A 54,657-nucleotide genomic window follows, 5' to 3' on the forward strand; every position below is an offset into this window, starting at 1 on the left:
AATCGATGCTCAGATGTTCGCCGCTGTGGATATCTTTCAAGGCCCACAGCCACAATTCGCTCATGTCGAGAAATGCATTCGGGTCGCAGGCGTGTTCCAGCACCCCGCAAAAGCGCGGATCGTAAACGTGGATGCCGGTTTGCAACTGGCGGGTCTGTCGACAGCGATAGGGCAGCAATTGCCCTGACACCCGGCACATTCGGCTGATGCGCAGAAACTCACGGCGCGCGACCACTGCCGTGGCAACGCCTCGTTCGTTGTGGATGATCTGGAAGTCGTCGCAGGATGGAAAGCCCAGCCGCACCGGAAGTCCGGCGAACGGATAGATGCCTTCTGTGTCGCGCGGCAGGTGCCGGCCCATGGCTTGATTGTTCATAACGATCCTTGTTGTTGAGTGTTGCCTCCGGGTTGTGCCCATGCCTCGCCAGGCGAAGCATGATTGGATCCAAGCGTCGCGCAAATGAAGGTACCGGTCTACTGTCAAACCTGACAGGCGCGATCACCGTTGCCCCGCGTCAGCATTGGCTGACACGGGGGCTCCGGCAGCGATTACAGAGCGGGTGCGGGCACGGCGGCCGCAGGCAAGGGCGCTTTCAGCTGTTGCAGTTGCGTCTTGACTGGTGCCGTGGCGCACTTGGCTGCGGCTTGTTCGGCGCTGAGGTCGCGGATCGAGGTGTAGAACAACTCGCAGGTTTTGACCTTTTGCGTCACTTGCCATGTTTGCGTGCAACTGTTCAGCGTGGCCTGCGCATCGCTGCCCGGCTTGCTGCCCATCCCGGCCTGCCAGCAAGCCGCGCTCAAATCCTGGCCCATGACTTTCAGGCCCGCCGCGTCAGCCTTGGCCTGGGCATCGTCGCCGGTATAGCTCTTCGGATCGGCGGCGTACCAGATATAGCTCGGATGATTCGAGCCGAGCACCGGCACATTCAGCCCTTCGCTCGGACTGATGCTTGCCAGACCCAATACGCCAACTGTCGGCCCATACTGTTCCTTGATCCAGTTGCGCACCGGCGCCCCGAACGCAACCATCGGCAGCGGCGTGCCGCTGGCGGTCTGGCTGAACTGCTTGACCAGCGTGGTCTGGTAATCCTTGAAGTAGTCGTAGACGTCCTCCAAATCCCCGCCGGCATTGGACGGCGCGGCGATCGGCGCGATGTCGATGATGGTCTGGTAAGCCGGCGTCTGCCCGGCGGGGATGCCGTTATCGGTCAGCAAAGTCGCCCAGCGGTCGGTGGTGTTCGAGCGCAGATAATCCTGCGCCTGCGTCAGCGAGTAATCGGGCGGGAAGTGCAGCAGCTCGACGCTTTTACGATTTTCCAAGGCCATGCCCAGCGGCAGGAACAGATACCAGCTATAGGCCCATTTGCCATCGGCATTGAGCTTGCTGGCGCCGGCATAAGCCAGGTCGCCGGCGTCGAGCAACGCTGACAGCGGCTTGTCATAGCCGTCCGGCACTCCGGTGATCTCGGCGTAAAGCTGATCGTTGTCGGTCTTCACCAGCACCTTGGCATCGGCGTAACCATCGCGCTGGACGCTCTGGCTCAGGTAATGCGCGACGGTCTGCTCCAGCGTCCAGTTGCGGAAGCAGATCACGCTGCAATTGTTGGGGAAGGCGAAGAGCCGCGTGACGCGCTCGGTGCTGCCCAGTTTCACGTCGACATCGGCGTGGACGGCGGCGCTTAGCGTCAGTGCAACGAGGGTAAGTCCTGCGAGTTTGAACATGCTCAGATCCTTTTCAGCGTGGGTTCCCCTCGATTTGGGGGCGCTTCATAGTGGATCAGCGGTGTTTGACAGAAAAGCGGTTGAGTGTGGATTCTTGCCTGAATGCGGTATTACCCAAGCAGCGCACATATTGTTACGGCTGTGCCAACAAGCACGCTGCCTGGTGTACGTCCGCACTGCTAGACTGCAACGACATCGAATTTTCCAAGGGTGAGTCATGAAGCCTTCTACTGCTCTCGACATGCAAAGGTCCGCCGTCCGCGAAGTGATCGGGCGCTTTCGTGTGGCCAACCCGCGTGTATTTGGTTCAGCATTGCTGGGGACGGATCTGGACGGTAGCGATCTCGATCTGCTGGTTGACCCGCTGCCCGGCACGACGCTTTTTGATCTGGGCGGACTTCAGGTTGAGCTTGAAGACCTGCTGGGTGTTGCGGTCGAGGTGCTGACCCCCGGCGACCTGCCCGTGAAATTTCGTCAGCAGGTGCTTGATCAGGCGCGACCCGTCTAAAGCAGCGATCAAACCAAGTTTTAAGAGCACCTGCCCTTGAGCAGGTGCGTTTTTATCGACTTACGGCATCACTGGCGGCGTATACGCCAATGTCGTCCCCAGCGCCCACAACAGCAGCAGCACCAGTGGCGTGTGCACCAGCAGTTGCACGAACGAGAAGCCGATCAGATCCCGCGCCTTCAACCCGAGCACGCCCAGCAGCGGCAGCATATAGAACGGGTTGATCAGGTTCGGCAGGGCTTCGGCGGCGTTGTAGATCTGCACTGCCCAGCCGAGGTGGTATTGCAGGTCATTGGCGACTTGCATCACGTAGGGCGCTTCGATGATCCATTTGCCGCCGCCGGACGGGATGAAGAAACCGAGAATCGCCGAATAGACGCCCATCAGCAGCGCGTAGGTGTCGTGGGAGGCGATGCTGACGAAGAAGGTCGAGATGTGATGCGCGAGGGTTTGCGCATCGGCTCCTTTGACCGTGGTCATCAGCGCGGCGATCGAGCCGTACAACGGAAACTGGATCAATACGCCGGTGGTGGTCGGCACCGCACGGGCCACCGCATCCAGAAAGCTGCGCGGGCGCCAGTGCAGCAGCGCGCCAAGCATGATGAACAGGAAGTTGTAGGTGTTCAGGCCGGAAATCGCAGTAATTGCCGGTTTAGTCGAAAACTCGTGAAACAGCCATCCCGCCGCCAGCAGCACCAGCACAATGATCAGCAACGGGCTGTGTTCCAGCCATTCGCCGGGGCGAGTGCGCGGTTGCAGTGGCGGCAGGTTGAACGCCGGGTCGATGCCGCAGGCCTTGGCGTCGCGTGCCGAGTTCGGCCCGGGGGCGGTGGCGTAGGCGATGATGATCGAGATCACGATCAGTGCCAGCAGCATGACCCCGGACTGCCAGAGAAAAATGGTTTCGGTGAACGGGATTACGCCAGTGATCGACAGGATCGACGGCGGCAGGCTGCCCGGGTTGGCCTGCAACTGCGCGGCGGACGATGACAAGCCCAGCGCCCACACCGCGCCGAGGCCCAGATATGCCGCAGCACCGGCCGCGCGGTAATCCATTTTCAGGTCGGTGCGGCGGGCGAGGGCGCGTACCAGCAGTCCGCCGAATACCAGCGACAGGCCCCAATTGAGCAGCGATGCGACCATCGAGATCAACGCCACCCAGGCCACGGCGGAGCGGCCGTTCTTCGGGATGCGTGCCAGTTTGTCGATCAGTTTGACTGCGGGCGGAGAGCTGGCGACGACGTAGCCGCCGATCACCACGAAGGCCATCTGCATGGTGAACGGGATCAGGCTCCAGAAGCCGTCGCCGAAGGCCATCGCTGCAGCGGTGGGTTTGGCGCCCATGGCCAACGTGGCCAGCGCAACGATGATCACGGCCAACGCGGCGAATACCCAGGAGTCGGGAAACCAGCGTTCGGCAAAACTGGAACAGCGCAGGGCAAAGCGCGCGGAGCGGCTATCTTCGATATCAACGGCCACGGGAAGTACCTCGGATTTTTTATGGTTATTTTGATCCGTGGGAGCAGTCGCCCGGCTCGACAGCCACAGAGATCCCCTGTGGGAGCGAGCCTGCTCGCGAAGACGTCGGCACATTCAGCATCGGGTTGTCTGAACTGACGCTTTCGCGAGCAGGCTCGCTCCCACATGGGCGGCTGGTCGGTGTTGGCGTGGTCCCTTGGACAGGCGCTAACAGTAAATCAAGCGCCGCCCTTTTGTTGAGCAGGTTTTCGCAAACCGAGACTATGGTCTGACGGGTTGTCGATCCGCGCATTTGCGTAGACCATGAGCGCCTTGGTTTTTGCCGATGCCTGAGTTCTTTGTCATGACTGCCAATTCTCCAGCCCGACCGGCGCCGTTCAGCCGCTCCGACTACAAGACCCTCGGCCTTGCCGCGCTCGGCGGGGCGCTGGAAATCTACGATTTCATCATCTTCGTATTCTTCGCACTGACCCTGAGTCAGCTGTTCTTCCCCCCGGAAATGCCCGAGTGGCTGCGTTTGCTGCAAAGCTTCGGCATCTTCGTCACCGGTTATCTGGCGCGGCCGCTGGGCGGGATTCTGATGGCGCATTTCGCCGACCGTCTTGGCCGCAAAAAGGTCTTCAGCCTGAGCATCCTGATGATGGCGCTGCCGTGCCTGCTGATCGGGATCATGCCGACCTACGCACAGATCGGCTATTTCGCACCCTTACTATTGCTGGCGCTGCGCATCCTGCAAGGCGCGGCGGTGGGCGGAGAAGTGCCGAGTGCCTGGGTGTTCGTCGCCGAGCATGCCCCGACCGGTCATCGCGGTTACGCCCTCGGTTTCCTGCAAGCCGGCCTGACCTTCGGTTACCTGATCGGCGCACTCACCGCGACCTTCCTCGCGCAGGTTTTCACGCCTGCGGAAATTCTCGATTACGCCTGGCGCTATCCGTTTCTGCTCGGCGGCGTGTTCGGCGTGGTGGGCGTTTATCTGCGCCGCTGGCTCAGCGAAACCCCGGTGTTCATGGCCATGGAGGCGCAACGCGAAGCGCGGGTCGAACTGCCGTTGCGCACGGTGCTGCGTGAACATCGTCTGGCCATGCTGCCGGCCATGTTGCTCACCTGTGTGCTGACCTCGGCAGTGGTGGTGTTCGTCGTCATCACCCCGACCATGATGCAGAAAACCTTCGGCATGACCGCCAGTCACACCTTCGGCCTCAGTGCCTTGGGCATCGTCTTCCTCAATATCGGTTGCGTGATCGCGGGGCTGCTGGTCGACCGCATCGGCGCCTGGCGCACGGTCATGCTCTACAGCCTGTTGCTGCCATTGGGCATTGGCGTGCTGTATGGCTGTCTGATCATGGGCGGGCATTGGATCGGCATGGCCTATGCGGTCGCCGGTCTCGCTTGTGGGGTAGTGGGTGCGGTGCCTTCGGTGATGGTCGGGTTGTTCCCGGCGCGGATTCGCGTGTCGGGCATTTCCTTCACCTACAACATTGCCTACGCGGCGTGGGCAAGTATCACGCCGCTGTTGCTGATTGGTCTGATGCCGTGGAGCCCATGGATCTGCGTGTTCTTCTGTGCAGTGATGGGCGCGGTGGGGATTGTGACGGCGGCGTATTTCGGTGCGCGCATGCCACGTACCGGACCGTGTCAGGCTGCCGGCGCTGCCTGAACCGCAAGCGCCGGATTATTTTCGACTGACGGGTCTGGAGCTGGCTTCAGAAAAGCTGCGCAAGGCCGATGGCTAGGTTGTATCCGCTAACTACCCTGCCATCGGTGCTTTCCCATGTTCAATAAACGCTTGAAACAAGAGCTGGCCGCTCTGCGCGAAGAACTTTCCAGCCTTGTACAAGTGAAGGAAAGCCTGGAAAGCGAAATGCTCGCGCTGACCCTTGAGCCCGACGGGCGGATTCGTTCGGTCAACCAGAATTTTCTCGATGAAATGCTCTACAAGAGCCAGGACCTGGTCGGCCGGGCAATTGAAGACATCGTGCCGGCCCACGTCAAAACCGACGAATTCCATCAGCGCTTCAAAAACTCGATGAGCCGTGGCGAGCATTTTGCCGGCGCCGTGCGCCTGTTGCGCGGCAATGGCGACGAGGCGTGGCTGCGTTCCATCGTGCAACCGGTGCGCTCGTCCGATGGCCGGATCAGACACATTTCCTTCTACGCCAGCGACCTGACCCGCACCATCGAAGCCTCCCGCGAGCATGAGAACCTGATCGGCGCGCTGGTGCGCTCCACCGCCGTGATCGAGTTCGATCTCAACGGCAATGTGCTCAGCGCCAATGATCGCTTCCTCAACGGCATGGGTTACAGCCTGGCGCAGATCAAAGGCAAACATCACCGCACGTTCTGCGCCCCGGATGAGTACAACAGCGCCGAGTACCAGAACTTCTGGCGGCGCTTGAACAGCGGTGAGTTTGTCGCTGGCCGCTTCAAGCGTATCGACAGCCATGGTCGTACGGTGTGGCTGGAAGCGTCCTACAACCCGGTGGTTGATGCCAACGACAAACTGTACAAAGTGGTGAAGTTCGCCACGGTGATTACCGATCAGGTCAACCGCGAGCAGGCGGTTGCCGACGCGGCCAGCATCGCTTACAGCACCTCGCAACAAACCGACAGCACCGCGCAACGGGGCACCACGGTTGTCACCGAAGCGGTGAACGTGATGCGTGATTTGTCGCGGCACATGCAAGCCGCCGGCGAAGGTATCGAGGCGCTCAACGAGCAGTCGCTGGTGATAGGCACGATCGTCAAAACCATCAGCGGCATTGCCGAACAGACCAACCTGCTGGCGCTCAACGCTGCCATTGAGGCGGCGCGCGCCGGTGAGCAGGGGCGTGGTTTTGCGGTGGTGGCCGACGAGGTTCGGCAACTGGCCTCGCGCACCAGCCAGGCGACGGACGAAATCGTCGGCGTGGTACGGCAGAACCAGGAAATGGCGCGCAATGCCGTGGCGCTGATGACCGACGGCAAGCTCCAGGCTGAACAGGGCCTGGCGTTGGCGGCGGAGGCAGGCACGGTGATCGTCGAGATTCAGGACGGTGCGCAGAAAGTGGTGGATGCGGTGGGGCAGTTTGCCAATCAGCTCTCTCGCTGATCGACACTGATCAACTGTGGGAGCGAGCCTGCTCGCGAAGGCGGTGTGTCATTCAACATTGATCTGACTGACCTTTCGCCTTCGCGAGCAAGCTCGCTCCCACAGGTTTTTCACCCGCCTTCTTTCTGTGGTCTGGCGCTACAATCGGCTCCTTTTCCCCGGAGCAGATCCCATGAGCGTCTCCCACCGCCGTCCGGTGCCTCTGAACAAAGCCTATCGCCTGCTCAACCACGGGCCGACCGTGCTGGTCAGCGCCGCTCACGACGGCCAGCGCAATATCATGGCCGCCGCCTGGGCCATGCCGCTGGATTTCGAACCGCCGAAAGTCGCCGTCGTCCTCGACAAATCCACCTGGACCCGGCAGTTGCTCGAAGCCTCCGGCACCTTTGTGCTGAACGTGCCTTGCGTCAATCAGGCCGATATCGTGCAAACCGTCGGCAACACCTCCGGCCTGGAAATCACCCGCAACCAAGGTCAGGACAAGTTTCAGGCGTACGGCCTACACACCTTCGCTGGCGAACAGATTGAAGCGCCGCTGCTCGAGGGCTGTGTCGCTTGGCTCGAATGCCGCCTGCTGCCGGAGCCGCGCAATCACGAGCAATACGACCTGTTCCTCGCCGAAGTCATCGCCGCCCAGGCCGACGAGCGTGTGTTCAGCGATGGGCGCTGGCATTTCGAGGGGCAGGATGGATTGCGCACGCTGCATCACGTTGCGGGCGGGCATTTCCTGACGATTGGGGATGGGGTGGATGGCAAGACGTTGGCGGTCTGATTTACTCCCGGGAGAAGGCCTGCTGCTCGGCAGGCCTTTTTCAATGCAGTGTTTCAGTCCCCCAACGCTTCTCCCTCACGCCGAGGATCGGCCCCCCCCGTCAAGGTCGCTTTGCCCTGCGCATCCTTCACCCGCACGATCGCTTGGGTGCCGCTGGTCATGTCGATTTCACTGACCGTGTGCCCTTTGTCTTTCAACGCCTGAATCAGCACCGGGCTGAACTGTCCCTGTTCCAGTTCGGTGGGACCGTTGCGGCTGCCGAAGTTGGGCAGGTTAATTGCACTTTGTGCATCGAGGTTCCAGTCGAGCAGGCCGATGGTGGTTTTCGCCACGTATTCGATGATTTGCGAGCCGCCGGGGGAGCCGACTGTGGCGACGAATTCACCAGTGTTGCGATCAAAGATCAGCGTCGGCGCCATCGACGAACGTGGGCGTTTGCCCGGTTCGACGCGGTTGGCGACTTTCTGCCCGTTCTCTTCGGGGATGAACGAGAAGTCGGTCATCTGGTTGTTCAGCAGAAAACCCTGAACCATCAGGTGCGAGCCGAACGCGGCTTCGATGGTGGTGGTCATCGAAACGGCGCCGCCGAGATCATCCACCGCGACCACTTGCGAGGTCGAGATGCGCAACGGCGAGCGGTCCGGTGCGTAGGCAACCTGTACGCCCGGCGGTGTGCCCGGTTTGGCGCTGCCCATGCTGCGCTCGCCGATCAGGCTGGCGCGGCTGGCCAGATAGGCAGGATCGAGCAACCCTTTGACCGGCACCGGGACGAAGTCGGTGTCGGCCACGTATTGCGCACGATCGGCATAGGCCAGGCGTTCGGCCTCGGCGATCAGGTGCACTGCTTGCGGCACCGGTTCGATGCCGGCCGGCTTATCGGTTTTCATTGGTTTGAGCGGGGGCAGCGACAGGCGTGGATCGCGAGTCTCCAGCGCCTGCAACGTGCCGAGAATCTGCGCCACGGCGATCCCGCCCGACGACGGTGGCGGCATGCCGCAGACCTGCCAACGCTTGTAGTCGGTACACAGCGGCGCGCGTTCCTTGGCCTGATAACGCTGCAAATCGTTCAGCGACAGGCTGCCGGGGTTGGCGTGCTGTTGAACCTTGGCGACGATTTCTTCGGCGATCGGACCTTTGTACAGCGCATCGGCACCTTCGCTGGCGATGCGTTTGAACACGGCGGCCAACTTCGGGTTATGCAGGCGCGTGCCGACAGCTTTGACGCTACCATCATCGTTCAGAAAGTACGCAGCCATGTCTGGCGACTGGCGTATCAGTGGATCGGCAGTCAGCAGCGAATGCAGACGCGGGGAAATCGCAAAGCCTTGCTCGGCCAGTTTGATCGCTGGCTCAAACAGCTTCGCCCATGGCAAGCGACCGTGCTGCCGATGCGCCAGCTCCAGCGCGCGCAATACCCCGGGCGTACCGACCGAGCGCCCGCCGATCTGCGCTTGCGTGAAAGCCATCGGTTTACCGTCAGCCTTCAGGAACAGCTTCTCGGTGGCCCCGGCCGGCGCCGTTTCGCGGCCGTCATAGGTGCGCACCTGCTTGCCATCCCACAACACAATCATCGCCCCGCCACCGATCCCGGAAGACTGCGGCTCAACCAGCGTCAACACCGCCTGCATCGCAATCGCCGCATCAATCGCCGAACCACCCTGACGCAACATCTCCCGCCCGGCTTCGGCCGCGAGCGGATTGGCAGCGGCAGCCATGTGTTTATTGGCGTGTCGGGTTTGCAGATCAGTGCGGTAACCGGATGCAGCTTCCGGTGCCAGCGGCAACGAAGAAGAGGGCGGGGTGTTGCATGCGGTGAGGGTCAGAGCGCTGACAAGCAGTGTCAGGGCTGGCAGGCGAAAGCGCTTCAAAGGCTGGGCTGGAAACACGCGGGATCTCCGTCCGTGGGGTGAAAGTCTTGGGGGACTTTATCGAGCGGGCCGGCGGGGTGCAAACCGCGTGGGGATTACAGCCCTCCCGCTCAGCGGCCGCGCCAATCGATTGGCCGAAAACGATGCCCTTGTGGGAGCGAGCCTGCTCGCGAAAGCGGTAGCTCAGGCGGTGCTATTTTCTTAGTTCTTAGTCGTGTGAAGCGTGCCGTCGGCCATTTTGCTCGGCAGCATTCCCAGCACAAACACGCTGGCCGGCCCGCCGGCGCCACGGATGGCCCAGTTCAGGCGCTGTTGCAAAATCCCGCCGCCGGCCAGCCGCCCCAAAGCCAGGTCGGCGCCAATTGCCGTCGCGACAGCGGTACTGGCGGAGGGCATGAGCATGGCGCCGGCGACCATGATCTTGCCGAAGTTGCTGGCTGGCTCCTCGGCAGTGCCAGCGTCCGTGCGACACCAGTTGTCCGGCGTGCAGGACTTGGCAAATACCCTGTCTTCGCGTGGCTTGGGCGCAGGCCACTCATCCTTCTCGATGTACACCGGCTCCGGCGCTTTCGGTGGAAGCAAAGTAAACCAGGCCCTGCCACCGCTATACGGATTTAAAAACCAGTCATCATCGAGAAGGTATTTGTATTGAGGCATGCCAACTCCCTGCATGGCGCTGAATCGAGCCAGGGGAGCTTGTCGGTCGAAGGGCAATTCGGGGAGAGAGGGGCGAGTGCTTGAAGTTATGAAAAATACAGTTCTTACGTGAGCAAAGCCTGCTTCCTACAGGGCTATCTCAGTCCAGCGGTTTTGCGCCTGATTCAGGCAAAACCATTGTCGGTCGCGCCTGTAGTCTTTTCCTTTGAATCGCTGACTACGCCGGATTTCTCTTACAGATTATTCAGGTCGACAGCCTACGCGGCGTTGCCTGAGGATGGTTTCTGTACGGTTGCCAGGAGGGGCTTCACTTTTGCTGGGCGGTGGAACAAAACAAAGGCAGCAACACGACATCGATCACTCAAAAGAAATCTGGAAGGCGCTGAAGAGGTAGCTCAATGAAAAGCGTAAGCAATCACGAGGACAGTGTTCTCGAAATGCTGCGCACGGACGAGAATTTCGCTCTCGAATATCTCGTTGCAGCATTGGAAGAAATTGATGAAGAGGGCGGTGAGTCTGTGTTTCTCACCGCGGTGCGACGTGTGGTGGAAGCGAGAGGCGGTTTTGCCGCTGTCTCCAACGCAACCGGACTCAATAGAGGCAATCTTTACCGCCAATTTTCAGCAGATGGAAACCCAGGCCTTTCTACGCTACTGAAGGTGCTGTCTGCTGTGGGGCTCGGTTTGTCGAAGTGGTCGCTCACAGTCAGGATGATCAGGAACACACAGCAGCGTGATCCACCGTGGTAATAAGAAGCCCGGCTTGATGGCGGGCTTTCTGATTTTTTCCCTGCGGCATTTCTCTGATGGGGCACGTGGAATTGATCCGCTGACATTAAGCGGTAGGTTGCGAGTGAAGCAGAGCGCAACTTTTCTCAAGGCATAAAAAAACGGCCTACCTTTCGGTAAGCCGTTTTTAGTACTTGGTGGCTACACAGGGACTTGAACCCCGGACCCCAGCATTATGAATGCTATGCTCTAACCAACTGAGCTATGTAGCCAAGTGGCGCGCATTATTCCCCTGAAATGGCAAAGCGTCAAGCGTAAATCGAAAATATTTCTTCCTGTTTTCAACCGCTTATCCTCCAGCCCCGAAAATCGGGGCCGGGGAGGGCGTCAGCGTAGCTGGAATCTGGCGGTATTGGCGCTCAGGGCTTCGCTGCCTTGGCTCAAGGTGTCTGCCGCGAGGTTCACGGCGCGTGCGCCTTCGAGCAAACGCACCGCTGCCTGATCGACCTGCTGGATATTGCCGCTGACTTCGTCGGCGGTGCTGGCCTGTTCTTCAACCGCCGTGGCGATTTGCGCCAGGGTGTCAGTGACGCTCTGCACCGCACTGGCGATTTCGCCCAGGCGTTCGCCGAGTCCGGTGACCGCCTCGGCATCCGATTGCGCCTGACCACAGGCGGCTTCCATCAGGCTTACCGCTTCGTTGACCGTGGCACGCAGGCTGTCGACAGTGCCGGCGATCTGCGCGGTGGACGATTGCGTGCGTTGCGAGAGGCCGCGCACCTCGTCGGCGACCACGGCAAAGCCGCGACCCTGTTCGCCGGCGCGGGCGGCTTCGATGGCGGCGTTGAGTGCGAGCAGGTTGGTCTGCTCGGCGACGCCGCGAATGGTGTCCACGACCAGTTGAATCTGCTGGCCTTGCTCGCTGACCCGGCCAAGCGCGGCGGCGGTGTCGTTCAGGCGCTGATTGAGCTGCTGAATGCTGGCCGTGGTGCGTTGGCTGTCGCGGCTGCTGTCGGCGGCGATGCGCCGGGTCTGCTGGGCGCTGCCCGAGGCCTGTTCGCAACTCTGCGCGACGCCTTGCGAGGTCGCGGCCAATTGCGTGGCGGCAGCGGCGATCTGGCTGATCTGCAACTGCTGCGCCTCGACTTCGCTCAGGGCGCCGCTGGAGTGTTGGTTGAGGCTGCGCACCGCGTTGCTCAACTGCGAGGTCTCGTGGTCGACGCCGAGCATGCTGCTGCGCAGTTGCACCACGGCGACGTTGAGCGCGGTGCTGATCGCTGCCAGCTCATCGCGCCCCACCACTGGCACTTGCAGGCTCAGGTTACCGTCGCGCAAAGCTTCGGCGAGTAGGGTGATGCCGCTGGCACTGCGGCGGATCGAGGCTTGCAGGCAGACGAACAGGTACAACGCGGCCAGCAGCAGGCAACCGAAGATTGCGGCGACAAGAATGAACTGGCGGATCGCCGAGCTGTAATACGCATCGAGCCGCTGATCCAGCGCGACCAGGGATTGCTGGCGCAGGGAAGCGAGGTCGGTGAGCAGCGCGTCGAGGCTGCGTTCGAAGTCCTCTGGCTTGAGGTTGATGCTGCCGCCAAACACACCGTCGTCGAGGACTTTCAGGCCGCTGTCGAGGTGTTTCAGGCTGTCGTGATACTGACCGGCCCAGGCTTGCAGTTCGGCTGGCAGACGCGCCTCCAGCAGACCGGCGGTTTTCACCAGTTGCTCGCGGGCGTCCCCGATGCGACTGCGCAGGTCGCGCAACTGCAAGCGACTTTGCAGGGTGAACTGGCCGGAAACGACTGAGGCCTGACCGACCGCCGCCAGACGGCCGACTCGCTCGATCAGGTCCGGCGCATGTTGTGTGGATATTTGCGTCAGCAGGTAGGTTTCCAGCCAGGGCGCGAGGGTCAGGCGATTGTCCATGACGATCTGCTCGCGCAACGCTTGCAGCGCGGCCAAGGCATTGGTGAAACGGTCGTAACCGTCCGGCCACCAACCGACGCTGCTAAGGCTTTTCGAATCAAGGCCATTGAGTGCGGTTTGCAGCGCCTGAAAGCGCTCGAGGATTGCGCCGTCGGCGCCTTGCTGGTTCAGGGCATTGCCCAGCTCGGTGGTGGCTTGCAACACCGCCGGTTGCACGCCATCGAAGGCAGCCATGGCGGCGAGGGTGGCCGGTGTCGGCTGACGATTGGTCTCGGTGGCGCGCCAGCGGGCGGCGCGGTCGCGTTGCGCGGCGAGCAGGTTGTCCAGCGCATCCAGCGCGAGCAATTGACGTACCCCGGCACGTTCGCCGGAAATCAGATTGAGCTTCTCGCGATAGTCATGGCCGATCATCAACAGGCTGCCGGCCAGCGGCAGAATGAACAGCAGAAACAATAATTGGAATTTACCTGCGAAGCCAAACCGCCCCAGCAATTTGATCCCCGGTGAAAGGAAAGCCTGCATGCCTCATGACTCCTCTGGACACCACGCACCATTGGCGTGCATCGCAAGCTGTTGGCTCACGACCCGTGCCCTCTAAAAGGCCTCGAAAGTTCACCATGCCCGCTCTGTAGGCCGGCTCTGTAGCGAAACTTCCCATTGTCGAGCGCCTTTGTAAGGCGATCGTGTTCAAGGGCTGTAGCAAGGCAAGATTCAGACCATGGCGTTGCGCTATCACCTTACAGTCGACGACCAGTCAGTTAGTTAGCTGCCTAAGGGGATAGCGCGAGCGCACCGAAAAATGGCACATTGACGCACCTGCCTGCGGGCACCCATCTGCTGTCCGGAATTTTCCATGGCTATCAGCAACGTTCAGACCGCCGCTGCCTCGGCGACCGCTGCTCCGCAAAGCAGCCCCTTGGTGATGCGCATCATCGGCGCGGTGGCGCTGGCGCATCTGATCAATGACCTGATCCAGTCGGTGCTGCCGTCGATCTACCCGATGCTCAAGGCCAACTATGGCCTGACTTTCACCCAGGTCGGCCTGATCACCTTGACCTTCCAGTTGACCGCGTCGCTGTTGCAGCCGTGGGTCGGTTATCACACTGATCGCCATCCCAAACCGTGGCTGTTGCCGGCGGGCACGGTGTGTACGTTGATCGGCATTCTGATGATGTCAGTGGTCGGCAGCTTCCCATTGATTCTGCTGGCGGCGGCGCTGATTGGTATCGGCTCGTCGACCTTTCACCCGGAAGCCTCGCGTGTTGCGCGACTGGCCTCGGGCGGCCGGTTTGGTCTGGCGCAATCGACCTTTCAGGTCGGCGGCAATGCCGGCTCCGCCTTCGGCCCGTTGCTGGCGGCGGCGATCATCATTCCCTTCGGCCAGGGCAATGTGGCGTGGTTCGGTCTGTTCGCAGTGTTTGCGCTGTTCGTGCTGTACCGCATCAGCCGTTGGTACGCCAATCACCTCAACTTGTTCAAGCTCAAGGCCGGCCAAGCCGCGACGCACGGCTTATCGAAGGGCAGGGTGACCAGTGCCTTGGTGGTCCTGGGGCTGCTGGTGTTCTCCAAGTATTTCTACATGGCCAGTTTCACCAGCTACTTCACCTTCTTTCTGATCGAGAAGTTCGACCTGTCGGTTGCCAGCTCGCAGCTGCACTTGTTCCTTTTCCTGGGCGCAGTGGCGGCGGGGACGTTCTTCGGTGGACCGATTGGCGACAAGATCGGGCGCAAGGCAGTGATCTGGTTTTCCATCCTGGGGGTGGCGCCATTCACCTTGATCCTGCCGCATGTCGATCTGTTCTGGACCAGCATTCTCAGCGTGGTGATCGGCTTCATTCTGGCGTCGGCATTCTCGGCGATCGTGGTGTACGCGCAGGAACTGGTGCCAGGCAATGTCGGGATGATTGCCGGGATTTTTTTCGGTCTGATGTTTGGTTTCGGCGGGATTGGCGCAGCGCTGCTCGGGCATCTGGCGGATGTGCACGGGATTGAGTACGTGTATTTCCTGTGCTCGTTTCTGCCGTTGTTTGGTGTGTTGGCGATCTTTTTACCGCGTACCAGAAAGGCCTGAACAGACGAATCGAACTGTGGGAGCGAGCCTGCTCGCGAATGGATGGGTCAGTTGACGAATGCTTAGCTTACACGCCACATTCGCGAGCAGGCTCGCTCCCACAGGGAAATGTACGCAGTCACTGAATTTCAGGCACAAAAAAGCCGCGTATCAAACGCGGCTTTTTGTTGCCCGGCTGTTGCTTAGACGTTGAAGCGGAAGTGCATCACGTCGCCGTCCTTGACGATGTAATCCTTGCCTTCCAGGCGCCACTTGCCGGCTTCTTTGGCGCCGGCTTCGCCCTTGTACTGGATGAAGTCGTTGTAGGCGATGACTTCGGCACGGATGAAGCCTTTTTCGAAGTCGGTGTGGATCACGCCAGCGGCCTGTGGTGCGGTAGCACCGACCTTGACGGTCCAGGCGCGGACTTCTTCGACACCGGCGGTGAAGTAGGTCTGCAGGTGGAGCATTTCGTAGCCGGCGCGGATCACGCGATTCAGGCCAGGCTCTTCCAGGCCCAGGGCCTCGAGGAACATGTCCTTCTCTTCGCCGTCGTCGAGCTCGGCGATTTCCGCTTCGATCTTGTTGCACACCGGAACGACCATGGCGCCTTCTTCTTCGGCGATGGCCTTGACCACGTCCAGGTGCGGGTTGTTGTCGAAGCCGTCTTCAGCCACGTTGGCGATGTACATGACCGGCTTGGTGGTCAGCAGGTGGAAGCCCTTGATCACTGCCTTTTCGTCAGCGCTCATGTTCTTCATCAGGCTGCGCGCCGGCTTGGCTTCGGTGAAGTGCGCGATCAGTTGCTCGAGCAGAGCCTTCTGAACCACGGCGTCCTTGTCACCGCCCTTGGCGTTGCGCGCGACTTTCTGCAGTTGCTTCTCGCAGCTGTCGAGGTCGGCGAAGATCAGTTCCAGGTCGATGATTTCGATGTCGCGTTTCGGGTCGACGCTGTTGGAAACGTGGATCACGTTGTCGTCTTCGAAGCAGCGCACCACGTGGGCGATAGCGTCGGTTTCGCGGATGTTGGCCAGGAACTTGTTGCCCAGGCCTTCACCTTTCGAGGCACCGGCAACGAGGCCGGCGATGTCGACGAATTCCATGGTGGTCGGCAGGATGCGCTTGGGATTGACGATGGCCGCCAGAGCTTCCAGACGCGGATCCGGCATCGGCACGATGCCGCTGTTCGGCTCGATGGTGCAGAAGGGGAAGTTCTCGGCCGCGATACCGGATTTGGTCAGGGCGTTGAACAGGGTGGACTTGCCGACGTTAGGCAGGCCGACGATGCCGCAATTGAATCCCATGGTGTTTCCCCTCGGGTAAAAGTCAGGCCTTCTGGCTGTGCAGGTTTTTCATCGCGCGGTTCCATTCCCCGGCGAGGATATCCGGCAGCACGCCGAGGGCAAAGTCGATGCTGGCATCGAGTTTTTCCTGTTCGGCGCGTGGCGCACGACCCAGGACGAAATTTGAAACCATACTGGCAACGCCCGGGTGGCCGATGCCAAGCCGCAGGCGGTAGAACGTATTCTGATTGCCCAGTTGCGCAATGATGTCGCGCAACCCATTGTGACCGCCATGGCCGCCGCCCTGCTTGAGCTTGGCAACGCCCGGAGGCAAGTCGAGTTCGTCATGCGCCACGAGGATTTCTTCAGGCTTGATGCGGAAGAAACCGGCGAGTGCCGCCACGGCCTGGCCGCTGCGGTTCATGTAGGTGGTGGGAATCAGCAGACGAACATCCTGACCCTGATGCGAATAACGCCCGGTCAGGCCGAAATATTTGCGATCGGCCACAAGATTCACATTCTGTGCGTGGGCGATGCGCTCAACAAAAAGGGCCCCTGCGTTATGCCGGGTCTGTTCGTATTCAGCGCCTGGATTTCCCAGGCCAACGATCAGTTTGATGGCAGTCACGATAGGGGCCCTTCCTTGGAGTGGTGGATAACATCGCCGCGATCGGGGAAAGCGGCGAAAGTGGACGAAAAATGCTCATTTACCATGGATGTAAACTCCGCGTTCTCGCCCGCTTTCTCGCTACGTTCCAGTCCGCGATGTTACTTGCTCACTCCGGCATGACAGAGTGAATTACTCTGCTGCGCCTTCTTCGGTAGGTTCTGCAGCAACACGTGGAGCGTGGACGTTGGCAACAGCCTTGTCATCGCCGTGTGCCAGAGCAACGAACTCAACACCTTTAGGAGCTTTGAGGTCCGACAGGTGGATGATGGTGCCGATTTCTGCTTTCGACAGGTCGACTTCGATGAACTCAGGCAGATCTTTTGGCAGGCAGGTCACTTCGATTTCAGCAACAACGTGCGAAACTTCGCCGCCTTTCTTCACTGGAGCTTCTTCGCCAACAAAGTGTACAGGCACGATAGCGGTCAGTTTCTGGCCAGCTACAACGCGTACGAAGTCAGCGTGCATCACGTGGCCTTTGGCCGGGTGACGCTGCAGAGCCTTGATGATTACGTTCTGCTTGGTGCCACCAACGTTCAGCTCGATAATGTGGCTGTAAGCCGCTTCGTTTTCGAGCAGTTTGGCAACTTCTTTGGCCAGCATGCTGATGGATTCAGGGGCTTTGTCGCCACCGTAAACTACAGCTGGAACCAGGCTTGCGAGACGACGCAGGCGGCGGCTCGCACCTTTCCCCAGGTCGGAACGCACTTCAGCATTCAGAGTAAAATCGTTCATTTTGTATCTCCAAAATAGCCATGACCGAGTGGCGTTTGCGACCAGCGCCGAACACGGTATGGGCAAAAAAGCCCCGCCCCGACAGGAATGCCGGGGCGGGGCGCTTTTCGTCAACGAGACATTTCGCGAAGGGCAGGGCCCTTAACGGAACATCGCGCTGATCGATTCTTCATTGCTGATGCGGCGAACCGCTTCGGCAACAACCGGTGCGATATCCAGTTGACGGATACGTGCACAGGCTTGTGCTGCAGCGGACAGCGGAATGGTGTTCGTCACCACCAGCTCGTCCAGCACGGAATTTTCGATATTCTCAATGGCCCGGCCCGACAGCACAGGGTGTGTGCAGTAGGCAAAGACCTTGGCTGCGCCATGCTCTTTCAGGGCCTTGGCCGCGTGGCACAGGGTGCCGGCGGTATCGACCATGTCATCGACGAGAATACAGGTACGCCCTTCGACATCACCGATGATATGCATCACTTCAGAGTGATTGGCTTTCTCACGGCGTTTGTCGATGATCCCGAGATCGACGCCCAGCGACTTGGCAACAGCCCGTGCACGCACGACGCCACCAATGTCCGGAGACACGATCATCAGGTTTTCGAAGCGCTGATCTTCGATGTCATCCACCAGAACCGGGGAGCCGTAGATGTTATCTACCGGAATATCGAAGAAGCCCTGAATCTGGTCAGCATGCAGATCAACCGTGAGAACACGGTCGATGCCGACTACGGTAAGCATGTCAGCAACGACTTTCGCGCTGATAGCCACACGTGCGGAACGCGGACGGCGATCCTGGCGGGCATAACCAAAATAAGGAATAACAGCAGTGATACGAGTAGCCGAGGAGCGGCGGAAGGCGTCAGCCATCACTACCAGTTCCATCAGGTTATCGTTGGTCGGAGCGCAGGTCGGCTGAATAATGAAGACGTCTTTACCGCGAACGTTTTCATTGATCTCGGCTGTGATTTCGCCGTCGGAAAACTTGCCGACAGAGATGTCACCGAGAGGGATATGCAGCTGACGTACGACACGCCGAGCCAGATCGGGGTTGGCATTCCCCGTAAAGACCATCATCTTGGACACGCGCAGTACCTAGAGGCTGAGGGTAACCTGGATGAGTAGAGAAAATGGCAGGGGCGGCTGGATTCGAACCAACGCATGGCAGGATCAAAACCTGCTGCCTTACCGCTTGGCGACGCCCCTGTATCTGTTGCTTTCAAGTGCCGGGCACTTGATTCCTTTAGAGCAGACTTTGCAGCTTGCGATGCAACATCGAAACGTTGCTTCCTTTCGCTACAAACCCTGTAAGGGTCTCTGTCAGAAGGGCCGAGACTTTATCAGCTTCAGCTTTGCTTGGGAAGCCCCCAAACACACAACTTCCAGTTCCGGTGAGCTTTGCTTCGGTAAATTTACCTAACAAATCCAATGCGTTACGTACCTCTGGATAACGCCTTGCTACCACCGGCAAGCAGTCATTTCGACTGTTTCCCTCGGGAACGGGGCGCACTTTAATGGGCGGTGTGTTACGTGTCAACAAAGGATCGGAAAAAATTTCTGCCGTACTAACAGCGACTTGCGGCACGAGCACCAGATACCACGGTTCTTCGGGGTCGACCGGGGTCAGTATCTCGCCGACGCCCTCGGCAAATGCTGCATGGCCACGGACGAACACCGGTACGTCGGCGCCCAGTGACAAGCCCAGTGCGGCGAGACGATCTTCATCCCAGCCCAGTTGCCACAAATGGTTGAGACCGAGCAAAGTCGTCGCCGCATTCGAACTGCCGCCACCGATGCCGCCGCCCATGGGCAGGACTTTGTCGATCCAGATGTCGATGCCGAGCGCGCAGCCGGACTGTTGCTGCAACATCTTCGCCGCGCGCACGATCAGGTTGCTGTCGTGGGGCACGCCGGCGAACTCGGTGTGCAGTTGAATCACGCCGTCATCGCGCAAGGCGAAAGTGAGTTCATCGCCGTAATCGAGGAATTGAAACAGCGTCTGCAATTCGTGATAACCGTCTTCACGGCGACCGAGAATGTGCAGCATCAAGTTGAGTTTGGCCGGCGAGGGCAGGGTCAGGCGTGCAGCGGTCATGCGTTATTGCCCCAACTTGCGCGGTTGCCAGGTTTTGATCACCAGCGTCACGTCGAGGTCGGTGCCGTGCAGCTTGATGCGCTCGGGCAGCCAGTAACCATTCTGTTCGGTGTAGGCGGTGTATTCGACTTTCCAGCCGTCCTGCTCGAGGCTGGCCAGACGGCTGTCGGCGTCCAGGTTCAAGCGACTTTTGCTTTCCGGGGCCGGCAGGCCGCGTACCCACCAGGCCAGATTCGACACCGGCAGTTTCCAGCCCAGCTGTTCTTCGAGCAGGGCTTCAGGAGATTGCGATTCGTAGCGGCCCTGATTGGCGACTTCCAGCGACACCTTGCCCGGGCGCCCGGTCAGCCGTGCCGCACCACGACCCAGCGGGCCGGACAGACGAATGTCGTAATAGTCCTGACGCTGCAGCCAGAACAACGTGCCGCTGCCGGAATCTTTCGGCGCGCGGATGCCGATCTTGCCGTCGATCTGCCAGCCATCGAGGCCGGTCAGTTGCTGTTTATTCGCCGCCCACTGGGCCGGGCTGCCGTGGCCCTCGACCGATTCGCGAGTGCCGAACCCCGAGCAGCCGGCGAGCAGGGCGATGAAGCTGAAAACAATAACGTGGCGCAAAAGCATGGTTTAAAGATTCTCGGATCCGGTCAGGCGCTTGATGGTGCTGCGCAGAATGGTGCTGTCGGGCTGATCCTTGAGGAACTTGCCCCACACTTGTTTGGCTTCGCGTTGATTGCCCTTGGCCCAGAGGACTTCGCCAAGGTGCGCAGCGACTTCGTGGTCAGGGAAACGCTCGAGCGCCTGGCGCAGGTATTTCTCCGCGTCGTCCAGATTGCCCAGGCGATAGTTCACCCAGCCGAGGCTGTCGAGAACTGCCGGGTCTTCCGGATTGATCTGGTGCGCCTGCTCGATCAGCGTTTTCGCTTCAGCGTAGCGGGTGGTGCGATCGGACAAGGTGTAGCCCAGTGCATTCAGCGCCATGGCATTGTCCGGGTCGCGCTTGATGATCAGGCGCAGGTCTTTCTCCATTTGCGCCAGATCATTGCGTTTCTCCGCGAGCATGGCGCGGGTGTAAAGCAGATTGAGATCGTCCGGGTATTTCTGCAGCGCTTGTTGCAGAACCTTCCAGGCCTTGTCGTCTTGTTTGTTGGCCGACAGGCTTTCCGATTCGATCAGATACAGCTGGATCGCGTAATCCGGTTGCTCGTCACGCTCGGCCGCCAGCTTGCTTTGCGCTTCGGCGGTCTTGCCGTTGCTCATCAGGATATCGGCCTGACGCAGCTGTGCCGGCAGATAGTCATTGCCCGGGCCGACCTGTGCGTACTCGATGAGCGCGCCTTGCGGGTCGTTGCGCTCTTCGGCAATCCGGCCGAGGTTCAGATGCGCCGAATCGACATGGCTTTCGCGAGCGATCAGGTCTTCCAGATAACCTTTGGCCTCATCCCAAGCCTTGGCTTCCAGGCACACCAGCGCCAGCGAATAACGCAGTTCGTCGTCTTCCGGGTATTGCTGAACGAGCGTGGAGAATTCGGCCTTGGCGTCGTCCATGCGGTCCTGTTCGACCAGCATGCGCGCGTAAGTCAGGCGCAGGCGCTTGTCTTCCGGGTATTTCCTGATGCTTTTCTGCAACAGCGGCAGCGCTTCGTCGCCACGGTTGAGCAATTGCAGCAGGCGCGCACGCAGCAGGATCGGTGCAATTTCGCCGTCTTCCGGTGGGTTGTCTTCGAGCAGAGTCAGCGCGCCTTGATTGTCGCCGTCCTGCTGCAACAGCAGAGCCTTGCCGAAAATCAGCTGATTGTTGTTCGGGTGGCGCTCAAGCAAACGGTCGAAGCTTTTCATCAGACCGTTGCGGGTTTCCTGATCGGTGTCGGCGGCCGACAGTGCGAGGAAGTCGAAATGGGTGTCGCCCTTGCCCTGCAGGACTTTCTCCATGTAGACCATGGAGTCGTCGTAACGCCCGGCGCGAGCCAGTTGCACGGCAGCGGCGCGTTGCGCTTCGAGATCGTCCGGAGCGTTGCGCGCCCAGATCAGCGCGGTGTCGAGGGCCGGTTGATCGGCGCCCAGATATTCGGCGATGCGGAAAGCCCGCTCGGAGACGCCCGGATCCTGGGTGTTGATGGCCTGGGTCACGTAGTTATCCAGGGCAATGTCGAAACGATTGCGCTGGCCGGCGAGTTCGGCGCTCAGCAGGCTGAACACGGTTTCCTCGCTGAACGAGCCGTAAACCTTGGGCTTTTCAGGCGCGGGCGTGGTGTCTTCGACCGGTGGGGTGCCGTCCGGCGCAACGGGCGCCATGGCCTGGCAGCCGCTGAGGAAGACAAAAGCGAGGAGCAACGCGGAAGATCTATTCATATAGGAAGAGGGCGACTAACCTGCGGTCGGATCATCATGACACAAGCCTTCGGCCAAACATAACCGAGACTCAATTGTGGCCATTATAGGGGCTGACGATTGGGACAATAGTCAGCGGTAGTTGTTCTGAATCTTTCGAAGTAGGACAATTGCCGGCTTCACGTCACCATCAGCGACCTTGAATGGCCTTCCTTGCACTCGGTATTAACCACAAGACTGCTTCAGTAGACGTCCGCGAGCGCGTGGCCTTTACCCCTGAGCAGCTGGTGGAGGCCTTGCAGCAGCTCTGCCGACTGACCGACAGCCGCGAAGCCGCGATCCTCTCCACCTGCAATCGCAGCGAGCTTTATCTAGAACAGGATCAGCTCTCGGCCGATGTCGTGCTGCGCTGGCTGGCCGATTATCACCATCTGAGCCTCGACGAACTGCGCGCCAGCGCCTATGTGCATGAAGACGATGCGGCTGTTCGTCACATGATGCGCGTCGCTTCCGGGCTCGACTCGCTGGTGCTGGGCGAACCGCAGATTCTCGGCCAGATGAAATCGGCCTACGCCGTGGCCCGCGAGGCCGGCACCATCGGTCCGCTGCTGGGGCGGCTGTTTCAGGCGACGTTCAATGCCGCCAAGCAAGTGCGTACCGATACCGCGATCGGCGAGAACCCGGTGTCGGTGGCGTTTGCCGCAGTGAGCCTGGCGAAACAGATTTTCAGCGATCTGCAACGCAGCCAGGCGCTGCTGATCGGTGCCGGCGAGACGATTACGCTGGTCGCGCGCCATTTGCATGAGCTGGGGGTCAAGCGCATCGTTGTTGCCAACCGCACGCTGGAGCGCGCCAGTCAGTTGGCCGAGCAGTTCGGCGCTCATGCGGTGCTGCTCTCGGACATTCCGGCGGAGCTGGTGCGCAGCGATATCGTCATCAGTTCGACCGCCAGCCAGTTACCGATCTTGGGTAAGGGCGCGGTGGAAAGTGCGCTGAAGCTGCGCAAGCACAAGCCGATCTTCATGGTCGACATTGCGGTACCGCGCGATATCGAGCCGGAAGTCGGCGAGCTCGATGACGTTTACCTGTATAGCGTCGACGATCTCCACGAAGTGGTCGCCGAGAACCTCAAGAGCCGTCAGGGCGCTGCGCAAGCGGCGGAGGAAATGGTCTCGGTCGGCGCCGACGATTTCATGGTGCGCCTGCGCGAACTGGCGGCAGTCGATGTGCTCAAGGCCTATCGTCAACAGAGCGAACGCCTGCGAGACGAGGAATTGCAGAAGGCCCTGCGTCTGCTGGCCAACGGCGGCAACGCCGAAGACGTGCTCGGGCAACTGGCCCGTGGCCTGACCAACAAACTCTTGCATGCGCCCAGCGTGCAGTTGAAAAAGCTGTCTGCCGAAGGCCGCCTCGATGCGCTGGCCATGGCCCAGGAACTCTTTGCCCTTGAGGGCTCACCGGATAGTTTTTCGGATAAAAAACCGCAATGAAAGCGTCACTGCTCAACAAGCTGGACATTCTCCAGGACCGTTTCGAGGAACTGACCGCGCTGCTTGGCGACGGTGAAGTCATTGCCGATCAGGCCAAATTTCGCGCCTACTCCAAGGAGTACGCCGAACTCGAGCCGGTAGTGGCCGCCTATAAAAAGCTGCTCGGCGTGCAAAGCGATCTTGAAGGCGCGCAGGCGCTGCTCAAGGACAACGACCCGGACATGCGCGAAATGGCCGTGGAAGAAGTTCGCGAAGCCAAGGAGTTGCTGGTCACGCTGGAATCCGATCTGCAGCGCATGCTGCTGCCTAAAGATCCGAATGACGGGCGCAACGTCTTCCTCGAAATTCGCGCCGGCACCGGTGGCGACGAGGCGGCGATCTTCTCCGGCGACCTGTTCCGCATGTACTCGCGTTATGCCGAGCGGCGTGGCTGGCGCGTCGAGATCCTCTCGGAAAACGAAGGCGAACACGGTGGCTATAAAGAAGTCATCGCGCGCATCGAAGGCGACAACGTTTACGGCAAGTTGAAATTCGAATCCGGCGCGCACCGCGTCCAGCGCGTCCCGGCGACAGAATCCCAGGGCCGGATCCACACGTCGGCCTGCACCGTGGCAGTGTTGCCCGAGCCGGACGAGCGTGAAGCCATCGAGATCAACCCGGCGGATTTGCGCGTCGACACGTTCCGCTCCTCTGGGGCCGGTGGTCAACACGTCAACACCACCGATTCGGCGATCCGCATTACCCACATACCGACCGGCACTGTCGTCGAGTGCCAGGAAGAACGTTCCCAGCACAAGAACCGTGCCCGGGCGATGGCGTGGTTGTCGGCCAAGCTCAACGATCAGCAAACCGCTGCGGCGGCCAATGCGATCGCCAGTGAGCGCAAATTGCTGGTCGGTTCCGGTGATCGTTCCGAGCGCATCCGCACTTACAACTACGCTCAGGGCCGGGTCACCGACCATCGCGTCAACCTGACCCTGTATTCGCTGGATGAAATTCTCGCCGGTGGCGTCGAGGCGGTGATCGAGCCGTTGCTGGCCGAATATCAGGCTGACCAACTCGCAGCGATAGGTGAATAAATGACCATCATCGCCAGCCTGTTGCGCGCTGCCGAGTTGCCGGACTCGCCGACTGCGCGTCTGGATGCTGAATTGCTCCTCGCCGCCGCATTGGGCAAGTCGCGCAGCTTCCTGCACACCTGGCCCGAGCGCATCGTGCCGAGCGAGGCTGCGCTGACCTTTGCCGAATATCTGCAACGGCGGCGTAGCGGTGAACCGGTGGCCTACATTCTCGGCCAGCAGGGCTTCTGGAAGCTGGATCTGGAAGTCGCGCCGCACACGCTGATTCCGCGCCCGGACACCGAATTGCTGGTGGAGGCAGCCCTTGAGCTGCTGCCGGCAACTCCGGCCAAGGTTCTTGATCTGGGCACCGGCAGTGGCGCGATTGCTTTGGCCTTGGCCAGCGAGCGCCCGGCGTGGAAAGTCACCGCTGTGGATCGCGTGCTCGAAGCCGTGGCCCTGGCCGAACGCAACCGCCAGCGTCTGCACCTGAACAACGCCACGGTGCTGAGCAGCCATTGGTTCAGCGCACTTGCAGGCCAGCGCTTTCAGCTGATCATCAGCAACCCGCCGTACATTGCCGCCACCGATCCGCATCTGGTCGAGGGCGATGTACGCTTCGAACCGGCCAGTGCGCTGATCGCCGGTGAAGATGGCCTCGACGATTTGCGCCTGATTGTTGCGCAGGCGCCGGATCATCTTGAAGCCGGCGGCTGGCTGATGCTAGAACACGGCTATGATCAGGCCGAAGCCGTGCGTGATCTGCTGCTCACTCGTGGCTTTGCAGAAGTCCACAGCCGCACCGATCTGGGCGGCCATCAACGCATCAGTCTGGGGCGCCTGCCGTGCTGAATGATCAGGAATTGCTGCGCTACAGCCGGCAGATTCTGCTGCAGCACATCGACATCGACGGGCAGCTGAAGCTCAAGGCCAGCCGCGTGCTGATCGTCGGCCTTGGCGGTCTCGGCGCGCCGGTGGCGTTGTATCTGGCGGCAGCGGGCGTCGGCGAGTTGCATCTGGCGGATTTCGACACGGTCGATCTGACCAACCTGCAACGGCAGATCATTCACGACACCGACAGTGTCGGCATGTCCAAGGTCGACTCGGCGCTCAAGCGCCTGGGCGCGATCAACCCCGAGATTCAACTGGTCGCCCATCGTCAGGCGCTGGACGCCGACGCCCTCGCCGCAGCGGTGGCGGCGGTGGATCTGGTCCTCGATTGCTCGGACAACTTCTCTACCCGTGAGGCAGTCAACGCCGCCTGTGTTGCCGCGCGCAAGCCCTTGGTCAGCGGTGCAGCAATTCGTCTGGAAGGGCAGCTGTCGGTGTTCGATCTACGGCGTGGCGAGAGCCCTTGCTACCACTGCCTGTACGGACACGGCAGCGAAGCCGAACTGACCTGCAGCGAGGCCGGCGTGGTCGGGCCGCTGGTCGGTCTGGTCGGCAGCTTGCAGGCGCTGGAAGCGTTGAAACTGCTGGTCGGCTTTGGCGAGCCATTAGTGGGGCGTTTGTTGCTGATCGACGCTCTGGGTTCGCGCTTCCGTGAGCTGCGGGTCAAGCGCGATCCGGGCTGCAGCGTCTGTGGCGCCCGCCATGCGTGAAGCGCCGATCGGCGTGTTCGATTCCGGGGTCGGCGGCTTGTCGGTTCTCGGCGAAATTCAGCGCTTGCTGCCCAACGAATCGCTGCTTTATGTCGCCGATTGCGGGCACATTCCTTACGGCGAGAAAACCCCGGAATTCATCCGCCAGCGTTGCAGTGCGATGGCAGGGTTTTTTCGCGAGCAGGGTGCCAAGGCTTTGGTGCTGGCGTGCAATACCGCGACTGTGGCCGGTGTTGCCGACTTGCGTCGCGACTTTCCCGAATGGCCGATTGTCGGCATGGAACCGGCGGTCAAACCGGCCGCTGCGGCCACGCGAAGCGGCGTGGTTGGCGTCCTGGCCACGACAGGCACATTGCAGAGCGCAAAGTTTGCCGCGTTGCTCGATCGTTTCGCGGTTGACATAAAAGTCATCACCCAGCCATGTCCGGGACTGGTCGAGCTGATCGAAACGGGTGATCTGCACAGCGCCGAATTACGCACTTTATTGCAAGGTTACGTCGCTCCATTGCTGGCGCAAAACTGCGACACGATCATCCTGGGCTGCACCCATTATCCCTTTCTGAAACCGTTACTGAGATCGATGATCGCCGACGATGTCAGCCTGATCGATACCGGAGCTGCCGTGGCCCGGCAGTTGCAGCGTTTGCTCGCCGAGCGTGATCTGCTGGCGCAATGTCCGAGCCAGCCGGTGAAGTTCTGGACCAGCGCCGATCCGCAGTCCCTCAGAAAAATCCTACCGTTGCTGGGCCAAACTGCGTCGAATGTGCAAAACTTCGACTTGTAAAAAAAATGTGAAATAACTGAAAAAACGCTGAACTTCTGACCAAGCGCGGATTTCTATAGCGACAGCAGCAACTAAAAACCAAACGATCGTTCCGGAAAAGGAAGTTTCAAAGTGAAGCGACTATTCTGCTTGGCCGCGATTGCGGCCGCACTGATGGGGCAAAGCATTTCTGCACAAGCCGCTGGCGTTGAATTCGCCGTCGGCGGTACCAGCGATTCGACAATGACGTATCGCTTAGGCATGAATTTCGACTGGGACAAGAGCTGGCTGCAGAGCGACGTTGGTCGCCTGACCGGCTACTGGAGCGGTGCCTACACGTATTGGGAAGGTGACAAGACTTCCAGCAACAACAGCCTGTCGTTCTCGCCTGTATTCGTTTACGAGTTTGCCGGTAAGTCGGTCAAACCGTACGTGGAAGCGGGTATCGGCGCGGCGTTCTTCTCCAACACCGAATATGAGAGCAACAAGCTGGGCGGTTCCTTCCAGTTCGAAGACCGCATCGGTTTCGGCCTGCGCTTCAACGGCGGACACGAAGTCGGCATCCGCGCCACGCACTACTCCAACGCCGGCCTGTCCAGCGACAACGATGGTGTAGAAAGCTACGCGCTGCATTACACAATGCCGCTGTAACACGCCGCTACGCGGAACCAACGTGGGAGCGAGCCTGCTCGCGAAAGCCGAGTGTCAGTCAATTCAAATGGTGGCTGACACACCGCCTTCGCGAGCAGGCTCGCTCCCACAGTTGTTTCTGCGTTGTCAAAGAAATCAGCGGTAGGCTGTCGCAATACCCCGGCGCTCTTCGATGCACTCCGGCGCGCCCATTTCAAACTCGCGGCAAATCAGCGGGCGTCGTTCATAGATCGTGCACATCATGCTGTCGCGATCCAGTGCCGCGCACCAGCCGTCGTCCAGACGCAGCATCACTTCACCGCCCCATTCATCGGTATCGATAAAGCGATCAGGCACGCCGGTGTCGGTGATCAGCATCACTTCGAGCTGGCAGCAGCACGCCGCACAGGTCGAGCAGGTGACCGCCGGTTCGGCAATTTGGGTGTGAGGGATGGTTTTCATAGCGGCAGTGTAAGGCAGTGATCGCTTTGGGTGTGAAAGCGCTGACGGACGCTCACGGCGCCAGACGCCGCGCCATCAAATGCAACAGTGGGAACAAGCCTGCCCAGAGCAGCCCGATAACGATCAGCGTCGCCGCCTCGCCATAGGGAAATTGCACGCCCGCCAGGCGTCCGCCAGCGTAGTACGACAATGCGCCGCCCACCGCGCCAAGTGCGCTGGCCAGCCACCATGGCCGCGCGCTCCAGGCCAGGCAGTGGCGCAACGTGGTGGCGAGCAGCGCCCACAGCAGCTTCAGCCACAGCGGAATCAGCGGTGACGCGTCTGCAAAGCGGAACACGTCGAGGTAACGCAGGACACTGTCCACCGCCGTGCCGACAATCACCACGCACAGAATCAAACGTCCTTCTGCCGCCCAACTGCTGATCCAGCGCAGATGAATCACCAGAGCCGCCAGCGCCAGCAACAGCCATAAACTGTTGCCGCCGAGCACGCAGGCCAGCCAGCCGAGCTGAAACAGCACGGCATTGGCGATTTGCTCACGCATCGAAGCGCCCGAGCAACGGCGCGGTCATCGCCGCCGGTTTGGCCAGCAGCAATTGCGCGGTGCCGATGGTGCGTTCGAGGAATCCGCCCTCGCAGTAGCACAGATAGAACTCCCACAAACGCAGGAAATAATCGTCGTAGCCCAGTTCGCTCAGGCGACCGTGGGCGAGGCGAAAGTTCTCGTGCCACAGGCGCAGGGTCTTGGCGTAATGCAGGCCGAAATCTTCCATGTGCAGCAGGTTCATGTCGGTTTCGCGGCTGACCACATCGAGCATCTTGTGCACCGAGGGCAGGGCGCCGCCGGGGAAGATGTAGCGCTGGATAAAGTCGACGCTGCGCTTGGCCTGTTCGTAGCGTTGTTCGCGAATGGTGATCGCCTGGAGCAGCATCAGGCCGTTGCTCTTGAGCAACTGCGCGCATTGCTTGAAGTAGGTGGGCAGGAACCGATGGCCGACCGCTTCGATCATCTCGATCGACACCAGTTTGTCGTACTCGCCGCTGAGGTCGCGGTAATCCTTGAGCAGCAAGGTGACGCGGTCCTGCAAGCCCAATTGTTCGATGCGTTTGGCAGTGAACGCGAACTGCTCTTTCGACAGCGTCGTGGTGGTCACGCGGCAACCGTAATGCTGCGCCGCGTACAACGCCATGCTGCCCCAACCAGTGCCGATTTCCAGCAGGTGGTCGCTGGGCTTGAGCGCGAGTTTCTGGCAGATGCGCTCGAGTTTGTTCAGTTGCGCCTGTTCCAGGGTGTCGCTCGGCGAAAGGAACTGGGCGGCGGAATACATCATGGTCGGGTCGAGAAACTGTTCGAACAGTTCATTGCCGAGGTCGTAGTGCGCGGCGATGTTTTTCTGCGAACCCTTGCGCGTGTTGCGATTGAGCCAGTGCAGGCCTTGCACGAAGGGCCGGCCGAGACGCGCCAGGCTACCCTCCATGGCATCGAGTACATCGAGATTGCTGACGAACACGCGCACCACAGCAGTCAGGTCCGGCGAACTCCAATAGCCGTGGATGAATGCTTCGCCGGCGCCGATCGAGCCGCTGCTGGCGACCATGCCCCACAGGGCCGGGTCGAGTACATGGACTTCGCCGAGCAGAGCACTGCCCGGGGTGCCGAAAAGCATTTGTTCGCCATCCTCGACGACCATCAATTGTCCGTGTTTAAGCTGGGCCAATTGGCGCAACACGCCACGGCGCAGCAGCGAGCCGGTCAAACCGTTGGTGCTGAAGCGACCGAGCGGCAGGCTAGAGGATTTCATGGTGCGGCTCCTTCGGAGGCACAGTGGCGGTTTTAAAGCTGCCGTCGGCAGCCTGGTGAGGGAAGATCGGCGCGCGCTTGAGCAGCAGTCGCAGTGCTTGCCAGTAAATCGCCAAAGCGGTTTTTGCGGTCATCCACGGAAAGCGCCGCAGGTAGCGATGCAGGCTGCGACGATCGAGCGGTTCACGGCGCAGATTGAGCGTGGCGTCGAACAGTTTCTCGTTGCCCTGCCAGTCGGCCATGTGCACGCCGAGGCTTTGCGCAGCCGGGCTGAAGCTCATGCGGTATTCGAGGTCGCGGGGCAGAAACGGCGAGACGTGAAACGCCTTGGCCACAGCGAAATGCTGGTGGAAATCCACCAGGCTCGTCGGCACCTGCGCCGGCAGCACATAGTGATAACGCTCGCGCCACGGCGTGTTGGTCACTTCACAAACGATCGCCGCCAGTTGCCCGTCGGCTTCATGGCAATAGAAGAAACTCACCGGATTGAACGACAACCCCCAACTGCGCGGCTGGGTCAGCAGGCATACCGCGCCTTGTGGCTCATGACCGATGGCTGCACCGACCTGCTGGCGCACCGCGTCGATCAGGCGCATGCCCTTGCCGGTGAAGGCTTTGAGGTAATCGGTTTCGCGAAACGAGAACGGCGCAAAGCGGCTGCGCCCCGCCAGCGGCGACAAGGCCAGCACGGCGTCCTGTTCGCTCAGGTCGAGGTAGAGCAAACCGATGCGGTAGCGGAATTCGTGGCGGCGCGGCGAAAAACGTCGGTGGCCGATCACGCCGTTGTACAGAGCGCTGTTCACAGGGTTTCACCGAGCGCGGCGGCCACGCGCAAGCCGCTGACCACGCCATCTTCGTGAAAACCGTTGGCCCAGTAGGCGCCGCAATAATGTGTGTGCTGCTCGCCATCGAGTTCGCCCCAACGGTTTTGCGCGGCCGCTGCGGCGAGGGTGTATTGCGGGTGGGCGTAGGTATAGCGGGCCAGCACTTTATCCGGGCTGATGCCGGCAGTCTGGTTGAGGCTGACGCAGAACGTAGTGTCGCTCTCGATACCCTGCAGGATGTTCATGTTGTAGGTGACCGCCGCGCGCGTGTGGCCGGCGCCGCCGAGGCGATAATTCCAGCTGGCCCAGGCCAGTTTGCGCGTCGGCAGCAGGCGCGTGTCGGTGTGCAGCACGACGTCGTTGTCGGCGTAGAGCAGGGCACCGAGAATCGAACGCTCGACGTCGCTCGGGTTGGCCAGCAGGTTCAGCGCCTGATCGCTGTGACAGGCGAACACCACTTTGTCGAAATGTTCGAGGCCGGCCGGGCTGTGGATAACCACGCCGTGCTGGTTGCGCTCGACGCGCTTGACCGGGCAGTTCAGGCGAATCCTGTCGCTGAACGAAGCGGTCAGTGGCGCCACATAAGCACTGGAACCGCCTTCAATGACCTGCCACTGCGGACGATCGCTGACTGAGAGCAGGCCATGATTCTTGAAGAAACGCAGGAAGAATTGCAGCGGGAAATTGAGCATTTCCGCCATCGGCATCGACCAGATCGCCGCCCCCATCGGCACGATGTAATGCAGGATGAAACGCTCGCCGTAGCCGCCAGCCTTGAGGTAATCATCGAGGGTGGTATCGGCGGCGATGCGCAGTTCCACCAGGTCGCGCTGCGCTTCTTTGTTGAAGCGCAGAATGTCGCGCAGCATGCCCCAGAACCCCGGCGACAACAGATTGCTGCGCTGGGCGAACAGGCTGTTGAGATTGTTGCCGTTGTACTCCACGCCAGTGTCCGGGTCGGTTACCGAAAAGCTCATTTCGGTCGGCTTGAACGCCACGCCGAGCTGGTTGAGCAAGCGAATGAAGTTCGGGTAAGTCCAGTCGTTGAAGACGATGAAACCGGTATCGATGGCGAACGATTGCCCGGCCACGCTGACCGGTACGGTGTGGGTATGGCCGCCGACCCAGTCACTGGCTTCGAACACGGTGATGTCGTGGCGGCGGTTCAGCAGGTAGGCGCAGGTCAGGCCGGCGATACCGCTGCCAATCACGGCGATTTTCATATCGGGTCCCGCTGCGGTGGGTTCTTGCGCACCATGCGTTTGCCGATCGCCAGTTGCGCGCGGGCCGGCAGTTTCGACAGCGGCCACAGCGCGGCCATGAACAGCCCCGGGAAGGCAATTTCCAGCGGCCGGTCCTTGAGTTTGGCGAAGATGTGCCGCGCCGCTTTATCCGCAGGCCAGCTCAGCGGCATCGGGAAATCGTTCCTCTCGGTCAGCGGCGTTTCGACAAAACCCGGGCTGATGATGGTGACTTCGATACCTTCATCCGCCAGATCGATGCGCAGCGATTCGAACAGGTAACGCAGCCCGGCCTTCGATGCGCCATAGGCTTCGGCCCGTGGCAGCGGCAGGTAAGTCACCGAGCTGGCCATGCCGACCAGATGCGGCGCGGTGCCTTTGCGCAACAGCGGCAGGGCGGCTTCGATGCAATAGCTGCTGGCGAGCAGATTGGTGCGCACCACGTGCTCGATGATCGAGGAATCGAACTGGCGCGCGTCGACATATTCACAGGTGCCGGCGTTGAGAATCACGCTGTCCAGCGACCCCCAGGCCTCGGCGATCTGCTCACCGATTTCGCGCACGGTCTGACTGTTGGTCAGATCGCCGGGCACCACCAGCACCTGGCCAGGATAGCGCTGGGACAAGACTTTCAGCGGCGCAGTCGAGCGCGAGCTGACCGCCAGATGCGCGCCGCTTTTCAGAATGTCCTCGCACAATGCTGCGCCGATGCCACTGCTGGCGCCGGTCAACCAATACCGCCGTGGAGGTGTACGACTCATCCCATTCTCCTTTTCAGCCAGGCAATCGCCCGGCCCAATATTGGCAAGTGTTCATACAGCAGCGCCCCGGCATCGAAATAATCCCGATGGCGATAAACCTTGTCGCGCCAGAGCAGGTGCGAGCAGCCACCGACCCTGATTTCCCGACCGTTGGCCAGGCGCGGATGGCGATAACTCATGACCCAGCGCAGGTAACCCTCACCTTCGCGGATCTGGTCAAAGCCGTGAAAATCGAAACGCAGATCGCTGACGTTGGCGTACAGCTCACTGAAGTAATCCCGCAGTTGTGCCAGGCCCTGAACTTCGTGCAGCGGATCGGTGAAATGAATGTCGTCGCTGTACAACTCGCCGAGGCGATGCAGGTTGTCTTTGTTCAACCCGGAAAACTCGCGGGCGAAGCTGCGCAGGAATTCACTCATCGCTGCCGCCCACAGGTTGGCGCGACGGCAGGTTCTTGAACGCCGTCAGCGCACGCTCGCGTGAAGTGCTGAGATTAACGATCGGCGCCGGATAATCGGCCACGCCGAACAGTCCTCCGGCTGCCACCGGATTGTGCACTTGCTTCTTGTTGAGCCCGGCCAGTTCCGGCAACCAGTGCTTGATGAACACGCCTTCGGCATCGAATTTTTCCGACTGACTCAGCGGGTTGAAGATACGGAAGTACGGCGCCGAGTCGGTGCCGGTCGACGAGCTCCATTGCCAGCCACCGTTGTTGGCCGCCAGGTCGCCGTCGATCAGGTGGCGCATGAAAAAGCGTTCGCCCTCGCGCCAGTCGATCAACAGATTTTTGGTCAGGAACATCGCCACGACCATGCGCAGGCGATTATGCATCCAGCCGGTTTCGAGCAATTGGCGCATCGCCGCGTCGATGATCGGCAGTCCGGTGCGTGCCTCCTGCCAGGCCTTGAGTTCTTCCGGCGCATCGCGCCAGGCCAGCGCCTCGGTTTCCGGGCGGAAGGCGCGATGCCGCGAGACGCGTGGATAGCCGACCAGAATGTGTTTATAGAACTCGCGCCACAGCAGCTCGTTGATCCAGGTCACCGCGCCGACCTTGCCGCTTTCGAACTCGCCCTGATTGCTTTGCAGTGCAGCGTGCAGGCACTGGCGTGGCGAGATCACGCCGGCGGCGAGGTACGCCGACAATTGGCTGGTGCCAGGTTTGGCCGGGAAGTCGCGTTCGCTGCGGTAATAATCGATCTGCGCATCGGTGAAGGTGTCGAGGCGGCGCCGCGCCTCTTGCTCGCCGGCCGGCCACAAGGCGCGCAGGGATTCGCTCGGCGTGGCGAAGCCTTTGACCGCCTCGGGAATTGCGTCACTTTCGATATCCAGCGCGGCCTGTTTACCCGGTGCTTTGATCAATGCCGGCATCGAGCGGTGCAGGCGTTCGTAGCAGACCTTGCGGAACTGACTGAACACCTGGAAATAGGTGCCGGTCTTGGTCAGGATCGTGCCGGGTTTGAACAGCAACTGATCCAGATAGCTGTGGAACTCGATGCCCTCGGCCCGCATCGTTTCGGCCACGGCTTCATCGCGGCGGCTTTCGTGAACGCCGTATTCCTCGTTGACGTGCACCGCCTCGATCTTCAGTTGCCGACAGAGCTTGAGCAGCTCTGCCGGTGCCTGCTCCCAGTGCGGCGCGCTGCGAATCAACAACGGGATGTTCAGCGCGCCGAGGCTTTGGCTCAGTTCGCGCAAATTGCGCAGCCAGAAATCCACTTTGCACGGCGCATCGTCGTGCTCCAGCCATTGCTGCGGACTCAACAGATACACCGCCACGGTCGGGCCGCGCGCTGCGGCGGCCGCGAGGGCAGTGTTGTCATGTTGGCGCAAGTCGCTGCGCAGCCAGATCAATTGCATGTGATTAAACCCATCATCAAATCAATCCGCGCTCGAGCAGCGCCTGATGGGCTGCTAGCGGATCTTCGGCCAGGAACAGATCGGTGGCTTGGGCGGTGCGTGCTGACAGCTCGGCGTGGTGGATGTGCACCGCAGGTCCGGCGATCAGGGTCGGACAATTGACGTTCGCCAACAGCTTCGGCAACTGCGCCAGTTGCAAGGCTTTGCTCGAATACAACAGCACGCCACGGGCCTGCAGATGCTCGACGGTCAGCGCCAGTTCGCCGGCCGGCAGCGGCCAGTCGAACACCTGCACCGGGCAATCGGCACTGCTGATCAGCCATGCGCACAGCCACAGATGCGGCTCCAGCGGCAGGTCGGAATGATTGATCAACAGCAGCGGCGCCGAATGCAACTGGCGGTTGTTATGGTAGATGCGTGCGCCGAACTTGCTGCGCAGCCAGGAATAGAAAAACGCGCGCTCCATCTGCGCGCCGAACTGGCCCTGCCAGCGCTGTTCGAGCTCGGCCAGCAGCGGCATCAGCAACTGCTCGCACAAGGTGCGTGGCGGGTACAGGGCGATGGCCTGATTGACGCTGTCATCCAGCGTGCGCTCATTCAGTGCGGTCACCGCCGAAAGCAATGTCTGGCGCAGACGCTGCCAGTCGTTCTCCACGGTTTCGGTGAAGGCTTGCGGTGCGTCCAGCAATGGCTTGACCTGGCTGACCGCAACTCCGCGGTTGAGCCAGGTGAGGATGGCCATGATCCGCTGCACATGTTCAGCGCTGTAGAGTCGATGGCCCTTGGGCGTGCGCTGCGGCACCACCAACCCATAGCGACGTTCCCACGCGCGCAGGGTGATGGCGTTGACGCCGGTCTGCCGCGCGACTTCGCGAATTGGCAACCAGCCCTCGTCGAGGGCTTTCTTGAAGTCGGCGCCGAGGTCTTCCCGGGCGCTGCTGTCGGTTTTATCGTTCATTAGATCGCGTTTCGCAGACTGAGGTTTTCCGGATGCGGCTGCAGGTAAACCTGCTGCGCGATGTACGGGTCCGGATGGAGTCGAAAGTGGTGTTTGAGCAGCGTCAACGGCACCACCAGCGGCACGATGCCCTGACGGTACTGGCCGATGATCTGCTGCATTTCCTGTTTGTCTTCGGCGCTCAGCGATTGTTTCAAATAACCGCTGAGGTGCAGCAGCACGTTGCAATGGGTGCCGCGCGTGGCGCATTTCCTCAGCGCGGCCATCAGTTCGCTGAAATAGCGCGGGCCGAGTTCGGCGGGATCACTGTCGGCCATGTTGCCGAGCATCTTGCCGAGGTTTTTGTATTGCAACGGGTTGTGCGCCATCAGCAGGTACTTGTAGCGCGAATGGAATTCGGTGAGGGCGCGGCGGCTCAGGCCTTCGGCGAGCACTTGTTGCCAGGCGCTGTAGGCCAGGACGCGGGTGATGAAGTTTTCCCGCAGCACCGGATCGTTGAGGCGCCCGGCTTCTTCCACCGGCAGATCCGGATGTTGGGCACAGAATGCCTGCGCATAGATGCCGCGTCCGCCACCATTCACTGGCGCGCCGTTGTCGTGATAGACCTTGACCCGTTCCAGCCCGCAGGAGGGCGACTGCTGCATGAAGATGTAGCCGGACAGGTCCTGCAACTCGGCGGCCATTTTCTCGCCGTATTCGGCCAGCGGCCTGGTGACGTTGATGGTCCGGTCGACGGTGCCGACTGCCTCGGGCTGTTCAGGGTCGCCGACCAGCCGGATCGGCTCACGGGGAATGCCCATGCCGATGGCGACTTCCGGGCACAGCGGGACGAAATCGAAATATTCGGCGAGGGTACGGCTGCATAGCCGCGATTCCTTGTGCCCACCGTTGTAGCGCACTTCTTCGCCCAACAGGCAGGCGCTGATGGCGATCTTCGGCTTGGACAGGGAAGCAGTAGACATGAGCACCTCGAATCTATACCTGTACAGAGAGTTACCTCTGTACAACTTTTCCTCAGCATAGATCGATGGATGTACAAGTCAAATGATTTGTATAAGATTTTTGTGCGGCGTTGATCTGTGGGAGCGAGCGTGCTCGCGAAAGCAGTGGGTCAGTAAAGGAATTTGTATCTGATACAGCGCTTTCGCGAGCAGGCTCGCCACCACAAGGGAAATCTATTTCCAGCCGAGTAACCAGAGCTTGCTGTCTTTCAGCACTTGCCAATCCAGCCGCTCGCTACGCTGGGTCAGCACCGCCTGCAATTCAACTTCCAGCACCGTACCTTCCTCGTCGCGGATCAGTTCGGTGATCAGAAAATGTTTTTCGCGGTTTTGCGGCTGGGCTGCTGTCCACTTCGACAGCAGCAATTTGCGCGGATTGATGCGATTCATTGCAGGTGTTCGTGCAAGCGACGTGCAGCCTCCTGACCACTGAGCCAGGCCCCTTCAACGCGGCCCGACAGGCACCAGTCGCCACAGGCGTACAGGCCCAGATCGACATCAGCCAGTGTGGTCCATTCATGGCCGGTAGCGGGGCGGGCGTAGAGCCAGCGGTGGGCGAGGCTGAAGGTCGGCGCAGGCATGGCGCTGTGCAACAGTTCGGCGAAAGCACCGTGCAGATGTTCGATTACTGCTTCCTTGGAGAGGTCGATGTGTTGCCGGCTCCAGGCGCTGGTCGCATGCAGCACCCACGTGTCAAGGGTGCTGTCGCGCCCGGGTTTGCTGCGGTTGCGCGCCAGCCAGTCGAGTGGGCTGTCCTGTACGAAGCAGCCTTCGATTGGCGTATCGAGTGGGGTTTCGAAGGCAAGGGCGACCGCCCAGGTCGGCTCCATTTTCACCCCGGCAGCGACGCCGGCGAGTTTCGGCGCGGCGGCCAGCAACGCGGTGGCTTGCGGTGCCGGTGTGGCGATCACCACATGGCTGAAGGGGCCGTGGGTGCAGCCGTCGGCGTCCTGCAGATGCCAGTGTTCTTCGCCGCGATAGACCTCGGTGATGCGGCAGGCAAACTGCACGTCCAGGCCATCGAGCAGGCCGCGAGTGATGGCGCTCATGCGCGGCGTGCCGACCCAGCGGGTCTGCTCGTCCGGCGACATGTTCAGTTGGCCGCCCTGGAAGGTGTACAGCTGCGGCGCCCACTCGGCGGCCCAGCCCTGGCTCTGCCAGCGCTGCACTTCGGTGACGAAGCGCCGGTCACGCGCGGTGAAGTATTGAGCGCCCATGTCCAGCGAGCCAGCGTCGCTGCGCTTGCTCGACATGCGCCCGCCGCTGCCGCGGCTTTTATCGAACAGTTGAACGGTATGCCCGGTCTCTGTCAGAGCCTGGGCGGCGGAGAGCCCGGCGATGCCGGTGCCGATGATTGCGATAGGTACAGTCATAGGGGCCTCGTTTACCTTTCTGTACAGACTACGCCGTCGATGAAACCTGTACAATTCTGTTTTTTGGTATAACTTCTAGCGTTCTCGTTCTGACAGCTTGGCCTATTGTTAAACCATAGAGCCTGCCCGATCGAAAAGATCCCTGCCTATAAAAATAGACTAGTGATCCGGGTTAAACGCCACGCGAGGAAGATGTCATGCACATATTGCTGACCGGCGGTACTGGTTTGATCGGACGTCAGCTCTGCCGGCACTGGCTGGAGCAGGGCCATCGGCTGACGGTGTGGAGTCGCCGCGCGGAAAAAGTCGCGCAGATCTACGGCGCGCAAGTGCGCGGAATTTCGCGTCTGGAGGACCTCGGCGAAGAGCCGCTGGATGCGATCGTCAACCTCGCCGGTGCGCCGATTGCCGACCGCCCCTGGACCCATCGACGCAAGGCGTTGCTGTGGAGCAGCCGCATCACCCTGACGGAAACGCTGCTGGCGTGGCTGGAAACCCGCGCGCAGAAACCGGCGCTGCTGATTTCCGGCTCGGCGATCGGCTGGTACGGCGACGGTGGCGAACGCGAGTTGACTGAAGAATCACCGCCCGGCATCGACGACTTCGCCAGTCAGTTGTGCATCGCCTGGGAAGAGACCGCGCTGCGTGCCGAGAACCTCGGCATCCGCGTGGTGCTGGTGCGAACCGGTCTGGTGCTGTCGGCTGAGGGCGGCTTTTTGTCGCGGCTGTTGCTGCCGTTCAAGCTCGGGCTGGGTGGGCCTTTGGGCAATGGTCGGCAGTGGATGCCGTGGATTCACATCGACGATCAAATCGCCCTGATTGATTTTCTTCTGCACCGGAATCAGGCCAGCGGTCCTTATAATGCCTGCGCGCCGAAACCTGTGCGCAACCGCGAATTTGCCAAGACCCTGGGCAGTGTGTTGCACCGCCCGGCGTTCATGCCGATGCCGACCCTGGCGCTGAAAGTCATGCTCGGCGAGCTGTCACTGTTATTGCTCGGCGGCCAGCGTGCGACGCCGGCACGCTTGCTCGAAGCGGGGTTCGCTTTCCGCTTTACGGATTTACGCGCGGCTCTGGATGATCTCTCCAGCCGCCTCTGAAATAGGACGTTGCATGACCGATCACGCTTTGCTTCTGGTCAACCTGGGCTCTCCGGCCTCCACCTCGGTGGCCGATGTGCGCAGCTACCTCAATCAATTTCTGATGGACCCCTACGTGATCGACCTGCCATGGCCGCTGCGGCGGTTGCTGGTGTCGCTGATCCTGATCAAGCGCCCCGAGCAATCGGCCCATGCCTACGCCTCGATCTGGTGGGAGGAGGGCTCGCCGCTGGTGGTGCTCAGCCGCCGCTTGCAGGAACAGATGACCCGGACGTGGAAACACGGCCCGGTGGATCTGGCGATGCGTTATGGCGAGCCGTCGATCGAAACCTGTCTGCTGCGTCTGGTCAAAGCGGGACATAAGAAGATCACGCTGGCGCCGCTGTACCCGCAGTTCGCCGACAGCACCACGACCACGGTGATCGAAGAAGCCCGGCGCGTGCTGCGCGAGAAGAAGCTCGACGTGCAGTTGTCGATCCTGCAACCGTTCTACGATCAGCCGGAATACATCGAGGCACTGGCCGCCAGCGCGCGTCCGCATCTGCAGCAGGATTACGATCATCTGCTGCTGAGCTTTCATGGCTTGCCGGAGCGCCATCTGAGCAAACTCGACCCGACGGGCAATCACTGCCTCAAGGGCGCCGATTGCTGCCAGACTGCCTCGCCGGCGGTATTGGCGACCTGTTATCGCGCGCAGTGTTTCCGTACCGCCGCCGCCTTCGCCAAAAGTATGGGCCTGGCGGACGGCAAATGGTCGGTGTCGTTTCAGTCGCGCCTGGGCCGGGCGAAATGGATCGAGCCGTACACCGAAGCGCGGCTGGATGAACTGGCGAAAAGCGGGGTGAAAAACATTATGGTGATGTGCCCGGCGTTCGTCGCCGATTGCATCGAGACGCTTGAAGAGATTGGCGATCGCGGCAAGGAACAATTCCGCGAAGCGGGGGGCGAGGAGTTGGTGCTGGTGCCGTGCCTGAACGACGACCCGCAATGGGCCAAGGCCTTGGCCACGCTTTGCGAACGAGCGCCGCTGGCCCTTTAAAAGCTTCGCGAGCAGGCTCGCTCCCACAGGTTGAAATGCATTCCAACCTGTGGGAGCGAGCCTGCTCGCGAATGCGGTGTATCAGGCGATGAAGCTCTAAAGACTTAAATCAGCGGCTCATCCGCCTTCTTCTGCTTCCAGCCATCATTGCCCGGCAGGATCAGGTTCAGCGCAATCGCCACCACCGCGCACAGCGCGATGCCTTTGAGGCCGAAGTCATCAGGACCGGTGCCGGTGCCGACCAGCACGCCGCCGATACCGAACACCAGCGTCACCGAAACAATCACCAGGTTGCGCGCTTCGCCCAGGTCGATCTTGTGGCGGATCAGGGTGTTCATGCCCACCGCTGCGATCGAACCGAACAGCAAGCACAGAATCCCGCCCATCACCGGCACCGGAATGCTCTGCAGCAGCGCGCCGAACTTGCCGATGAACGCCAGGGTGATGGCGAAGATCGCCGCCCAGGTCATGATTTTCGGGTTGTAGTTCTTGGTCAGCATCACCGCGCCGGTCACTTCGGCGTAAGTGGTGTTGGGCGGGCCGCCGAACAGGCCGGCAGCAGTGGTGGCGATGCCGTCACCGAGCAGGGTGCGATGCAGGCCCGGCTTCTTCAGGTAATCGCGACCGGTCACGCTACCCACGGCAATCACGCCGCCGATATGCTCGATCGCCGGGGCCAGTGCCACCGGAACGATGAACAGAATCGCCTGCCAGTTGAACTCGGGCGCGGTGAAGTGCGGCAGGGCGAACCATGGCGCTGCAGCAATCTTCGCCGTGTCGACCACGCCGAAATAGAACGACATGGCAAAGCCCACCAGCACGCCGGAAATGATCGGCACCAGACGGAAGATGCCCTTGCCGAAGACCGCCACGATCAGCGTGGTCAGCAGCGCCGGCATGGAAATCATCATCGCCGTCTGATAGTGAATCAGCTCGGTGCCGTCACCGGCCTTGCCCATCGCCATGTTCGCGGCAATCGGCGCCATGGCCAGACCGATCGAGATGATCACCGGACCAATCACCACTGGCGGCAGCAAACGGTCAATGAAGCCGGTGCCTTTGATTTTCACGGCGAGGCCGAGGAAGGTGTAGACGAAACCGGCCGCCATCACCCCGCCCATGGTCGCGGCGAGGCCGAACTGGCCCTTGGCGAGGATGATCGGCGTGATGAAGGCGAAGCTCGACGCGAGGAACACCGGCACCTGACGCCCGGTGACGATCTGGAACAGGATCGTCCCCAGACCCGCGGTGAACAGTGCCACGTTCGGGTCCAGGCCGGTGATCAGCGGCATCAGCACCAAGGCGCCGAAGGCCACGAACAGCATCTGCGCGCCGGACAGCACCGTGCGCCAGAGCGGATCGTTGAACTCTTGCTGCATGGTCACGCGTCCTTCTGCTTGGTGCCGAAGATCTTGTCACCAGCATCGCCAAGCCCAGGAATGATGTAGCCGTGCTCGTTCAAGCGTTCATCGATGGACGCGGTGTAGATGGTCACGTCCGGGTGCGCCTGTTCGACCGCAGCAATGCCTTCCGGCGCGGCCACCAGGACCATGGCGCGGATGTCGCGGCAACCGGCCTTTTTCAGCAGGTCGATGGTGGCAACCATGGAGCTGCCGGTGGCGAGCATCGGGTCGATGATCATCGCCAGGCGTTCGTCGATTTCCGGTACCAGTTTTTCCAGGTAGGTGTGCGCTTGCAGGGTTTCTTCGTTGCGGGCAACGCCCACAGCGGAGACCTTGGCGCCCGGGATCAGGCTGAGCACGCCTTCGAGCATGCCGATACCGGCACGCAGGATCGGCACGACGGTTATCTTCTTGCCGGCGATTTTCTCCACCGACACGGTGCCGCACCAACCGGCAATGTCGTAGGATTCGAGCGGCAGATCTTTTGTAGCTTCATAGGTCAACAGGGCGCCGACTTCCTGAGCGAGCTCGCGGAAATTCTTGGTGCTGATGTCAGCGCGGCGCATCAGGCCGAGTTTATGACGGATCAGCGGATGGCGGATCTCGAGGATGGGCATGGGAAAGGCTCCGGCGGCGGGCAAAAAAACCGGCCTAGATTAATCTATCCGAGGGTGATGTCCTATAGGACATTCTGTACGTTAGTCCATAAGAGCTTGATTCGACCTCGCGGGATGCGTACCTTTGCCCGCTTTTCCAATTCCGCCAACCCCTTGGAGAGCGCCATGTCCGCTGATCTCGAGCATATCCGTCAAATCATGCGAGAGGCTGACTGCCTGTACACCGAATCTGAAGTCGAGGCGGCCATCGCCCGCGTCGGTGCACAAATCAACGAACAACTGGCTGACAGCAATCCGGTGGTGTTCTGCGTGATGAACGGCGGCCTGATCTTCTCCGGCAAACTGCTGACGCATCTGCAATTCCCGCTGGAAGCGTCCTACCTGCACGCGACCCGTTATCGCAACGAAACCAGCGGCGGCGACCTGTTCTGGAAAGCCAAGCCGGAAGTCTCGTTCATCGACCGCGACGTGCTGATCATCGACGACATCCTCGATGAAGGACACACCCTGGGCGCGATCATCGACTTCTGCAAACACGCCGGCGCGCGCAAAGTACACACCGCCGTGCTGATCGACAAGGATCACGACCGCAAGGCGCGCCCGGACCTGAAAGCCGATTTCGTCGGCCTGCCATGCATCGACCGCTACATCTTCGGCTACGGCATGGACTACAAGGGCTACTGGCGCAACGCCAACGGGATTTACGCCGTTAAAGGCATGTAAGAACCTGCATTGCCCCCTTTGGGAGCGAGCCTGCTCGCGAAGGCGTCGTGTCAGTCAGCATCATTGAAAACTGACACACCGCTTTCGCGAGCAGGCTCGCTCCCACAGTGTTTTTGTGTGTGCTGATCCATCCGCGTTACCCATGCTAGAGTGCTCGGCCCCGCCCTCCGGAGCCTGTCATGCGCCTCTTGATCCGCAGTCTCGCCGCCCTGTTGCTGTCTCTCAGCCTGCCGCTGTCCGCCGCGCCGATGCACAGCCAGTTCCTGCCGCCGGACGATCTGACCCTGCGCGACGCTGAACCCGAGCAGCAGCAACTGCTGCAAGTCAGCGAGTATTCGGTGGTGGTCGGTGCGCAGCGCCAGTCCAATCAGCAGCCGATTCCGGTCACCTCATCCTTGTTGATCCGCCTCAAAGGCAAATCGCTGAACAAGGGCGCGAGCATTTCTCAGGTGCTGGTGAGTTTCGACGGCGAAAGCAAAAGCCTGAAAAAGCCGGCCTACGATGACAAAAGCAAAACCCTGACGCTGTTCTATCCGCTCGCTCAGTACCGCGTGGTGATGGATCTGCTGCGTAATGACACGGTGTATGTGCAGTTCCTCAGTTATGCCAATGGCCATATCTGGGCCGATTTGCACACCGGGGCAATTCGTCCGCGTTGAGCCGGGCGGTCGGGCAGGGGTAAACTGCCCGCCCCGTGTCATGTCTGCGAGCTGGAGTCGGCAATGCGTAAAGATAAGAAACAAGTGATTGGTGACGAGATCGGCGATGAGCAGATCAAGCTGTTCCTCGATTTTGAGCCGGTCGACGCCACTTCGCCGTCGCTGCACAAACTGATCAAGGCCTACCGCGGTTTGCGCATCGATGACTTCGAGCGCTTTCTGGGTTTCTTCGTTGCGGCGGGTTATGACGTCGATGGCAAGGATGAGCAGGGCAAGACTTTCGTTGACCTGATCGCCGATCAGCGCAACGCCCCGGAATACATTGAACTGATCGAAAAGTCCCGCGGTTAAGGGCAAAAGACAAGATCAAAAGATCGCAGCCTTCGGCAGCTCCTACATCGGATTTATGTTGGCCCTGTAGGAGCTGCCGAAGGCTGCGATCTTTTGCTTTTCAAGGCCATAAAAAAACGCCCCGATCGGGGCGTTTTTTCATGCCGCAAGATCAAGCGAAGCTTGGTGTCTCGCTGCTTTCTTCAACCAGTTCCAGGGCGATGTTGTTCTGCGTGTTGATCTTGCGATACAGCGCAGCATCGGTTTCCAGAACCTTTTCACGGGCCGGGAAGATCTCCGCCAGTTTGCTTGCCCACTCGCCGGACGCCTTGGCCGGGAAGCATTTTTCGATCAGCTCGAGCATGATCGAAACGGTCACCGACGCACCTGGCGATGCGCCGAGCAGGGCAGCGAGGGAGCCGTCTTTCGCTGCGACCAGTTCGGTACCGAACTGCAAGATGCCGCCCTTTTTCGGGTCCTTCTTGATGATCTGCACCCGTTGGCCGGCCACTTCCAGGCGCCAGTCTTCGGCTTTCGCCTGCGGGTAGAAACGGCGCAGGGATTCCAGACGCTGTTCCATCGACTGCATCACTTCGCTGACCAGGTACTTGGTCAGGTCCATGTTGTTTTTCGCCACCGCCAGCATCGGCCCGATGTTGCCGGCGCGCACCGACATTGGCAGGTCCATGAAGGAGCCATGCTTGAGGAACTTGGTGGTGAAACCGGCGTATGGCCCGAACAGCAGGGATTTCTTGCCGTCGACGACGCGAGTGTCGAGGTGCGGCACCGACATCGGTGGCGAACCCACGGCCGCCTGGCTGTAGACCTTGGCCTGGTGGTGCTTGACCACTTCCGGGTTATCGCAACGCAGCCACTGGCCACTGATCGGGAAGCCGCCGAAGCCTTTGCTTTCTTCGATGCCCGAAGCCTGCAGCAACGGCAGGGCCGCGCCACCGGCACCGAGGAAGACAAACTTTGCGTCGACTTCGCGGGTGTTGCCGTTGTTGACGTCCTTGATGCTGACGGTCCAGCCGGCGCCGTTACGCTTGAGGCCGGTCACGCGCTTGCAGTATTTGACCTGGGTGTCCGGAGCACTGCTCAGGTGCTTGAGCAACTGATTGGTCAGGGCGCCGAAGTTGACGTCGGTGCCGTTCATTACGCGGGTAGCGGCGAGGACTTCGTCGGGCGAGCGGCCCGGCATCATCAGCGGCATCCACTCGGCCATCTTGCCCTTGTCTTCGGTGTATTCCATGTCGGCAAACGCGTGGTGCTTGCTCAGGACATTGAAGCGTTCCTTGAGGAACGACACACCGCTCTCGCCCTGAACGAAACTCAGGTGCGGTACCGGACTGATGAAGGATTTGCACGAGCCGAACGTGCCTTTTTTGGTCAGGTACGACCAGAACTGCTTCGACACCTCGAACTGGGTGTTGATGTGCACGGCTTTCTTGATGTCGACGCTGCCATCGGCGGCCTGCGGCGTGTAGTTCAGCTCGCACAGGCCGGCGTGACCGGTACCGGCGTTGTTCCACGGATTGGAACTCTCGGCGGCGCCGGAATCCATCAGCTCGACGACTTCCAGCTTGATCGCGGGGTCGAGCTCTTTGAGCAGTACGGCCAGGGTGGCACTCATGATGCCGGCCCCTACCAGAACTACGTCGACTGCTTCGTTATGCGCCATTTAACGCGTCTCCCAAATCTGCAGCACCAAATTGTCGGCATGGCTGCCAGGCGTTCCAGGGCAGGTCAGTGGGCCCGGGCTATCCGTGGTCAGGTGGGCCATGTCCGAATCTTCGCAATTTTTCGCAACTTCGACGGATGCGTGCGGCCTGGTTTCAAGCGTTCCATGAACGCATTTTCGCGCAGGGCTGGCAATTCGACTTATGGTCGAGTCATCCGTTTTCGTGCAACCAAATCCGTAGCGGACAGGCTTCAGGCTCCGATGTTCGAGGTGTACCCGGTCCTGTGTCGTTGGGCTGTTTCAGACGCTAATGGTGCATGTTCAGACGCAAAACTATTCATTTGCTCGCCACACTCTTGTGAAGTTGTGAAAACCCGTTTTTTTCACGCTCTTTTGAAGACGTGAACCTCAAAAAAGGGCTGCCTTGGCCTGGCACCTGCCCGCTAGGGCAAAACAACGCGGTGGCCGAGCGAATGACAGCTCTGCAGATTCGCGAAAAGCGGGTTTTTGCCGGAAGAACAGGCAAGCGCGCCAACTTCACTCGATCTGTGTGGGCGGCTCTCTGTGGGCGATTTTGATGTCGATGCATGCGCATTGACGCTGTTGCGGGGCCCGATCAGGAGACGTCCTTATAATCGGGGGGAGATTGTAGCGAAGAAATGCGCGCAGTTGCTCGTGTTTAATGACTTTTATTAGGCATCCGGTCAGATGCTCAACTGCACCTGACCCCGTGCGCGCATTTGTCGCGGTACGACCCGGGCGCTGGCGGGCAGCGGCTGGTTCAACCAGGTCAGGCGGATTTCTTCGATTTCCACCCAACCATCGCCCATCGGTTGCAGGCTGCACTGCTTGAAAGCCTGGCAACGGCCGTTGCGGTCGAGCAGGGCGAAGCTGCGATGCAGCGGGCGTGGGGCGAACAGCGAGATCAGATAACGCATGGCAGAGTTCCTTGAAGGAGGACTGCTTTGAAGCTTGCAGGTGAGCCGTGACGCCAGGGTGTATGGACGGTGAAGAATGTGTGACAGGAACCGCTTTCGGTGGGGTTTGTCTGACATTGCAGTATTCACTGTGCGGCGCTGGTTACGCGCAGTGGCCCACCGCTATACTGCCGGCCTGTTTGTGCCTGATTCTGGAGAGAAGAGCATGTTGCAACGCCTGTTGTTCGGTTTGATCACTGTCGCCGGTTTGACCCTCGCCGGCTGCGCCCACAGCCCGCAACAACTGAATCCGGAGCCGAAGCTGACCACGCAACTGCCAGCGGTCGGTCGCGGCCAGCCTGTCATCGTGCGTGTGGTCGACGGTCGTCCGTCGCCAACCCTCGGCACCCGTGGCGGTCTGTACCCGGAAACCAGCGCCATCACCGTGCAGCGCGAGCAGATCCTGCCCAAGCTTCAGGCCCAGGCCGAAGCCGCCGTACGCCTGCTCGGCTTCACCCCGACCACTAACGCACCCAACGCGCCGCAGCTGACCGTGACCTTGGCCGAGCTGAAGTACCAGTCGCCGAAAGAAGGCATGTACGTGACCGAAGCGACCATCGGCGCGACCTTCCGCTCCGACGTGCAGAACGCCAACCGCCGCTACAGCGGCCGTTACGGTGCTTCGCTGGACCAGCGCTTCGGCATGGCGCCGAATCAGGAAACCAATACCAAACTGGTCAGCGATGTATTGAGTGATGCGCTGACGCGTCTGTTCAAGGACCCGACCGTGGGTCAGGTGCTCGCTGAGTAAGTTTGCAGCGAATGTGAAAAAGCCCGGGGCCAGTGATGGTTCCGGGCTTTTTTTGGATCTGAGATTTGTGTCGTATGGGAAATCGATTCCCCTCACCCCAGCCCTCTCCCGAGGGAGAGGGAGCCGATCGCGTGTGCTCCAAAACCTGAGTTCGGCGCGGTATCTCAAGTCGGCGTATCTACCGCAAACACCTCGGTCAGTCCCCTCTCCCCAAGGAGAGGTAGCCGATCGCGTGTGCTTCAAAACCTGAGTTCGGCGCGGTATCTCAAGTCGGCGTATCTACCGCAAACACCTCGGTCAGTCCCCTCTCCCCAAGGAGAGGGAGCCGATCGCGTGTGCTTCAAAACCTGAGCTCGGCGCGGTATCTCATGTCGGCGTATCTACCGCAAACACCTCGGTCAGTCCCCTCTCCCTCTGGGAGAGGGCTAGGGTGAGGGTGCTCTTGACGTTCAGGCAGCCTGAGAATAGAAATCGAGCACGCTCACTCCGGTCAACAAATCGGTCTCGGGCAAGTCCGCATGCTGATGCCCGCCCAGCGCGCAATACACCAGCCAGTGCCGGTCCTGCACGTTGAAGGCGAGGCTGCCGACCAGGCTTTGCTGGTCGTCGTAAGGAGTGATGAGGTACAGGCGATCCTGGTTTTCCGCGTGCAGCATGTCGCATTCCATTCGGGTTTCGAGGCGCGCAGGGTGAAGCATCCACGTGACGATGCCATGACACAGGACAGCCATCGGTCGATTGTCAGGTTATTTGTCGCAAAGGCTGGGGCAGGGCGTCAGGGTTTGGGTAGAATCCGCGCCGCGGTCGTCGGTCTGGCGTCTGCCACACCGGTTAAGTTCGAGGTCTGTGATGTCGCTGCACTTGATGACGCTGTTTACCGCCCATCCCGCCAAGTTGATCAACCTGCTGGCCTTGCTCCTGGCCTTTCCGGGCAGTTGGCTGCTGCACGCGACCCGCCGCCGTGAGCAACGCGCCCAGGCCAGTCTGGCGGCACAGCGCCAGGCGCAGCCGAATGCCGAGCCGATGCTCGATTGGGCGACGTTGCGCATGAACCGGTTTTTCTATCGTTTTGGTTTTGCTTGCCTGGGGCTTGCTTTGATCGTCTCCTGGATCAGCACCCGCTTTTAAAAGCAAAAGATCGCAGCCTTCGGCAGCTCCTACAGGATGTACATCATTCCCATGTAGGAGCTGCCGAAGGCTGCGATCTTTTGATCTTGCTGTTGCTTTACAGCGGCAATCCAGCCTTGACCCGATACTGATTGCGCACCGGCGTCGCATATTGCAGCACCAGGTACGGCCGATGCTCAGCGGGGCAGGCATCCAGTCGGCTCTGCCATTCATCCTGCGCCTTGGCCAGTTCGTCAGCCGGAAACACCTCGACCGCTTTCGGGACATTCAGTTGCGGGTCGGCATCCGCCCACTGCGCGTACGCCAGGTAATGCACCGGGAACAACCGGTAGCCGCCGAGAATCTGCTTGTCCATCTCGATCGCCAATTGCTTGGTGTCCTCGAACACTTCGGTGATCGGCGCGGCAAAGTTCACGTGGACCCGGCCCTTGTAGCCGGTGATGCCCTTGGCGATGCTCACGTCATCCTCGCCCGGCGCCTTGGCGTAGGTGCCGGTGGTGGCGCGGATGTAGAGTTCGCGGGCCTTGGCCTGGTCGCACGGGTCGTACTCATAGCTGATCGACACCGGCGTCACGTTGAGCGAGCGGATCACTTCGCCGAACGGCTCGTCCTTGCGGCTCATGTGGAACATCTTGAGGATCGCCGACTCGGTGCGGTCGTCGCCGTCCTTCGCCCGACCTTCAGCCTGAGCAATCCAGATCGACGCGCAATCGTTGCGGATCGAGTGGTTGATGTACGCCGACAGCAATTGATACGCAGCCATTTTCTCGCGACGGCCGGTGATCGAACGGTGGACGATGAAGCTCTTGTTCAAGCGCATCAGGTCACTGACAAACGGCTTTTGCAGCAGGTTGTCGCCTATCGCGATGCGCGGTGTCGGCAGGCCGGCGTGGTACACGGCGTAGTTGACGAAGGCCGGGTCCATGACGATATCGCGGTGGTTGGCGATGAACAGGTAGGCGCTGCCGGACTTGAATTGCTCGACACCGGTATAGGTCACGCCGTCGGTGGCGCGCTCGATGGTGTGGTCGACGTAGAACTCGACTTTGTCCTGTAAGGTAGCCACGGAATTCACGTCGGCAAACTCACGACGCAGCCGATGGGCTATAAGAGGTTTGAGCATCCAGCCGAAGGCACCGGCAAAACGCGGGAAGCGGAAGTGGGTGAGGATATCTAGAAACGCCTTGTCGCCGAGCAGCCTTGCCAGTACCGCAGGTACTTCGCTGTCGTCGTAAGGTCGGATGGCATCGAATTCGCCCATCATGCTCTCTTGTTGGAAACGGCTAGGGTAAGTAAAGGGTTTGATCGAAAACCCGCAGGGCACGGTCTGAAAAGTAGCCAGACAAAAATAGCCCTGCAAATAGACCGGCGATTATACGCACAAGTCACTGGGGAGACCGCGATGCTGGAAAATGCACTGTATGAATGTCCGTATTGCGGTGAGGAAGTCGAGACCACGCTGGATTTGTCCGCTGGAGATCAGACGTATATCGAAGACTGCCAGGTGTGCTGTCGTCCGATCACCTTTGTCCTGCAGGTACATGAAGAAGAGTGGCATCTGGAAGTCTTCAGCGAAAACGAGTGAGGGCCGCGTATGCAGCGCATCTACGAACCGGCGAACCTGATGGAGGGCGAAATGCTCAAGGGCATGCTTGCCAGTGAGGGGATCGAGGCGCATCTGATCGGTCGTGATCTGGTGGGCGGTGCGGGTGAATTGCCGATCTTCGGCCTGCTCTGGCTGTCGGTGGATAACGATCAGGCCGAATACGCCCGCGAGTTGATCACCGCGTACAATGCCGCGCTGCCGCTGCCCGGCGACGAACCGGAAAGCTTCCCCGGGACGCTGGTCTGTTAGGCTGGCCTTCGTTTTATTCAGAGTCGTGTTGCCCCATGTGTGGACGTTATGCCCTGTTTCGCTGGAACCGCGAGTTCGCGGCCCTGCCAGGTTTTCCCGCCGATCAGCAGGCGCAGTGGAACATTTCCCCGAATGATTCGGTGTTGATGCTGCGTGCCGAAGAAGACGGCCAGCGCACGTTGGCCCGTGCGCGCTGGGGTCTGACGCCGCCGTGGCTGACGGATCTGTCGAGGACTCCGGCCCACGCCCGCGCGGAAACCGTGGCCGAACAGCCGATGTTTCGTGAGGCGCTGCGTCTGCGGCGTTGCCTGCTGCCGGCTAACGGCTTCTACGAATGGCGCGGCACCCAGCGCAAGCGGCCTTACTGGTTGACGCCGGGGGAGGGCTCGTCGTTGTTTTTCGCCGCGATCTGGGAAGCGTATCCGGTGCAGGAGCAGGTCTGGCTGAGCACGGCGGTGATTACTCAGTCGGCGGCGAGCCAGCGGCGGCCGTTGATTCTTGATGAAGCGGGGCAGGCTGCCTGGCTTGATCCCGAAACGCCGCTGCATGTCTTGCAGGGTTTGCTCGCCAGTGAACCGGCGGCGCTGCGCGAGCGGGTGCTGGCGAATCTGGTGAATGATCCGAAGTTGAACGGGCCGGAGTGTTTGACCCCGGCTTGATTTGCGTGGATCAAAAGCCCCTCACCCCAGCCCTCTCCCGGAGGGAGAGGGAGCCGAATGGGGGATGCTTGAGAGGTACACCGACCTGAACGATCTGTTGTGAATCCATAATCGACTGTTTTTTTCAGGTCGATGTATAACGCAAGACATCGCGGTCGGTCCCCTCTCCCACCGGGAGAGGGCCAGGGTGAGGGGCTCTTGATCTTTCAGACCTTGAACTGATTGATCAACCGCCGCTGCTGTTCCGCCAGTTTGGTCAACCCGGCGCTCGCCGAACTCGACTCATCCGCACCGCCCGCCACTTCATTCGCCACCTGACCGATATTGATCACATTGCGGTTGATGTCGTCGGCCACTGCGCTTTGCTCTTCGGCCGCACTGGCAATCTGCGTGTTCATGTCGTTGATCACCGACACCGCCTGGGTAATCGTTTCCAGTGCCTCGGCCGCTTTCGCCGCGTGTTGCACGCTTTCGTCGGTGCGGTTCTGGCTGTCTTCCATCACACGCACCACATCGCGCGTGCCCTGTTGCAACTGCTGGATCATGCTCTGAATCTCTTCAGTGGCCTTCTGGGTTTTCTGCGCCAGATTGCGCACCTCGTCGGCGACCACGGCAAAACCGCGACCCTGCTCGCCGGCCCGGGCGGCTTCGATTGCCGCGTTCAGTGCCAGCAGATTGGTCTGTTCAGCGATGCCGCGAATGGCGGTGAGGATGGCGTTGATGTTTTCGCTGTCCTTGGCCAGCGTCTGCACCACCTCGACAGCCTTGCCGATTTCCACCGCCAGTACGCCAATCGAATTCGAGGTGTCACGGACGATCTGCATGCCCTGGCTGGCGGCCTGATCGGCGTGGCTTGCCGCTTGTGCGGCCTGGGTGGCGTTGCGCGCCACGTCCTGGGCGGTGGCGGTCATTTCCTGCACCGCTGTCGCCACCTGATCGATCTCGGCCATTTGTTTCTGCACGCCGATGTTGGTGCGGATAGCGATGTCGGCGGTGTGTTCCGAGGAATCGCTCACGCTCTGCACCGAGGTCACCACCTGGGTAATCATCGCCTGCAACTTCGCGAGGAAAGTGTTGAAGCCTTTGGCAATCGAGCCCAATTCGTCGCTGCGGTCACTGCTCAAGCGACGGGTCAGATCGCCTTCGCCCTGAGCGATGTCATCGAGCATGGCGACCATTTGTTTGAGTGGCCGCGCGATGCCGTGACCCACCAGCCAGATCACCAGCAGGCCGATGCCGGCGATGATCAGGCCGACCATGGCCATGCCGAAGGTGTCGGACTTGCGCTGGGCATCAAGGTCGGCCTGCAGGGTTTGCAGATCGGCCATGACGGCGTTGAGCGGCAATTGCAGCATCAGCGTCCAGCGTGCGTCGGTCTGGCCGATGCCGAACGGCAGGTACAGTTCGATGCGGCCCTTGGCCTGATTCACCGAATAGGTGACCTCGTCGCGCTTGAGGTTGGCGAGATTGCTGGCCTGTTCGGCGTCGAGGATGTCGCTGACTTTTTCACCGAATTTGCTCGAATCCTTGGTGTAGGCAACGATCCGCCCGTTGCCGCCGACCAGGGCCATTTCGCCTGCACCGCTGTAGAGTTTCTGGTTGGCGGCGAGGAGCATGTCCTGAATGAAGTTCACCGAGAGGTCGGCGCCGACGATGCCCTGGAACGCGCCGTTGACCATGATCGGTTCGATGAACGAGGCGAGCATGACGATCTTGTCACCGACCTTGTACGGTGCCGGGTCGATCACACAGGGTTTCTTCGTCTCTTTCGAGCACAGGTAGTACTCGCTGGCGCGCACCCCGGTGGACAGGGTTTTCTGGTCGTCGACATCGGCCAGTTTGTCCACGCCCAGGCTGCCGTCGGTATTGCGGAACCACCACGGCAAAAAGCGCCCGGTGGCCGGGTCGATACCGACCACGGCGCTGCCGATGTAGGCCGCGTCATTCTGGTCCAGCGCGTTTTTTTCCCAGCCGATGTAGGTGCCGAGAATCTTCGGGTTTTTTTCGACGTTTTCCTTGATCAGGCTGATCAGTTGTTCGCGGCTGAGACTCAGGCGCGGCTGGCCGTCGGTGCCGGTTATACCGAGCAGGGCGTTGACCCGTACCAGGCCGCCGGCAATCAGCAGTGGCGCTTCGAGTTCGCGCTGGATCTGGCTGACCTGGGTCTGCGCCAGCGAAGTCAGGCGCTGTTCGATGACTTGCTCGAATTGCGCCTGGGTGCGCTGTTGCACCATTTCTTGAGTGCGAGCCCCCGAGAACAGCGCGTACAGCACCAGCGCCGCGACCACGCTGAGAACGATGGCGCCGGCCAGGGCGGCGACGGAAAACTGGATCGACTTGAACTTCATGGGAGCTCCGCACGCAAGAGGACAATCTGCGAGGGATTTATCGGCGGGGCGTGCAGGGCCATGAGAGACGTTGGTCGGAATCGGCCCGCGATGTCGCTGATGGATCGGTGCACGGCGGATTCAATGCGCGTTGAGGAATTTCCAGCCAGACTTGCGGCCTTAGGTGGATGTACGCGCAATGCGTCCGTTGTATCTGGCGCCGATACAATTAGCCGCCTAGGATACGCCTCAGGTTTTCAGGGAGCTTTTGAATGAACAAGACATTAGTGGTAAGTGCTTTGAGCGCAGCGCTGTTGCTGGCCGGTTGTCAGTCGGTCAACACCACCAGCGGCGGTGCCGTGGGCGTGGAGCGCAAGCAGTACATGTTCAGCATGCTGTCCTCGCAAGAGGTCGATCAGATGTACGCGCAGTCGTATCAGAAGACCGTCGGTGAGGCGTCGAGCAAAGGTGTGCTGGACAAGACCAGCCCGGAAGCCAAACGCGTGCAGACCATCGCCAACCGCTTGATCGCCCAGGCGCCAACCTTCCGCCCGGACGCGGCGCAGTGGCAATGGGAAGTCAATCTGATCAAGAGCGATGAGCTCAACGCCAACTGCGGTCCCGGCGGCAAGATCATTTTCTATACCGGGCTGATCGACAGCCTGAAACTCACCGACGACGAAATCGCTGCGGTCATGGGCCATGAAATCGCCCACGCCCTGCGCGAGCATGGTCGTGAGGCGATGTCCAAGGCTTATGGGATGGAAATGGCCAAGCAGGGCGCCGGGGCCTTGTTCGGTCTGGGTCAGGACAGCCTGGCGCTGGCCGACACCGTGGCCAACTACGGCATGACCTTGCCCAACAGCCGCGCCAACGAAAACGAAGCCGACCTGATCGGCCTGGAACTGGCCGCCCGCGCCGGCTACAACCCGAACGCGGCGATCACCCTGTGGGACAAGATGAGCAAGGCTTCCGAGGGCGCGCCACCGGAATTCATGAGCACCCACCCGGCATCAAGCAGCCGCATTGCTGCGTTGCAGGCAGCGATTCCGAAGGTGATGCCGCTGTACGAAAAAGCGCCAAAATCCTGAGATTGACGGGCTCATGATCGTTCCCACGCTCTGCGTGGGAATGCCGCAAGGGACGCTCCGCGTTCCAAGCGGGACGCAGAGCGTCCCCGGCTGCATTCCCACGCGGAGCGTGGGAACGATCCTTCTCTCAGGGTCAAACCCAGCCGCTGCTCTGCATGGCCTTGTATACCGCAACAATCGCCAGAATCATGAACGCCGAAGCCGCGAGGCGGCGGATCAGGGTCAGCGGCAGTTTCTCTGCGGCAAAGTTACCCGCCAGTACCACCGGCACGTTGGCAATCAGCATGCCCACGGTGGTGCCGATAATCACCAGCCAAAGTTCCGGATATTGCGCGGCGAGCATCACCGTGGCGATCTGCGTCTTGTCGCCGATTTCCGCGAGGAAGAACGCGATCAGCGTGGTCAGGAACGGCCCGAACTTGCGCGCCGTGCTGGCTTCGTCGTCATCCATTTTGTCCGGGACCAGGGTCCACAGTGCCGTGGCGGCGAAGCTGGCGGCGAGGATCCAGTGCAGGACGGCGTCGGAGAAGAAACTGCCGACCCAGGCACCTACCGCACCGGCTGCTGCGTGGTTGGCCAAAGTCGCGGCGACAATCC

At 60.6% G+C, this 54,657-nt stretch carries 55 protein-coding genes, 2 tRNA genes and 3 pseudogenes (2 of these 60 running past the window's edge); 24 read left to right on the forward strand and 36 right to left on the reverse strand.

The features are described from left to right. A protein-coding gene (locus tag KVG85_RS24250; protein WP_217865228.1) for an SET domain-containing protein-lysine N-methyltransferase crosses the window boundary here: on the reverse strand, window positions 1–376 show its 5' portion. The gene continues 149 nt to the left of window position 1, outside the view; the window shows 376 of its 525 coding nt (coding positions 1–376); its start codon is at window positions 374–376; the stop codon falls past the left edge of the window. Between the two features lie 173 nt (window positions 377–549). Next, entirely contained in the window at window positions 550–1,722 is a 1,173-nt protein-coding gene (locus tag KVG85_RS24255; RefSeq protein WP_217865229.1) for a hypothetical protein, read from the reverse strand. Between the two features lie 217 nt (window positions 1,723–1,939). Here KVG85_RS24255 and KVG85_RS24260 point away from each other — a divergent pair, with 217 nt between their 5' ends. Further along, window positions 1,940–2,230, forward strand: coding sequence for a nucleotidyltransferase family protein (locus KVG85_RS24260; RefSeq protein ID WP_042609686.1), 291 nt, complete (start codon window positions 1,940–1,942; stop codon window positions 2,228–2,230). A gap of 60 nt (window positions 2,231–2,290) precedes the next feature. On the opposite strand, the gene KVG85_RS24265 is transcribed toward KVG85_RS24260, so the two are convergent. Further along, window positions 2,291–3,709, reverse strand: a complete 1,419-nt coding sequence (locus tag KVG85_RS24265) for a short-chain fatty acid transporter (protein WP_016773194.1) — start codon at window positions 3,707–3,709, stop codon at window positions 2,291–2,293. Between the two features lie 343 nt (window positions 3,710–4,052). Here KVG85_RS24265 and KVG85_RS24270 point away from each other — a divergent pair, with 343 nt between their 5' ends. From KVG85_RS24270 to KVG85_RS24280, 4 genes and pseudogenes are all read left to right on the forward strand, one after another. Then, window positions 4,053–5,366, forward strand: a complete 1,314-nt coding sequence (locus KVG85_RS24270) for an MFS transporter (RefSeq protein WP_217865230.1) — start codon at window positions 4,053–4,055, stop codon at window positions 5,364–5,366. A gap of 204 nt (window positions 5,367–5,570) precedes the next feature. Continuing rightward, a pseudogene (locus tag KVG85_RS26380) lies at window positions 5,571–6,257 on the forward strand (PAS domain-containing protein); the annotation flags it as partial. A 102-nt stretch (window positions 6,258–6,359) separates the two neighbouring features. Beyond that, window positions 6,360–6,797 (forward strand): annotated as a pseudogene (locus KVG85_RS26385) (methyl-accepting chemotaxis protein); the annotation flags it as partial. 172 nt (window positions 6,798–6,969) lie between these two features. Then, the gene (locus KVG85_RS24280; protein ID WP_217865232.1) at window positions 6,970–7,569 is read left to right on the forward strand and encodes a flavin reductase family protein; all 600 of its coding nucleotides are present in this window, start codon (window positions 6,970–6,972) and stop codon (window positions 7,567–7,569) included. A 53-nt stretch (window positions 7,570–7,622) separates the two neighbouring features. Here KVG85_RS24280 and ggt read toward each other — a convergent pair whose 3' ends face one another. Both ggt and KVG85_RS24290 read right to left on the reverse strand, forming a co-directional pair. Beyond that, window positions 7,623–9,455 (reverse strand): gamma-glutamyltransferase, encoded by a 1,833-nt coding sequence (ggt, locus tag KVG85_RS24285; RefSeq protein ID WP_217865233.1) that lies wholly within the window; start codon window positions 9,453–9,455, stop codon window positions 7,623–7,625. Window positions 9,456–9,638: 183 nt separating this feature from the next. Then, window positions 9,639–10,094, reverse strand: coding sequence for a hypothetical protein (locus KVG85_RS24290; RefSeq protein ID WP_217865234.1), 456 nt, complete (start codon window positions 10,092–10,094; stop codon window positions 9,639–9,641). Between the two features lie 398 nt (window positions 10,095–10,492). On the opposite strand from KVG85_RS24290, the gene KVG85_RS24295 reads away from it, so the two are divergent. After that, window positions 10,493–10,843 carry a helix-turn-helix domain-containing transcriptional regulator gene (locus KVG85_RS24295; RefSeq protein WP_217865235.1) on the forward strand — a complete coding sequence of 117 codons (351 nt, stop codon included), beginning with the start codon at window positions 10,493–10,495 and terminating at the stop codon, window positions 10,841–10,843. A gap of 174 nt (window positions 10,844–11,017) precedes the next feature. Here the strand turns inward: KVG85_RS24295 and KVG85_RS24300 are convergent. Further along, window positions 11,018–11,094 (reverse strand) — tRNA-Met (locus tag KVG85_RS24300). A 115-nt stretch (window positions 11,095–11,209) separates the two neighbouring features. Further along, window positions 11,210–13,267: a methyl-accepting chemotaxis protein gene (locus KVG85_RS24305; RefSeq protein ID WP_217865236.1), complete on the reverse strand. Its 2,058-nt coding sequence runs from the start codon at window positions 13,265–13,267 to the stop codon at window positions 11,210–11,212. A 331-nt stretch (window positions 13,268–13,598) separates the two neighbouring features. On the opposite strand from KVG85_RS24305, the gene KVG85_RS24310 reads away from it, so the two are divergent. Continuing rightward, window positions 13,599–14,816: an MFS transporter gene (locus KVG85_RS24310; protein ID WP_217865237.1), complete on the forward strand. Its 1,218-nt coding sequence runs from the start codon at window positions 13,599–13,601 to the stop codon at window positions 14,814–14,816. Window positions 14,817–14,998: 182 nt separating this feature from the next. On the opposite strand, the gene ychF is transcribed toward KVG85_RS24310, so the two are convergent. The 8 genes from ychF to KVG85_RS24350 form a co-directional block, all read right to left on the reverse strand. Continuing rightward, a complete protein-coding gene (gene ychF / locus KVG85_RS24315; protein ID WP_039761260.1) occupies window positions 14,999–16,099 on the reverse strand; it encodes a redox-regulated ATPase YchF in 1,101 nt (366 codons plus the stop codon). Between the two features lie 22 nt (window positions 16,100–16,121). Further along, window positions 16,122–16,706 carry an aminoacyl-tRNA hydrolase gene (gene pth / locus KVG85_RS24320; RefSeq protein ID WP_016773203.1) on the reverse strand — a complete coding sequence of 195 codons (585 nt, stop codon included), beginning with the start codon at window positions 16,704–16,706 and terminating at the stop codon, window positions 16,122–16,124. A gap of 171 nt (window positions 16,707–16,877) precedes the next feature. Then, entirely contained in the window at window positions 16,878–17,480 is a 603-nt protein-coding gene (locus KVG85_RS24325) for a 50S ribosomal protein L25/general stress protein Ctc (RefSeq protein WP_110602994.1), read from the reverse strand. A gap of 141 nt (window positions 17,481–17,621) precedes the next feature. Further along, window positions 17,622–18,563 (reverse strand): ribose-phosphate pyrophosphokinase, encoded by a 942-nt coding sequence (locus tag KVG85_RS24330; protein WP_003171603.1) that lies wholly within the window; start codon window positions 18,561–18,563, stop codon window positions 17,622–17,624. Between the two features lie 45 nt (window positions 18,564–18,608). Further along, a tRNA-Gln gene (locus tag KVG85_RS24335) sits at window positions 18,609–18,683 on the reverse strand. Window positions 18,684–18,720: 37 nt separating this feature from the next. Then, window positions 18,721–19,572: a 4-(cytidine 5'-diphospho)-2-C-methyl-D-erythritol kinase gene (gene ispE / locus KVG85_RS24340; protein ID WP_217865238.1), complete on the reverse strand. Its 852-nt coding sequence runs from the start codon at window positions 19,570–19,572 to the stop codon at window positions 18,721–18,723. A gap of 3 nt (window positions 19,573–19,575) precedes the next feature. After that, the gene (lolB, locus tag KVG85_RS24345) at window positions 19,576–20,193 is read right to left on the reverse strand and encodes a lipoprotein insertase outer membrane protein LolB (protein ID WP_016773207.1); all 618 of its coding nucleotides are present in this window, start codon (window positions 20,191–20,193) and stop codon (window positions 19,576–19,578) included. A gap of 3 nt (window positions 20,194–20,196) precedes the next feature. Then, window positions 20,197–21,921, reverse strand: a complete 1,725-nt coding sequence (locus KVG85_RS24350; RefSeq protein WP_041480005.1) for a tetratricopeptide repeat protein — start codon at window positions 21,919–21,921, stop codon at window positions 20,197–20,199. 182 nt (window positions 21,922–22,103) lie between these two features. On the opposite strand from KVG85_RS24350, the gene hemA reads away from it, so the two are divergent. The 6 genes from hemA (at window position 22,104) to KVG85_RS24380 (ending at window position 27,463) form a co-directional block, all read left to right on the forward strand. Beyond that, on the forward strand, window positions 22,104–23,390 hold the full coding sequence (gene hemA / locus KVG85_RS24355) for a glutamyl-tRNA reductase (protein ID WP_217865239.1): 1,287 nt from the start codon (window positions 22,104–22,106) through the stop codon (window positions 23,388–23,390). After that, window positions 23,387–24,469 carry a peptide chain release factor 1 gene (prfA, locus tag KVG85_RS24360; protein ID WP_217865240.1) on the forward strand — a complete coding sequence of 361 codons (1,083 nt, stop codon included), beginning with the start codon at window positions 23,387–23,389 and terminating at the stop codon, window positions 24,467–24,469. The genes hemA and prfA overlap by 4 nt, the downstream gene beginning before the upstream one ends. Further along, entirely contained in the window at window positions 24,470–25,300 is an 831-nt protein-coding gene (gene prmC / locus KVG85_RS24365; protein ID WP_186569148.1) for a peptide chain release factor N(5)-glutamine methyltransferase, read from the forward strand. Further along, a complete protein-coding gene (locus tag KVG85_RS24370) occupies window positions 25,294–26,049 on the forward strand; it encodes a molybdopterin-synthase adenylyltransferase MoeB (protein ID WP_217865241.1) in 756 nt (251 codons plus the stop codon). Before prmC ends, KVG85_RS24370 begins: the two co-directional genes overlap by 7 nt. Next, on the forward strand, window positions 26,042–26,833 hold the full coding sequence (murI, locus tag KVG85_RS24375) for a glutamate racemase (RefSeq protein ID WP_186569150.1): 792 nt from the start codon (window positions 26,042–26,044) through the stop codon (window positions 26,831–26,833). The genes KVG85_RS24370 and murI overlap by 8 nt, the downstream gene beginning before the upstream one ends. Before the next feature lie 111 nt (window positions 26,834–26,944). Further along, window positions 26,945–27,463, forward strand: a complete 519-nt coding sequence (locus tag KVG85_RS24380) for an acyloxyacyl hydrolase (protein WP_217865242.1) — start codon at window positions 26,945–26,947, stop codon at window positions 27,461–27,463. 135 nt (window positions 27,464–27,598) lie between these two features. On the opposite strand, the gene KVG85_RS24385 is transcribed toward KVG85_RS24380, so the two are convergent. The 12 genes from KVG85_RS24385 to KVG85_RS24440 form a co-directional block, all read right to left on the reverse strand. Continuing rightward, the gene (locus KVG85_RS24385) at window positions 27,599–27,904 is read right to left on the reverse strand and encodes a YkgJ family cysteine cluster protein (RefSeq protein ID WP_024014290.1); all 306 of its coding nucleotides are present in this window, start codon (window positions 27,902–27,904) and stop codon (window positions 27,599–27,601) included. A 52-nt stretch (window positions 27,905–27,956) separates the two neighbouring features. Continuing rightward, window positions 27,957–28,448: a DUF2878 domain-containing protein gene (locus KVG85_RS24390; protein ID WP_217865243.1), complete on the reverse strand. Its 492-nt coding sequence runs from the start codon at window positions 28,446–28,448 to the stop codon at window positions 27,957–27,959. After that, window positions 28,441–29,706, reverse strand: a complete 1,266-nt coding sequence (locus KVG85_RS24395; protein ID WP_217865244.1) for an SAM-dependent methyltransferase — start codon at window positions 29,704–29,706, stop codon at window positions 28,441–28,443. The genes KVG85_RS24390 and KVG85_RS24395 overlap by 8 nt, the downstream gene beginning before the upstream one ends. Next, the gene (locus KVG85_RS24400) at window positions 29,693–30,508 is read right to left on the reverse strand and encodes a DUF1365 domain-containing protein (RefSeq protein WP_207809686.1); all 816 of its coding nucleotides are present in this window, start codon (window positions 30,506–30,508) and stop codon (window positions 29,693–29,695) included. The genes KVG85_RS24395 and KVG85_RS24400 overlap by 14 nt, the downstream gene beginning before the upstream one ends. Next, the gene (locus KVG85_RS24405) at window positions 30,505–31,752 is read right to left on the reverse strand and encodes an NAD(P)/FAD-dependent oxidoreductase (RefSeq protein ID WP_217865245.1); all 1,248 of its coding nucleotides are present in this window, start codon (window positions 31,750–31,752) and stop codon (window positions 30,505–30,507) included. Before KVG85_RS24405 ends, KVG85_RS24400 begins: the two co-directional genes overlap by 4 nt. Continuing rightward, window positions 31,749–32,531 (reverse strand): SDR family NAD(P)-dependent oxidoreductase, encoded by a 783-nt coding sequence (locus KVG85_RS24410; protein ID WP_217865246.1) that lies wholly within the window; start codon window positions 32,529–32,531, stop codon window positions 31,749–31,751. The genes KVG85_RS24405 and KVG85_RS24410 overlap by 4 nt, the downstream gene beginning before the upstream one ends. Beyond that, complete coding sequence (locus KVG85_RS24415; RefSeq protein ID WP_073473500.1) at window positions 32,528–32,950, reverse strand: nuclear transport factor 2 family protein; 423 nt, start codon at window positions 32,948–32,950, stop codon at window positions 32,528–32,530. Before KVG85_RS24415 ends, KVG85_RS24410 begins: the two co-directional genes overlap by 4 nt. Continuing rightward, window positions 32,943–34,388, reverse strand: coding sequence for a deoxyribodipyrimidine photo-lyase (gene phrB / locus KVG85_RS24420; RefSeq protein WP_217865247.1), 1,446 nt, complete (start codon window positions 34,386–34,388; stop codon window positions 32,943–32,945). Before phrB ends, KVG85_RS24415 begins: the two co-directional genes overlap by 8 nt. Window positions 34,389–34,404: 16 nt before the next feature. Then, complete coding sequence (locus KVG85_RS24425) at window positions 34,405–35,346, reverse strand: MerR family transcriptional regulator (RefSeq protein WP_217865248.1); 942 nt, start codon at window positions 35,344–35,346, stop codon at window positions 34,405–34,407. Next, entirely contained in the window at window positions 35,346–36,308 is a 963-nt protein-coding gene (locus KVG85_RS24430; protein ID WP_217865249.1) for a YbgA family protein, read from the reverse strand. Before KVG85_RS24430 ends, KVG85_RS24425 begins: the two co-directional genes overlap by 1 nt. A gap of 213 nt (window positions 36,309–36,521) precedes the next feature. Beyond that, on the reverse strand, window positions 36,522–36,737 hold the full coding sequence (locus tag KVG85_RS24435; protein WP_217865250.1) for a TIGR02450 family Trp-rich protein: 216 nt from the start codon (window positions 36,735–36,737) through the stop codon (window positions 36,522–36,524). Then, complete coding sequence (locus tag KVG85_RS24440; protein ID WP_217865251.1) at window positions 36,734–37,720, reverse strand: NAD(P)/FAD-dependent oxidoreductase; 987 nt, start codon at window positions 37,718–37,720, stop codon at window positions 36,734–36,736. Before KVG85_RS24440 ends, KVG85_RS24435 begins: the two co-directional genes overlap by 4 nt. Window positions 37,721–37,917: 197 nt before the next feature. On the opposite strand from KVG85_RS24440, the gene KVG85_RS24445 reads away from it, so the two are divergent. Beyond that, complete coding sequence (locus KVG85_RS24445) at window positions 37,918–38,820, forward strand: TIGR01777 family oxidoreductase (protein WP_217865252.1); 903 nt, start codon at window positions 37,918–37,920, stop codon at window positions 38,818–38,820. A 13-nt stretch (window positions 38,821–38,833) separates the two neighbouring features. Further along, complete coding sequence (gene hemH, locus KVG85_RS24450) at window positions 38,834–39,859, forward strand: ferrochelatase (protein WP_217865253.1); 1,026 nt, start codon at window positions 38,834–38,836, stop codon at window positions 39,857–39,859. 104 nt (window positions 39,860–39,963) lie between these two features. Here hemH and KVG85_RS24455 read toward each other — a convergent pair whose 3' ends face one another. Then, complete coding sequence (locus tag KVG85_RS24455; RefSeq protein ID WP_016773229.1) at window positions 39,964–41,238, reverse strand: uracil-xanthine permease family protein; 1,275 nt, start codon at window positions 41,236–41,238, stop codon at window positions 39,964–39,966. A 2-nt stretch (window positions 41,239–41,240) separates the two neighbouring features. Beyond that, window positions 41,241–41,879, reverse strand: coding sequence for a uracil phosphoribosyltransferase (gene upp, locus KVG85_RS24460; RefSeq protein WP_024014279.1), 639 nt, complete (start codon window positions 41,877–41,879; stop codon window positions 41,241–41,243). Between the two features lie 165 nt (window positions 41,880–42,044). On the opposite strand from upp, the gene KVG85_RS24465 reads away from it, so the two are divergent. From KVG85_RS24465 to KVG85_RS24475, 3 genes are all read left to right on the forward strand, one after another. Then, on the forward strand, window positions 42,045–42,602 hold the full coding sequence (locus KVG85_RS24465) for a hypoxanthine-guanine phosphoribosyltransferase (protein ID WP_016773231.1): 558 nt from the start codon (window positions 42,045–42,047) through the stop codon (window positions 42,600–42,602). Between the two features lie 179 nt (window positions 42,603–42,781). Further along, the gene (locus tag KVG85_RS24470; RefSeq protein WP_071173567.1) at window positions 42,782–43,261 is read left to right on the forward strand and encodes a hypothetical protein; all 480 of its coding nucleotides are present in this window, start codon (window positions 42,782–42,784) and stop codon (window positions 43,259–43,261) included. 63 nt (window positions 43,262–43,324) lie between these two features. Beyond that, window positions 43,325–43,612 (forward strand): PA4642 family protein, encoded by a 288-nt coding sequence (locus tag KVG85_RS24475; protein WP_150652030.1) that lies wholly within the window; start codon window positions 43,325–43,327, stop codon window positions 43,610–43,612. Between the two features lie 151 nt (window positions 43,613–43,763). Here the strand turns inward: KVG85_RS24475 and mqo are convergent, their stop codons facing one another. Further along, entirely contained in the window at window positions 43,764–45,272 is a 1,509-nt protein-coding gene (gene mqo / locus KVG85_RS24480) for a malate dehydrogenase (quinone) (protein WP_024014277.1), read from the reverse strand. 704 nt (window positions 45,273–45,976) lie between these two features. Then, window positions 45,977–46,210, reverse strand: a complete 234-nt coding sequence (locus tag KVG85_RS24485) for a hypothetical protein (protein ID WP_016773235.1) — start codon at window positions 46,208–46,210, stop codon at window positions 45,977–45,979. Window positions 46,211–46,415: 205 nt separating this feature from the next. Here KVG85_RS24485 and KVG85_RS24490 point away from each other — a divergent pair, with 205 nt between their 5' ends. After that, window positions 46,416–47,000 (forward strand): YajG family lipoprotein, encoded by a 585-nt coding sequence (locus KVG85_RS24490; protein WP_024014276.1) that lies wholly within the window; start codon window positions 46,416–46,418, stop codon window positions 46,998–47,000. Between the two features lie 449 nt (window positions 47,001–47,449). On the opposite strand, the gene KVG85_RS24495 is transcribed toward KVG85_RS24490, so the two are convergent. Continuing rightward, window positions 47,450–47,656 (reverse strand): hypothetical protein, encoded by a 207-nt coding sequence (locus KVG85_RS24495; protein WP_016770662.1) that lies wholly within the window; start codon window positions 47,654–47,656, stop codon window positions 47,450–47,452. A gap of 193 nt (window positions 47,657–47,849) precedes the next feature. Between KVG85_RS24495 and KVG85_RS24500 the strand changes: the two genes are divergently transcribed. Further along, window positions 47,850–48,128: a hypothetical protein gene (locus KVG85_RS24500; protein ID WP_016770663.1), complete on the forward strand. Its 279-nt coding sequence runs from the start codon at window positions 47,850–47,852 to the stop codon at window positions 48,126–48,128. 97 nt (window positions 48,129–48,225) lie between these two features. Here the strand turns inward: KVG85_RS24500 and KVG85_RS24505 are convergent, their stop codons facing one another. Beyond that, the gene (locus tag KVG85_RS24505) at window positions 48,226–49,389 is read right to left on the reverse strand and encodes a 1-acyl-sn-glycerol-3-phosphate acyltransferase (RefSeq protein WP_217865254.1); all 1,164 of its coding nucleotides are present in this window, start codon (window positions 49,387–49,389) and stop codon (window positions 48,226–48,228) included. A 141-nt stretch (window positions 49,390–49,530) separates the two neighbouring features. On the opposite strand from KVG85_RS24505, the gene KVG85_RS24510 reads away from it, so the two are divergent. The 3 genes from KVG85_RS24510 to KVG85_RS24520 are packed head-to-tail and all read left to right on the forward strand — an operon-like array spanning window position 49,531 to window position 50,642. Continuing rightward, complete coding sequence (locus KVG85_RS24510; RefSeq protein WP_016773238.1) at window positions 49,531–49,713, forward strand: CPXCG motif-containing cysteine-rich protein; 183 nt, start codon at window positions 49,531–49,533, stop codon at window positions 49,711–49,713. A gap of 9 nt (window positions 49,714–49,722) precedes the next feature. After that, window positions 49,723–49,983 carry a putative signal transducing protein gene (locus tag KVG85_RS24515; protein ID WP_024014272.1) on the forward strand — a complete coding sequence of 87 codons (261 nt, stop codon included), beginning with the start codon at window positions 49,723–49,725 and terminating at the stop codon, window positions 49,981–49,983. 35 nt (window positions 49,984–50,018) lie between these two features. Continuing rightward, window positions 50,019–50,642 carry an SOS response-associated peptidase gene (locus tag KVG85_RS24520; RefSeq protein WP_217865255.1) on the forward strand — a complete coding sequence of 208 codons (624 nt, stop codon included), beginning with the start codon at window positions 50,019–50,021 and terminating at the stop codon, window positions 50,640–50,642. 206 nt (window positions 50,643–50,848) lie between these two features. Here the strand turns inward: KVG85_RS24520 and KVG85_RS26390 are convergent, their stop codons facing one another. Beyond that, a complete protein-coding gene (locus KVG85_RS26390) occupies window positions 50,849–51,691 on the reverse strand; it encodes a methyl-accepting chemotaxis protein (protein ID WP_370593580.1) in 843 nt (280 codons plus the stop codon). Window positions 51,692–51,703: 12 nt separating this feature from the next. Then, window positions 51,704–52,990 (reverse strand): annotated as a pseudogene (locus tag KVG85_RS26395) (methyl-accepting chemotaxis protein); the annotation flags it as partial. 251 nt (window positions 52,991–53,241) lie between these two features. On the opposite strand from KVG85_RS26395, the gene KVG85_RS24530 reads away from it, so the two are divergent. Further along, window positions 53,242–54,060 (forward strand): M48 family metallopeptidase, encoded by an 819-nt coding sequence (locus KVG85_RS24530; RefSeq protein WP_016773242.1) that lies wholly within the window; start codon window positions 53,242–53,244, stop codon window positions 54,058–54,060. A gap of 133 nt (window positions 54,061–54,193) precedes the next feature. Here KVG85_RS24530 and KVG85_RS24535 read toward each other — a convergent pair whose 3' ends face one another. Beyond that, window positions 54,194–54,657: the 3' portion of a TMEM165/GDT1 family protein gene (locus KVG85_RS24535; protein WP_041479980.1), read on the reverse strand. The gene runs 121 nt beyond the window's last position; only the last 464 of its 585 coding nucleotides appear in the window; its start codon lies beyond the right edge, outside the window; its stop codon occupies window positions 54,194–54,196.

The sequence above is a fragment of the Pseudomonas triticicola genome (genome assembly GCF_019145375.1).
Classification (GTDB): Bacteria; Pseudomonadota; Gammaproteobacteria; order Pseudomonadales; family Pseudomonadaceae; genus Aquipseudomonas; species Aquipseudomonas triticicola.

What these genes read in the sequence shown, in the direction of transcription:
- KVG85_RS24255 (WP_217865229.1), bottom strand. Translation starts at nt 1,722, where the DNA reads ATGTTCAAACTCGCAGGACTTACCCTCGTTGCACTGACGCTAAGCGCC.
- KVG85_RS24260 (WP_042609686.1), top strand. Translation starts at nt 1,940, where the DNA reads ATGAAGCCTTCTACTGCTCTCGACATGCAAAGGTCCGCCGTCCGCGAA.
- KVG85_RS24270 (WP_217865230.1), top strand. Translation starts at nt 4,053, where the DNA reads ATGACTGCCAATTCTCCAGCCCGACCGGCGCCGTTCAGCCGCTCCGAC.
- KVG85_RS24280 (WP_217865232.1), top strand. Translation starts at nt 6,970, where the DNA reads ATGAGCGTCTCCCACCGCCGTCCGGTGCCTCTGAACAAAGCCTATCGC.
- KVG85_RS24290 (WP_217865234.1), bottom strand. Translation starts at nt 10,094, where the DNA reads ATGCCTCAATACAAATACCTTCTCGATGATGACTGGTTTTTAAATCCG.
- KVG85_RS24295 (WP_217865235.1), top strand. Translation starts at nt 10,493, where the DNA reads ATGAAAAGCGTAAGCAATCACGAGGACAGTGTTCTCGAAATGCTGCGC.
- KVG85_RS24305 (WP_217865236.1), bottom strand. Translation starts at nt 13,267, where the DNA reads ATGCAGGCTTTCCTTTCACCGGGGATCAAATTGCTGGGGCGGTTTGGC.
- KVG85_RS24310 (WP_217865237.1), top strand. Translation starts at nt 13,599, where the DNA reads ATGGCTATCAGCAACGTTCAGACCGCCGCTGCCTCGGCGACCGCTGCT.
- ychF (WP_039761260.1), bottom strand. Translation starts at nt 16,099, where the DNA reads ATGGGATTCAATTGCGGCATCGTCGGCCTGCCTAACGTCGGCAAGTCC.
- KVG85_RS24325 (WP_110602994.1), bottom strand. Translation starts at nt 17,480, where the DNA reads ATGAACGATTTTACTCTGAATGCTGAAGTGCGTTCCGACCTGGGGAAA.
- ispE (WP_217865238.1), bottom strand. Translation starts at nt 19,572, where the DNA reads ATGACCGCTGCACGCCTGACCCTGCCCTCGCCGGCCAAACTCAACTTG.
- lolB (WP_016773207.1), bottom strand. Translation starts at nt 20,193, where the DNA reads ATGCTTTTGCGCCACGTTATTGTTTTCAGCTTCATCGCCCTGCTCGCC.
- KVG85_RS24350 (WP_041480005.1), bottom strand. Translation starts at nt 21,921, where the DNA reads ATGAATAGATCTTCCGCGTTGCTCCTCGCTTTTGTCTTCCTCAGCGGC.
- hemA (WP_217865239.1), top strand. Translation starts at nt 22,104, where the DNA reads ATGGCCTTCCTTGCACTCGGTATTAACCACAAGACTGCTTCAGTAGAC.
- prfA (WP_217865240.1), top strand. Translation starts at nt 23,387, where the DNA reads ATGAAAGCGTCACTGCTCAACAAGCTGGACATTCTCCAGGACCGTTTC.
- prmC (WP_186569148.1), top strand. Translation starts at nt 24,470, where the DNA reads ATGACCATCATCGCCAGCCTGTTGCGCGCTGCCGAGTTGCCGGACTCG.
- murI (WP_186569150.1), top strand. Translation starts at nt 26,042, where the DNA reads ATGCGTGAAGCGCCGATCGGCGTGTTCGATTCCGGGGTCGGCGGCTTG.
- KVG85_RS24385 (WP_024014290.1), bottom strand. Translation starts at nt 27,904, where the DNA reads ATGAAAACCATCCCTCACACCCAAATTGCCGAACCGGCGGTCACCTGC.
- KVG85_RS24390 (WP_217865243.1), bottom strand. Translation starts at nt 28,448, where the DNA reads ATGCGTGAGCAAATCGCCAATGCCGTGCTGTTTCAGCTCGGCTGGCTG.
- KVG85_RS24395 (WP_217865244.1), bottom strand. Translation starts at nt 29,706, where the DNA reads ATGAAATCCTCTAGCCTGCCGCTCGGTCGCTTCAGCACCAACGGTTTG.
- KVG85_RS24405 (WP_217865245.1), bottom strand. Translation starts at nt 31,752, where the DNA reads ATGAAAATCGCCGTGATTGGCAGCGGTATCGCCGGCCTGACCTGCGCC.
- KVG85_RS24410 (WP_217865246.1), bottom strand. Translation starts at nt 32,531, where the DNA reads ATGAGTCGTACACCTCCACGGCGGTATTGGTTGACCGGCGCCAGCAGT.
- KVG85_RS24415 (WP_073473500.1), bottom strand. Translation starts at nt 32,950, where the DNA reads ATGAGTGAATTCCTGCGCAGCTTCGCCCGCGAGTTTTCCGGGTTGAAC.
- phrB (WP_217865247.1), bottom strand. Translation starts at nt 34,388, where the DNA reads ATGCAATTGATCTGGCTGCGCAGCGACTTGCGCCAACATGACAACACT.
- KVG85_RS24425 (WP_217865248.1), bottom strand. Translation starts at nt 35,346, where the DNA reads ATGAACGATAAAACCGACAGCAGCGCCCGGGAAGACCTCGGCGCCGAC.
- KVG85_RS24430 (WP_217865249.1), bottom strand. Translation starts at nt 36,308, where the DNA reads ATGTCTACTGCTTCCCTGTCCAAGCCGAAGATCGCCATCAGCGCCTGC.
- KVG85_RS24435 (WP_217865250.1), bottom strand. Translation starts at nt 36,737, where the DNA reads ATGAATCGCATCAATCCGCGCAAATTGCTGCTGTCGAAGTGGACAGCA.
- KVG85_RS24440 (WP_217865251.1), bottom strand. Translation starts at nt 37,720, where the DNA reads ATGACTGTACCTATCGCAATCATCGGCACCGGCATCGCCGGGCTCTCC.
- KVG85_RS24445 (WP_217865252.1), top strand. Translation starts at nt 37,918, where the DNA reads ATGCACATATTGCTGACCGGCGGTACTGGTTTGATCGGACGTCAGCTC.
- hemH (WP_217865253.1), top strand. Translation starts at nt 38,834, where the DNA reads ATGACCGATCACGCTTTGCTTCTGGTCAACCTGGGCTCTCCGGCCTCC.
- KVG85_RS24455 (WP_016773229.1), bottom strand. Translation starts at nt 41,238, where the DNA reads ATGCAGCAAGAGTTCAACGATCCGCTCTGGCGCACGGTGCTGTCCGGC.
- upp (WP_024014279.1), bottom strand. Translation starts at nt 41,879, where the DNA reads ATGCCCATCCTCGAGATCCGCCATCCGCTGATCCGTCATAAACTCGGC.
- KVG85_RS24465 (WP_016773231.1), top strand. Translation starts at nt 42,045, where the DNA reads ATGTCCGCTGATCTCGAGCATATCCGTCAAATCATGCGAGAGGCTGAC.
- KVG85_RS24470 (WP_071173567.1), top strand. Translation starts at nt 42,782, where the DNA reads ATGCGCCTCTTGATCCGCAGTCTCGCCGCCCTGTTGCTGTCTCTCAGC.
- KVG85_RS24475 (WP_150652030.1), top strand. Translation starts at nt 43,325, where the DNA reads ATGCGTAAAGATAAGAAACAAGTGATTGGTGACGAGATCGGCGATGAG.
- mqo (WP_024014277.1), bottom strand. Translation starts at nt 45,272, where the DNA reads ATGGCGCATAACGAAGCAGTCGACGTAGTTCTGGTAGGGGCCGGCATC.
- KVG85_RS24485 (WP_016773235.1), bottom strand. Translation starts at nt 46,210, where the DNA reads ATGCGTTATCTGATCTCGCTGTTCGCCCCACGCCCGCTGCATCGCAGC.
- KVG85_RS24490 (WP_024014276.1), top strand. Translation starts at nt 46,416, where the DNA reads ATGTTGCAACGCCTGTTGTTCGGTTTGATCACTGTCGCCGGTTTGACC.
- KVG85_RS24495 (WP_016770662.1), bottom strand. Translation starts at nt 47,656, where the DNA reads ATGCTGCACGCGGAAAACCAGGATCGCCTGTACCTCATCACTCCTTAC.
- KVG85_RS24500 (WP_016770663.1), top strand. Translation starts at nt 47,850, where the DNA reads ATGTCGCTGCACTTGATGACGCTGTTTACCGCCCATCCCGCCAAGTTG.
- KVG85_RS24505 (WP_217865254.1), bottom strand. Translation starts at nt 49,389, where the DNA reads ATGGGCGAATTCGATGCCATCCGACCTTACGACGACAGCGAAGTACCT.
- KVG85_RS24510 (WP_016773238.1), top strand. Translation starts at nt 49,531, where the DNA reads ATGCTGGAAAATGCACTGTATGAATGTCCGTATTGCGGTGAGGAAGTC.
- KVG85_RS24515 (WP_024014272.1), top strand. Translation starts at nt 49,723, where the DNA reads ATGCAGCGCATCTACGAACCGGCGAACCTGATGGAGGGCGAAATGCTC.
- KVG85_RS24520 (WP_217865255.1), top strand. Translation starts at nt 50,019, where the DNA reads ATGTGTGGACGTTATGCCCTGTTTCGCTGGAACCGCGAGTTCGCGGCC.
- KVG85_RS26390 (WP_370593580.1), bottom strand. Translation starts at nt 51,691, where the DNA reads ATGATTACCCAGGTGGTGACCTCGGTGCAGAGCGTGAGCGATTCCTCG.
- KVG85_RS24530 (WP_016773242.1), top strand. Translation starts at nt 53,242, where the DNA reads ATGAACAAGACATTAGTGGTAAGTGCTTTGAGCGCAGCGCTGTTGCTG.